The organism is Erwinia sp. PME.40.26/001, assembly GCF_055556675.1.
The window spans coordinates 1-56,190 of record NZ_JBVHNP010000009.1; the positions used below are offsets into that span (position 1 = coordinate 1).

General features: G+C 53.7%; 57 protein-coding genes (1 of these 57 only partly in view). 23 read left to right on the plus strand and 34 right to left on the minus strand.

Going from position 1 to position 56,190, the window contains the following annotated elements:
- Window positions 1-186 precede the first annotated feature (186 nt).
- Window positions 187-768, minus strand: a complete 582-nt coding sequence (gene mobA / locus ACZ3HG_RS19200) for a molybdenum cofactor guanylyltransferase MobA (protein WP_191935384.1) — start codon at window positions 766-768, stop codon at window positions 187-189.
- Between the two features lie 51 nt (window positions 769-819).
- On the opposite strand from mobA, the gene ACZ3HG_RS19205 reads away from it, so the two are divergent.
- The 3 genes from ACZ3HG_RS19205 (at window position 820) to dsbA (ending at window position 2,841) form a co-directional block, all read left to right on the plus strand.
- On the plus strand, window positions 820-1,089 hold the full coding sequence (locus tag ACZ3HG_RS19205) for a YihD family protein (RefSeq protein ID WP_191935383.1): 270 nt from the start codon (window positions 820-822) through the stop codon (window positions 1,087-1,089).
- An 81-nt stretch (window positions 1,090-1,170) separates the two neighbouring features.
- Entirely contained in the window at window positions 1,171-2,163 is a 993-nt protein-coding gene (locus tag ACZ3HG_RS19210) for a serine/threonine protein kinase (RefSeq protein ID WP_465333929.1), read from the plus strand.
- A gap of 48 nt (window positions 2,164-2,211) precedes the next feature.
- Window positions 2,212-2,841, plus strand: a complete 630-nt coding sequence (dsbA, locus tag ACZ3HG_RS19215) for a thiol:disulfide interchange protein DsbA (protein ID WP_465333931.1) — start codon at window positions 2,212-2,214, stop codon at window positions 2,839-2,841.
- Window positions 2,842-3,076: 235 nt separating this feature from the next.
- Here the strand turns inward: dsbA and ACZ3HG_RS19220 are convergent, their stop codons facing one another.
- Complete coding sequence (locus ACZ3HG_RS19220) at window positions 3,077-3,205, minus strand: hypothetical protein (protein ID WP_274604303.1); 129 nt, start codon at window positions 3,203-3,205, stop codon at window positions 3,077-3,079.
- A gap of 41 nt (window positions 3,206-3,246) precedes the next feature.
- On the opposite strand from ACZ3HG_RS19220, the gene polA reads away from it, so the two are divergent.
- Entirely contained in the window at window positions 3,247-6,036 is a 2,790-nt protein-coding gene (gene polA / locus ACZ3HG_RS19225; RefSeq protein WP_465333933.1) for a DNA polymerase I, read from the plus strand.
- A gap of 268 nt (window positions 6,037-6,304) precedes the next feature.
- A complete protein-coding gene (gene spfP / locus ACZ3HG_RS19230; RefSeq protein WP_071892919.1) occupies window positions 6,305-6,352 on the plus strand; it encodes a small protein SpfP in 48 nt (15 codons plus the stop codon).
- 177 nt (window positions 6,353-6,529) lie between these two features.
- Here spfP and yihA read toward each other — a convergent pair whose 3' ends face one another.
- Entirely contained in the window at window positions 6,530-7,162 is a 633-nt protein-coding gene (yihA, locus tag ACZ3HG_RS19235) for a ribosome biogenesis GTP-binding protein YihA/YsxC (protein ID WP_465333935.1), read from the minus strand.
- Window positions 7,163-7,713: 551 nt separating this feature from the next.
- Here yihA and yihI point away from each other — a divergent pair.
- Both yihI and hemN read left to right on the plus strand, forming a co-directional pair.
- Window positions 7,714-8,244 (plus strand): Der GTPase-activating protein YihI, encoded by a 531-nt coding sequence (yihI, locus tag ACZ3HG_RS19240; RefSeq protein WP_465333937.1) that lies wholly within the window; start codon window positions 7,714-7,716, stop codon window positions 8,242-8,244.
- Window positions 8,245-8,495: 251 nt separating this feature from the next.
- Complete coding sequence (gene hemN / locus ACZ3HG_RS19245; RefSeq protein ID WP_191935377.1) at window positions 8,496-9,869, plus strand: oxygen-independent coproporphyrinogen III oxidase; 1,374 nt, start codon at window positions 8,496-8,498, stop codon at window positions 9,867-9,869.
- 119 nt (window positions 9,870-9,988) lie between these two features.
- Here hemN and glnG read toward each other — a convergent pair whose 3' ends face one another.
- The 3 genes from glnG to glnA form a co-directional block, all read right to left on the minus strand.
- Window positions 9,989-11,398: a nitrogen regulation protein NR(I) gene (gene glnG / locus ACZ3HG_RS19250; RefSeq protein ID WP_191935376.1), complete on the minus strand. Its 1,410-nt coding sequence runs from the start codon at window positions 11,396-11,398 to the stop codon at window positions 9,989-9,991.
- 7 nt (window positions 11,399-11,405) lie between these two features.
- Window positions 11,406-12,455 carry a nitrogen regulation protein NR(II) gene (gene glnL / locus ACZ3HG_RS19255; protein ID WP_062747002.1) on the minus strand — a complete coding sequence of 350 codons (1,050 nt, stop codon included), beginning with the start codon at window positions 12,453-12,455 and terminating at the stop codon, window positions 11,406-11,408.
- A gap of 278 nt (window positions 12,456-12,733) precedes the next feature.
- The gene (gene glnA, locus ACZ3HG_RS19260; protein ID WP_191935375.1) at window positions 12,734-14,143 is read right to left on the minus strand and encodes a glutamate--ammonia ligase; all 1,410 of its coding nucleotides are present in this window, start codon (window positions 14,141-14,143) and stop codon (window positions 12,734-12,736) included.
- Between the two features lie 435 nt (window positions 14,144-14,578).
- Here glnA and typA point away from each other — a divergent pair, with 435 nt between their 5' ends.
- From typA to fabY, 5 genes are all read left to right on the plus strand, one after another.
- Complete coding sequence (gene typA / locus ACZ3HG_RS19265; protein WP_062746998.1) at window positions 14,579-16,402, plus strand: ribosome-dependent GTPase TypA; 1,824 nt, start codon at window positions 14,579-14,581, stop codon at window positions 16,400-16,402.
- A gap of 140 nt (window positions 16,403-16,542) precedes the next feature.
- Window positions 16,543-17,139, plus strand: coding sequence for a glucose-1-phosphatase (gene yihX / locus ACZ3HG_RS19270; RefSeq protein ID WP_118665121.1), 597 nt, complete (start codon window positions 16,543-16,545; stop codon window positions 17,137-17,139).
- Entirely contained in the window at window positions 17,140-18,012 is an 873-nt protein-coding gene (locus ACZ3HG_RS19275; protein WP_062746994.1) for a virulence factor BrkB family protein, read from the plus strand.
- Complete coding sequence (dtd, locus tag ACZ3HG_RS19280; RefSeq protein ID WP_118665119.1) at window positions 18,009-18,446, plus strand: D-aminoacyl-tRNA deacylase; 438 nt, start codon at window positions 18,009-18,011, stop codon at window positions 18,444-18,446. Before ACZ3HG_RS19275 ends, dtd begins: the two co-directional genes overlap by 4 nt.
- A 59-nt stretch (window positions 18,447-18,505) precedes the next feature.
- Window positions 18,506-19,447, plus strand: a complete 942-nt coding sequence (gene fabY / locus ACZ3HG_RS19285) for a fatty acid biosynthesis protein FabY (RefSeq protein WP_062746990.1) — start codon at window positions 18,506-18,508, stop codon at window positions 19,445-19,447.
- A 9-nt stretch (window positions 19,448-19,456) separates the two neighbouring features.
- Here the strand turns inward: fabY and rluF are convergent, their stop codons facing one another.
- The 8 genes from rluF to gmk all read right to left on the minus strand — a co-directional run bounded on the left by rluF (window position 19,457) and on the right by gmk (window position 29,675).
- The gene (rluF, locus tag ACZ3HG_RS19290; protein WP_191935373.1) at window positions 19,457-20,329 is read right to left on the minus strand and encodes a 23S rRNA pseudouridine(2604) synthase RluF; all 873 of its coding nucleotides are present in this window, start codon (window positions 20,327-20,329) and stop codon (window positions 19,457-19,459) included.
- 84 nt (window positions 20,330-20,413) lie between these two features.
- Entirely contained in the window at window positions 20,414-22,102 is a 1,689-nt protein-coding gene (locus ACZ3HG_RS19295; protein ID WP_465333943.1) for an AsmA family protein, read from the minus strand.
- Between the two features lie 119 nt (window positions 22,103-22,221).
- Window positions 22,222-23,610, minus strand: a complete 1,389-nt coding sequence (locus ACZ3HG_RS19300; protein ID WP_191935371.1) for a nucleobase:cation symporter-2 family protein — start codon at window positions 23,608-23,610, stop codon at window positions 22,222-22,224.
- Window positions 23,611-23,710: 100 nt separating this feature from the next.
- Entirely contained in the window at window positions 23,711-25,792 is a 2,082-nt protein-coding gene (gene recG / locus ACZ3HG_RS19305) for an ATP-dependent DNA helicase RecG (RefSeq protein ID WP_465333945.1), read from the minus strand.
- Window positions 25,792-26,487 (minus strand): tRNA (guanosine(18)-2'-O)-methyltransferase TrmH, encoded by a 696-nt coding sequence (trmH, locus tag ACZ3HG_RS19310; RefSeq protein ID WP_191935369.1) that lies wholly within the window; start codon window positions 26,485-26,487, stop codon window positions 25,792-25,794. The genes recG and trmH overlap by 1 nt, the downstream gene beginning before the upstream one ends.
- 86 nt (window positions 26,488-26,573) lie before the next feature.
- Window positions 26,574-28,700 carry a bifunctional GTP diphosphokinase/guanosine-3',5'-bis pyrophosphate 3'-pyrophosphohydrolase gene (spoT, locus tag ACZ3HG_RS19315; RefSeq protein ID WP_191935368.1) on the minus strand — a complete coding sequence of 709 codons (2,127 nt, stop codon included), beginning with the start codon at window positions 28,698-28,700 and terminating at the stop codon, window positions 26,574-26,576.
- A 19-nt stretch (window positions 28,701-28,719) separates the two neighbouring features.
- On the minus strand, window positions 28,720-28,995 hold the full coding sequence (rpoZ, locus tag ACZ3HG_RS19320; protein ID WP_191935367.1) for a DNA-directed RNA polymerase subunit omega: 276 nt from the start codon (window positions 28,993-28,995) through the stop codon (window positions 28,720-28,722).
- A 56-nt stretch (window positions 28,996-29,051) separates the two neighbouring features.
- Entirely contained in the window at window positions 29,052-29,675 is a 624-nt protein-coding gene (gene gmk, locus ACZ3HG_RS19325; RefSeq protein ID WP_191935366.1) for a guanylate kinase, read from the minus strand.
- Window positions 29,676-29,931: 256 nt separating this feature from the next.
- Here gmk and ligB point away from each other — a divergent pair, with 256 nt between their 5' ends.
- Window positions 29,932-31,608 (plus strand): NAD-dependent DNA ligase LigB, encoded by a 1,677-nt coding sequence (ligB, locus tag ACZ3HG_RS19330; RefSeq protein ID WP_465333948.1) that lies wholly within the window; start codon window positions 29,932-29,934, stop codon window positions 31,606-31,608.
- Here ligB and ACZ3HG_RS19335 read toward each other — a convergent pair.
- On the minus strand, window positions 31,593-32,210 hold the full coding sequence (locus ACZ3HG_RS19335; RefSeq protein WP_191935364.1) for a trimeric intracellular cation channel family protein: 618 nt from the start codon (window positions 32,208-32,210) through the stop codon (window positions 31,593-31,595). The genes ligB and ACZ3HG_RS19335 overlap by 16 nt on opposite strands.
- 422 nt (window positions 32,211-32,632) lie before the next feature.
- Between ACZ3HG_RS19335 and ACZ3HG_RS19340 the strand changes: the two genes are divergently transcribed.
- A complete protein-coding gene (locus ACZ3HG_RS19340) occupies window positions 32,633-33,277 on the plus strand; it encodes a response regulator (protein WP_191935363.1) in 645 nt (214 codons plus the stop codon).
- A 305-nt stretch (window positions 33,278-33,582) separates the two neighbouring features.
- Here ACZ3HG_RS19340 and ACZ3HG_RS19345 read toward each other — a convergent pair whose 3' ends face one another.
- Together ACZ3HG_RS19345 and ACZ3HG_RS19350 are read right to left on the minus strand one after the other, a co-directional pair.
- Complete coding sequence (locus ACZ3HG_RS19345; RefSeq protein ID WP_191935362.1) at window positions 33,583-34,944, minus strand: MFS transporter; 1,362 nt, start codon at window positions 34,942-34,944, stop codon at window positions 33,583-33,585.
- A gap of 152 nt (window positions 34,945-35,096) precedes the next feature.
- Window positions 35,097-35,435 carry a zinc ribbon domain-containing protein YjdM gene (locus ACZ3HG_RS19350; RefSeq protein WP_191935361.1) on the minus strand — a complete coding sequence of 113 codons (339 nt, stop codon included), beginning with the start codon at window positions 35,433-35,435 and terminating at the stop codon, window positions 35,097-35,099.
- Between the two features lie 171 nt (window positions 35,436-35,606).
- On the opposite strand from ACZ3HG_RS19350, the gene ACZ3HG_RS19355 reads away from it, so the two are divergent.
- The gene (locus ACZ3HG_RS19355; protein WP_191937103.1) at window positions 35,607-36,605 is read left to right on the plus strand and encodes an aldo/keto reductase; all 999 of its coding nucleotides are present in this window, start codon (window positions 35,607-35,609) and stop codon (window positions 36,603-36,605) included.
- Window positions 36,606-36,679: 74 nt separating this feature from the next.
- Here the strand turns inward: ACZ3HG_RS19355 and ACZ3HG_RS19360 are convergent, their stop codons facing one another.
- The 8 genes from ACZ3HG_RS19360 to ACZ3HG_RS19395 are packed head-to-tail and all read right to left on the minus strand — an operon-like array spanning window position 36,680 to window position 42,595.
- The gene (locus tag ACZ3HG_RS19360) at window positions 36,680-37,855 is read right to left on the minus strand and encodes an acetyl-CoA C-acetyltransferase (RefSeq protein WP_465333952.1); all 1,176 of its coding nucleotides are present in this window, start codon (window positions 37,853-37,855) and stop codon (window positions 36,680-36,682) included.
- A complete protein-coding gene (locus tag ACZ3HG_RS19365) occupies window positions 37,848-38,255 on the minus strand; it encodes a carboxymuconolactone decarboxylase family protein (protein ID WP_465333954.1) in 408 nt (135 codons plus the stop codon). Before ACZ3HG_RS19365 ends, ACZ3HG_RS19360 begins: the two co-directional genes overlap by 8 nt.
- Window positions 38,252-39,463, minus strand: coding sequence for an MFS transporter (locus ACZ3HG_RS19370; RefSeq protein WP_465334028.1), 1,212 nt, complete (start codon window positions 39,461-39,463; stop codon window positions 38,252-38,254). The genes ACZ3HG_RS19365 and ACZ3HG_RS19370 overlap by 4 nt, the downstream gene beginning before the upstream one ends.
- Window positions 39,464-39,483: 20 nt before the next feature.
- On the minus strand, window positions 39,484-40,134 hold the full coding sequence (locus ACZ3HG_RS19375) for an HAD family hydrolase (RefSeq protein ID WP_465333956.1): 651 nt from the start codon (window positions 40,132-40,134) through the stop codon (window positions 39,484-39,486).
- On the minus strand, window positions 40,131-40,361 hold the full coding sequence (locus tag ACZ3HG_RS19380) for a tautomerase family protein (RefSeq protein ID WP_191935356.1): 231 nt from the start codon (window positions 40,359-40,361) through the stop codon (window positions 40,131-40,133). Before ACZ3HG_RS19380 ends, ACZ3HG_RS19375 begins: the two co-directional genes overlap by 4 nt.
- Window positions 40,362-40,371: 10 nt before the next feature.
- Entirely contained in the window at window positions 40,372-41,202 is an 831-nt protein-coding gene (locus tag ACZ3HG_RS19385) for a hypothetical protein (RefSeq protein ID WP_465333959.1), read from the minus strand.
- Window positions 41,195-41,971: an AfsA-related hotdog domain-containing protein gene (locus ACZ3HG_RS19390; protein WP_191935354.1), complete on the minus strand. Its 777-nt coding sequence runs from the start codon at window positions 41,969-41,971 to the stop codon at window positions 41,195-41,197. Before ACZ3HG_RS19390 ends, ACZ3HG_RS19385 begins: the two co-directional genes overlap by 8 nt.
- A 12-nt stretch (window positions 41,972-41,983) precedes the next feature.
- A complete protein-coding gene (locus tag ACZ3HG_RS19395) occupies window positions 41,984-42,595 on the minus strand; it encodes a hypothetical protein (protein ID WP_465333961.1) in 612 nt (203 codons plus the stop codon).
- 212 nt (window positions 42,596-42,807) lie between these two features.
- Between ACZ3HG_RS19395 and ACZ3HG_RS19400 the strand changes: the two genes are divergently transcribed.
- Complete coding sequence (locus tag ACZ3HG_RS19400) at window positions 42,808-43,731, plus strand: LysR substrate-binding domain-containing protein (protein ID WP_191935352.1); 924 nt, start codon at window positions 42,808-42,810, stop codon at window positions 43,729-43,731.
- A 30-nt stretch (window positions 43,732-43,761) separates the two neighbouring features.
- Here ACZ3HG_RS19400 and ACZ3HG_RS19405 read toward each other — a convergent pair whose 3' ends face one another.
- Complete coding sequence (locus ACZ3HG_RS19405; RefSeq protein ID WP_062746939.1) at window positions 43,762-44,625, minus strand: YicC/YloC family endoribonuclease; 864 nt, start codon at window positions 44,623-44,625, stop codon at window positions 43,762-43,764.
- 154 nt (window positions 44,626-44,779) lie between these two features.
- On the opposite strand from ACZ3HG_RS19405, the gene ACZ3HG_RS19410 reads away from it, so the two are divergent.
- Window positions 44,780-45,208, plus strand: coding sequence for a DUF3574 domain-containing protein (locus ACZ3HG_RS19410; protein WP_465333964.1), 429 nt, complete (start codon window positions 44,780-44,782; stop codon window positions 45,206-45,208).
- A 47-nt stretch (window positions 45,209-45,255) separates the two neighbouring features.
- On the opposite strand, the gene ACZ3HG_RS19415 is transcribed toward ACZ3HG_RS19410, so the two are convergent.
- Complete coding sequence (locus ACZ3HG_RS19415; protein ID WP_062746936.1) at window positions 45,256-46,440, minus strand: NupC/NupG family nucleoside CNT transporter; 1,185 nt, start codon at window positions 46,438-46,440, stop codon at window positions 45,256-45,258.
- A gap of 211 nt (window positions 46,441-46,651) precedes the next feature.
- Between ACZ3HG_RS19415 and rph the strand changes: the two genes are divergently transcribed.
- Window positions 46,652-47,368 carry a ribonuclease PH gene (gene rph / locus ACZ3HG_RS19420; RefSeq protein WP_191935349.1) on the plus strand — a complete coding sequence of 239 codons (717 nt, stop codon included), beginning with the start codon at window positions 46,652-46,654 and terminating at the stop codon, window positions 47,366-47,368.
- A 57-nt stretch (window positions 47,369-47,425) separates the two neighbouring features.
- Window positions 47,426-48,067 (plus strand): orotate phosphoribosyltransferase, encoded by a 642-nt coding sequence (gene pyrE, locus ACZ3HG_RS19425; protein ID WP_465333967.1) that lies wholly within the window; start codon window positions 47,426-47,428, stop codon window positions 48,065-48,067.
- Between the two features lie 100 nt (window positions 48,068-48,167).
- Here pyrE and slmA read toward each other — a convergent pair whose 3' ends face one another.
- The 3 genes from slmA to coaBC all read right to left on the minus strand — a co-directional run bounded on the left by slmA (window position 48,168) and on the right by coaBC (window position 50,530).
- Entirely contained in the window at window positions 48,168-48,764 is a 597-nt protein-coding gene (gene slmA / locus ACZ3HG_RS19430; RefSeq protein ID WP_191935347.1) for a nucleoid occlusion factor SlmA, read from the minus strand.
- A 118-nt stretch (window positions 48,765-48,882) separates the two neighbouring features.
- Window positions 48,883-49,341, minus strand: coding sequence for a dUTP diphosphatase (gene dut / locus ACZ3HG_RS19435; RefSeq protein ID WP_191935346.1), 459 nt, complete (start codon window positions 49,339-49,341; stop codon window positions 48,883-48,885).
- The gene (gene coaBC / locus ACZ3HG_RS19440; protein ID WP_191937113.1) at window positions 49,319-50,530 is read right to left on the minus strand and encodes a bifunctional phosphopantothenoylcysteine decarboxylase/phosphopantothenate--cysteine ligase CoaBC; all 1,212 of its coding nucleotides are present in this window, start codon (window positions 50,528-50,530) and stop codon (window positions 49,319-49,321) included. The genes dut and coaBC overlap by 23 nt, the downstream gene beginning before the upstream one ends.
- Window positions 50,531-50,721: 191 nt before the next feature.
- Here coaBC and radC point away from each other — a divergent pair, with 191 nt between their 5' ends.
- The 4 genes from radC to mutM all read left to right on the plus strand — a co-directional run bounded on the left by radC (window position 50,722) and on the right by mutM (window position 53,034).
- Window positions 50,722-51,393, plus strand: coding sequence for a RadC family protein (radC, locus tag ACZ3HG_RS19445; protein WP_465333970.1), 672 nt, complete (start codon window positions 50,722-50,724; stop codon window positions 51,391-51,393).
- 296 nt (window positions 51,394-51,689) lie between these two features.
- Window positions 51,690-51,926, plus strand: coding sequence for a 50S ribosomal protein L28 (gene rpmB, locus ACZ3HG_RS19450; RefSeq protein ID WP_062746922.1), 237 nt, complete (start codon window positions 51,690-51,692; stop codon window positions 51,924-51,926).
- 16 nt (window positions 51,927-51,942) lie between these two features.
- Entirely contained in the window at window positions 51,943-52,110 is a 168-nt protein-coding gene (rpmG, locus tag ACZ3HG_RS19455) for a 50S ribosomal protein L33 (RefSeq protein ID WP_001051798.1), read from the plus strand.
- Between the two features lie 114 nt (window positions 52,111-52,224).
- Window positions 52,225-53,034 carry a bifunctional DNA-formamidopyrimidine glycosylase/DNA-(apurinic or apyrimidinic site) lyase gene (mutM, locus tag ACZ3HG_RS19460; RefSeq protein WP_465333972.1) on the plus strand — a complete coding sequence of 270 codons (810 nt, stop codon included), beginning with the start codon at window positions 52,225-52,227 and terminating at the stop codon, window positions 53,032-53,034.
- A gap of 9 nt (window positions 53,035-53,043) precedes the next feature.
- Here the strand turns inward: mutM and coaD are convergent, their stop codons facing one another.
- The 4 genes from coaD to ACZ3HG_RS19480 all read right to left on the minus strand — a co-directional run.
- The gene (coaD, locus tag ACZ3HG_RS19465) at window positions 53,044-53,523 is read right to left on the minus strand and encodes a pantetheine-phosphate adenylyltransferase (protein ID WP_191935343.1); all 480 of its coding nucleotides are present in this window, start codon (window positions 53,521-53,523) and stop codon (window positions 53,044-53,046) included.
- Window positions 53,520-54,296 carry a glycosyltransferase family 2 protein gene (locus ACZ3HG_RS19470; protein WP_191935342.1) on the minus strand — a complete coding sequence of 259 codons (777 nt, stop codon included), beginning with the start codon at window positions 54,294-54,296 and terminating at the stop codon, window positions 53,520-53,522. The genes coaD and ACZ3HG_RS19470 overlap by 4 nt, the downstream gene beginning before the upstream one ends.
- Complete coding sequence (gene waaA / locus ACZ3HG_RS19475) at window positions 54,297-55,571, minus strand: lipid IV(A) 3-deoxy-D-manno-octulosonic acid transferase (protein ID WP_191935341.1); 1,275 nt, start codon at window positions 55,569-55,571, stop codon at window positions 54,297-54,299.
- Window positions 55,572-55,732: 161 nt separating this feature from the next.
- A protein-coding gene (locus tag ACZ3HG_RS19480; RefSeq protein ID WP_465333975.1) for a glycosyltransferase crosses the window boundary here: on the minus strand, window positions 55,733-56,190 show its final stretch. The gene runs 544 nt beyond the window's last position; only the last 458 of its 1,002 coding nucleotides appear in the window; its start codon lies beyond the right edge, outside the window — the gene reads right to left on this strand; the stop codon is at window positions 55,733-55,735.

Consider the following 56,190-nt stretch of genomic DNA (forward strand, 5'->3'; position numbering starts at 1 on the left):
AGTGAAACGCCGTAGCGCCGATGGTAGTGTGGGGTCTCCCCATGCGAGAGTAGGGAACTGCCAGGCATCAAATAAAGCAATAACCCCGACCGAAAGGCCGGGGTTTTTTGCGTTCAGGCTCCGGGAAAAAAAGCCGCAAAACTGCGCAAAGAGTGCATTTTTGAAGATACTGCACGAAATAAAACCTTAAATAAGGTCTTCCGGGTGGTTAAAATTGCGAAATGCAGACTCTGCATGGGCAAATAAAACACTGTGTCCCCCTGCCTGCTGAAGAAAAAGCAACAATTTACGATCCCCACCGGCCAGGTAGTGCTGCAGTGAACCCGCAAGACTGTGGTGCAGCAGCGCCAGGGTGGGATGCTCACGATCTTCTGTACGTGCCCACACTGCTCGTGCCTCCTCTTTATGCTGCCAGAGATGCTGAACCAGATCGGCAGGCAGGCTGGGCGTATCGCAAGACGTAAAAATAACCCATTCTGTTTGTGCCTGTTGCAGGGCGGTCAGCATGCCCGCTAACGGACCCGGGAAGTCAGACAACGTATCTGATATCACCGGAAATCCACTCTGTTGATATACCTCAATATTACGGTTGGCATTAATCCATACAGTAGTGACCTGGGGCTGTAAACGCTGTAAAACGTGTTGATACAGCGGCCTGTTCTGCCACAGTATGAGTCCCTTATCTTCGCCACCCATACGACTGCCTCGCCCGCCGGCCAGGATCACACCGGTTATTGCTACAGGGATTGGCGGTGAGTCGATCTTCATTTGTTTTATACCCTATGCTTACTCAGGGTTTCTTTATACAGGGACAACAGCATGAAATGCCATCGCCTTAACGAATTAATCAGCTTGCTGCAACCGGCCTGGCAACAGGATCCGGATTTGAATCTGGTCGCATTTTTACAGAAGTTAGCCGATGAAGCCGGCTTTAAGCAGCCTGTGAGTGAATTAACCGATGATGTACTGATCTATCATCTTAAGATGCGCGGCAGCGACAAAAATGCTGAAATCCCGGGTCTGAAGAAAGATTATGAGGATGATTTCAAGACGGCACTCTTGCGCGCGCGCGGAGTGATTAAGGATTAAATCAGCCTGCCGCCCGGTCGCTGAGACCATTTAATGATATTCTTGCACCTATTCTTTACTGATGATCAGCGAGCCTCCCGGATGAAAGAACCTGCCTTTAACTTCCACGCCCTCACGCCAGATACTATCCTTGATGCGCTGTGGGAAACCGGGCTGCGGGTTGAATCTGGCCTGACGGCGCTCAACAGTTACGAAAATCGCGTGTATCAGTTCTCTGATGATGACAAACGGCGCTACGTGGCCAAGTTTTATCGACCGCAGCGCTGGTCGCAGGAGCAAATAGAAGAAGAGCATCAGTTCGCCACAGAACTGTTTGCCGATGAGATCCCGCTGGCTGCTCCTCTGACCCTGCAGGGCTCAACGCTTCACCAGCATCAGGGCTACTGGTTTGCTGTTTTCCCCAGCCTGGGGGGGCGTCAGTATGAAACCGATAATTATGACCATCTGGAGTGGGTAGGCCGTTTTCTCGGACGCATCCATCAGGTTGGCCGTCGCAAGACGTTTGCCGCCCGACCAACCATCGGTTTACAGGAGTATATCGATGAGCCGTTGCAGGTGCTGACAGACAGTCCGCTGGTTCCGTCGAAGCTAAAAAGTGATTTACTGGCCAGTATTGGCCGGCTGCGCACAACTTTACAAAACTGCTGGCATACTCAGTGGCAACCTCTGCGACTGCACGGCGACTGCCATCCGGGGAATATTTTATGGCGCGACGGTCCACTGTTTGTGGACCTGGACGATGCGCGTAATGGCCCGGCAGTGCAGGACCTGTGGATGCTGATTAATGGTGACCGTCAGGAGCAAAGGCTGCAATGGGATATTTTGCTGGAGGCCTACGAGGAATTTTGTGAGTTCGACACTCATGAATTGTCACTGATTGAGCCTTTACGTGCTATGCGGATGGTTTATTATCTTGCGTGGGTTGTCCGCCGCTGGCAAGACCCGGCTTTCCCGGCCAGTTTTCCGTGGATGACGGATGAGGATTTCTGGCGCCGACAGATTTCCACTTTTAACGAACAGAACAAGCTGCTGCAGGAACCCCCGCTCCAGCTTGCGCCTGTTTTCCAGGTGTGATCACCCTTTGGTTCGCCTATTGAGATGTATTCAGGAGAGAGTTTGACGATGAAAAAGATTTTGTTTGCGCTCGTTGGTATGGTTCTGGCATTCAGCGCTTCTGCCGCACAATTTACCGATGGTCAGCAATACGTTACGCTGGATAAACCGGCGACTGGCGAACCTCAGGTTCTCGAGTTCTTCTCATTCTTCTGCCCACATTGCTATCAGTTCGAGCATGTCTGGCATGTAAGCGATGCCGTGAAGAAAGCGCTGCCGGCTGACACAAAAGTGACCAAGTACCATGTTGAGTTCCTGGGTGGCGAAATGGGTAAAACCGTGACGCAGGCCTGGGCTGTGGCGATGGCGCTGGGTGTGGAAGACAAAGTCACTGCCCCTATTTTTGAAGGTGTTCAGCAGACACAAACCATCACCGATCCGGCCAGTCTGAAAGCGGTATTTGTGAAAGCTTCGGGTATCAAGCCTGAAGAGTATGATGCTGCCTGGAACAGCTTCGTGGTGAAATCGCTGGTCGCCCAGCAGGAGAAAGCCGCTGCTGACCTGGATTTGCGTGGCGTGCCTGCGATGTTCGTTAATGGTAAATATATGGTGAACAATGGTGGCCTGGATACCAGCTCACAGGAAAACTTTGTTCAACAGTATGCCAACGTGGTGAAGTTCCTGATTTCTCAAAAGTAAGCCCCTGACGATTTGCAACACGCCGGCCAGCCCGGCGTGTTTTTCCCTTCGCGACAAAATTATTATCGTAAAAATGTGCTTTCCTCAGTGAGAGATCGCGGATCTTAACTCACGAGCGTCAATTTATATCCACATCACTCATATTACATAAAACCTGAAGCTATTCCTGGTGTGAATAAATAACCAAATGATTATAAAGAAAAAATAATCGTACCTTTTCAGTTTTCCGCACAAGTTATTCCATGTTGGTAAATTTACACACAAACTTATCCACAGAACGTTCATGCGAAGTGCTGCGCAAAATGACCACCTGATGTGGATTAATCGTCGTTGAGATTTCATCTTTCAGGGTCAGCTGTGGCATCCTTACTCCTAATCAAAAACCAAAGAAGAACGTGACGACTTATGGCTCAAATTGCAGAAAACCCGCTGATTCTGGTAGATGGCTCTTCCTACCTGTACCGTGCTTATCATGCGTTCCCTCCGCTGACCAATAGCGCAGGCGAACCCACCGGTGCAATGTACGGCGTATTAAATATGCTGCGCAGCCTGCTGCTGCAATATAAGCCAAGTCATGTGGCAGTGGTATTTGATGCCAAGGGTAAAACCTTCCGCGACGAATTATTTGAAGAGTACAAATCACATCGCCCGCCGATGCCGGACGATTTGCGTGCCCAGATTGAACCGCTACACGCGATGGTAAAAGCGATGGGGCTGCCGTTGCTGGCGGTTTCCGGTGTGGAAGCCGACGATGTCATCGGTACGCTGGCACTTGCCGCAGAAAAAACCGGCAAACCCGTGCTGATCAGTACGGGTGATAAAGACATGGCTCAACTGGTGTCAGCTAATATCACGCTGATCAATACCATGAATAATGCGATTCTGGGCCCGGATGAAGTGGTGGAGAAATACGGTATCCCACCGTCGTTGATCATTGATTTCCTCGCCCTGATGGGTGACTCCTCCGATAATATTCCTGGCGTGGCAGGGGTGGGGGAAAAAACAGCCCAGGCCCTGTTACAGGGGCTGGGCGGTGTAAAAGATATCTATGACAATCTGGATAAAGTGGCAACGCTGACGTTTCGTGGCGCGAAAACCATGGCGGCCAAGCTGGAGCAAAATAAGAAGATGGCTTTCCTCTCCTATCAGCTGGCAACAATTAAAACCGACGTTGAGCTGGAATTAACCAGCGAGCAGTTGACGGTGAAAGAGCCTGCAGTGGAAGAACTGCTCGGATTGTTTAAGCATTACGAATTCAAACGCTGGATTGTCGATCTGGAAGAGGGGAAATGGCTTCAGGGCAATAAAGGCAACGTTGCTGCGAAGAAAGTTGCTGTGGCTGAAAGCCAGCTTGCCGTGGAGGAATCCACCCGCGTGCTCTCTTCAGAAGGCTATGTCACCATTCTTGACGAAGCAACGTTCGACGGCTGGATGAAGAAATTACAGCAGTGCGCGCTGTTTGCCTTCGATCTGGAAACGGACTCACTGGATACTCTCAGTGCCAATATTATCGGGCTGTCATTTGCCACTGCTCCCGGAGAGGCGGCCTACCTGCCGGTGGCACATGACTACCTTGATGCCCCGGAGCAGTTAGATCGTCAAGCGGTGCTGGCACGTCTTAAGCCGCTGCTGGAGGACCCGAAAGCACATAAAGTCGGCCAGAACCTCAAGTACGATCGCGGCGTGCTGGCAAACTATGGTATCGAATTGCAGGGAATCGCGTTCGACACCATGCTGGAGTCCTATGCGCTGAACAGCGTAGCGGGTCGCCATGATATGGATACGCTTGCAGCCCGCTGGCTGAATCATAAAACCGTCACTTTTGAAGAGATTGCCGGCAAAGGCAAAAATCAGCTGACATTTAACCAGATTGCTCTTGAGGAGGCGGCACACTATGCCGCAGAAGATGCCGACGTCACGCTGCAGCTGCATCTGAAAATGTGGCCAGAGCTGGAAAAAGAAGCGGGGCCGAAAGCGGTCTTCGCGCAGCTTGAGATGCCGCTGGTACCGGTTATTTCACGTATTGAACGTAACGGTGTGTTGATTGACCAGAATATACTGGCGGCGCACTCGCAGGAGCTGGGGAGTCGTCTGGCGGAGCTGGAGCTGAAAGCCCATGAGCTGGCAGGCGAACCGTTTAACCTCTCTTCCCCGAAGCAGCTACAAACTATCCTGTTTGAAAAGCAGGGTATCAAGCCGACGAAGAAAACCCCGGGGGGAGCGCCGTCTACCAGCGAAGAGGTGTTAGCCGAGCTGGCGCTGGACTATCCGCTGCCGAAAGTGATTCTGGAGCATCGTGGCCTTTCCAAGCTGAAGTCCACCTATACTGATAAGCTGCCGCTGATGATTAATCCCCACAGCGGACGCGTACATACCTCGTATCATCAGACGGTCACCGCGACGGGCCGCCTCTCTTCCAGCGATCCAAACCTGCAGAATATCCCGGTGCGTAACGATGAAGGACGACGCATCCGTCAGGCCTTTATTGCACCGAAGGGATATCGCATTGTCGCGGCTGACTACTCCCAGATTGAACTTCGCATCATGGCGCACCTGTCACAGGATAAAGGATTGCTTACAGCCTTTGCCAGCGAACAGGATATCCACCGTGCTACCGCGTCTGAAGTCTTTGGCGTGCCGCTGGATAAGGTCAGCGGAGAGCAGCGCCGAAGTGCCAAGGCCATTAACTTTGGTCTGATTTACGGCATGAGCGCCTTTGGTCTGTCGCGTCAGCTCAATATTGGTGCCGGAGAAGCGAAGAAGTATATGGATCTCTATTTCGAACGTTACCCTGGGGTGCTGCAGTACATGGAAAGCACCCGCGAGCTGGCCGCAGAGAAAGGCTACGTGTCAACGCTGGACGGCCGGCGTCTGTACCTGCCTGATATTAAGGCCAGCAATGCCATGCGTCGTAAGGCGGCTGAGCGGGCGGCGATCAATGCCCCTATGCAGGGGACCGCGGCGGATATCATTAAACGCGCCATGATCGCTGTTGATGCGTGGCTGATGCCTGAGACCAGCGGGGACGTAAAAATGATCATGCAGGTACACGATGAGTTGGTGTTCGAGGTTCAGTCCACTGCCGTGGACGCGGCATCGGCGAAGATTCGCGAATTGATGGAAGGCAGTATGAAACTGGACGTTCCGCTACGGGTTGATATCGGCGTGGGCGATAACTGGGATCAGGCACATTAAGGTTTAATCCCGGTGCGGCGGGCTGTTTTGATTCTCAGCACAGCCTGTCGCTTTACACGGTTCAGCTCTTCGTCGTTTTCCCTGCTTAACGTCACCTCTGCTAACCGTCTCAGCTAAAACACTTTTTTAGTAATTAAGCTACATGTTCGATGGTTTTCTGTGACTTGAGTTGGATAATGGATGTTGTTTTCTGAAAATTAACTACAAAAAACCCTTTTGAGCGCTCAAAAAATGAGGTAAAGTTTCAGACGTAGGGTACAGAGGTAAGATGTTCTATCTTTCAGACCTTTTACTTCACGTAATCGGATTTGGCTGAATATTTTAGCCGCCCCAGTCATTTATGACTGGGGCGTTTTTTATTGTCTTTTACCCGTCACACCTGACATCACCGCTGGGTCAGCGGCGATCACCTGTTCCGATGGTTTTATGTTCGCATGAGGCAAGAAAGAGTGTCTTGCTGCACAGTCAGACGGTGGGTGACAGATCGCCGTTCTTAGCCGGTGACTTCTTCTTCCGTTGCCGGAGGAATATCGCGGTACCAGCTGTCCAGCTTCTGGCTCAGTTTATCCACGCCAATTTTTTTCAGGGATGAGAACGCTTCAACATCCACCGTACCGAGGAAGGTTTTTGCTTCTTCACGTACCGCATTCAGCTGTGCTTTACGCGCGCCAGAGGCCAGTTTGTCGGCCTTGGTCAGCAGGATCAGGACTTCAATTCCACTCTGTACCGCCCACATGACCATTTGACGGTCGAGATCTTTCAGCGGATGGCGAATATCCATCAGCACAACCAGCCCTTTCAGACAGTTACGATCGCGCAGATATTCTGCCAGCGCGCGCTGCCATTTTAACTTCATCTCTTCGGGAACCTGCGCGTAGCCATAGCCTGGCAGGTCGACCAGGCGGTAACCTTCCGCCACCTGGAACAGGTTAATTAATTGGGTACGCCCCGGCGTTTTACTGGTACGGGCGAGGCCCTTCTGATTGGTCAGCGTATTCAGTGCGCTGGATTTACCTGCGTTAGAACGTCCGGCAAAAGCAACCTCAATGCCGGTATCGGCAGGCAGGTGGCGGATATCAGGGGCGCTGGTGACAAAATGGGTGACGTGATAATTCCAGCCAGACAAAATAGATACTCCAGATAAAAAAGGGCAATTGCGCTGATTATACCCTGTATGGCGTCAAAGCGCCCGGTAAGACACTGCCCGAGCGGCCGCTGTGAGACATTGACCATTGGTGTTGCCAGCACTCTCTGCATTTTGCGTTTTTAAAAATGGATTTTTTACTAATTTTCAGAGGGTTAAAAAAACACCTAAAAAAACAGAGTAAAAATTACCTGCGTCACCTTGTTTGCTGGACGGGTTAGTCTACATTTGTAGCCAGAAACAGGATATTTCACTTCAGGATGAAGCGCTCATGGAGTATCAGGACGATCGCGGGCGGGGCAGGAGACGTGCACAGGCGTGCGCGACAGGGACTCAGGAAGGTTCACAGGATTGAGCAAAGGCAAAGGAAAACAGGGATGCTGGCTGCTAATAAGGACGCTGACAATGTCAGTCCTTCCGCGGAAGGTGCGAAAAAAGGCGACAGGGTGACCTGGCGCCTTTTTTCTTTGCCTGCTTTCTGCTAGATTTCGCGGCAATTCTATACTGAAGATAAACGTCTGAGAGCAGAAACCATGAAGCAACCCGCACGCACGCCCCAGGATAAAAAACCGGGAGCTAAAGTGAAACGTAAAACGCGTGATGAGATCAACCAGGAAGCGCGTGACCGCAAACGTGATAAAAAGCACAGCGGCCATGCTTCCGGTAGCCGCGCGAACCCGGTCACTGAAAGTCAGAAAAACGCCAACGGCAAACCGGCTAAAGATCCGCGTATTGGTAGTAAAAAACCGGTCGCGCTGGGTAGTGATGCAGTGGCCAGCAGCAAGCCAAAGCCGGTTAAAGCCGCGAAGCCCGCCCCCGAGAAAAAAGTGAACCTGTCGCCGGAAGAAGAGCTGGCGAAGCTGGAAAATGATGAGCGTCTGGATACCCTGCTCGATCGTCTGGAAAATGGCGACGCCCTGTCGGCAGAAGATCAGGCCTGGCTCGATGCCTCACTGGATCGCATTGATGTCCTGATGGAACAGTTAGGTATTGCCCTGGACGATGGTGCTGAAGATGAGCAGGCAGAAGAAGATATGTACCGTCTGCTCAAGGGCAAGGATTGATCGCCGGCGATAGCCTGTTTCTCTGACGTTCCTTGAGGCAGCGCAAATTAGCGCTGCCTTATCCTTATAGGGTTTTTGGTGATGATTTGGCCTGGATCAATGATTGCGCTGATTCTGCTGTGCTGGCTGGGGTGGTTATTCGTTAAACTACAGCGGCTATCGCGGCTGAAAACCCGGCTGCGCAGCAGGATCGTCAGCCAGCAGCTTCCTGTCACGCGGCGGTCAGTGCGACGACGATAAGGGAAGTGAGCATGAAAACGCAGACCACCGAGTGGGATCTCCCACTGATCCAGAAGTACAACATCGCCGGCCCCCGCTATACCTCTTATCCGACCGCCCTCGAATTCCGTCAGGATTACGATGAATCCGCCTTTTTGCAGGCAACGCAACGTTATCCCGATCGCCCTCTGTCGCTGTATCTGCATATTCCGTTTTGCCACCGACTCTGTTACTTCTGCGGCTGTAATAAGCAGGTGACGCGCCAGCAGCATAAGGCAGATGAGTATCTGGATGTGCTGGTGCAGGAAATTGCCGAGCGTGCGCCGCTGTTCCGCCAGCGTACGGTGAGTCAGATGCACTGGGGCGGCGGTACGCCGACGTTTCTCAACCCGGCTCAAATCGGCCGCCTGATGGCCTGCCTGCGCCAGCATTTTCACTTTGCCACGGACGCTGAAATCTCGATTGAAGTCGATCCGCGAGAAATTGAACTCAACGTGCTCAACCATCTGCGTGCAGAAGGCTTCAACCGCCTGAGCATGGGGGTACAGGATTTCAATAAGCAGGTGCAGGAGAAAGTGAATCGCGTACAGGATGAGGCGATGATCTTTGCTCTGATGGCCCGGGCGCGTGAGCTGGGCTTTGCCTCCACCAATATTGATCTGATTTACGGCTTGCCCCTGCAGACGGCAGAGAGCTTTGCCTTTACCCTGCAAAAGGTCGTTGAGCTTGATCCTGACCGCCTCAGCGTTTTTAACTATGCCCATATGCCGGCGCTCTTTCCGGCCCAGCGTAAAATTAAGGATGAAGACCTGCCCGACGCCCGGGAAAAACTGGATATTTTACGGCAAACCATCGCCACGCTGACGGCACAGGGGTATCAGTTTATTGGTATGGACCATTTTGCCCGCCGTGACGACGAACTGGCGATGGCACAGCGCGCGGGCGAGTTGCATCGTAATTTCCAGGGCTACACCACGCAGGGCGACAGCGACCTGCTGGGCATGGGCGTGTCTGCCATTAGTATGATCGGGGACACTTACGCGCAGAATCAGAAAGCGTTGAAGCACTATTATGCGGATATCCGGGCAAAAAAAACGGCCCTGTGGCGCGGTCTGCAGCTTAGCGAGGATGACTGCCTGCGTCGTGACGTGATTAAAAGTCTGATCTGCAATTTTGCGCTGTCCTTCAGCGAGATTGAAGCCCGTTATAGCATCGATTTCCGCCGGTATTTTGCCGCCGATCTTTCAGCGCTGCTGCCTCTGATTGAGGACGGGCTGGTGGAATACCAAGATAATGGCCTTGTGGTCACTGCTAAGGGACGATTGCTGATAAGAAACATCTGTATGTGCTTTGATCGCTACCTGCGGGAGAAAGCGTCTGGTGCGCAATTCTCACGGGTGATCTGACTGGTGGGTGTGAAGGAAACAACAGGTCGGCCCCTGCGGCGATCTCACGGGTAGTGACCTGCGGGGATGTTGCAGGGGCGGACCTTTTTTCCGATCCGCCCGGATGACGTACCTGACGGTTATTCCATTCCCAGCTCTTTCAACTTACGGGTCAGCGTATTCCTTCCCCAGCCCAGCAGACGCGCGGCTTCCTGCTTATGGCCCTGAGTATGACGCAGGGCGGTGGTGAGCAGGGTCCGCTCCATCTCTGGCTGGGCTTCTGACAGCAGGTTTTGATGACCGGAACGCAGCGCACGGTCTGCCCACTGTGCCAGCAGCGTTGCCCAGCTGTCCGGTAGGGACTGTACCGGGTTTTCCGGGGTCGAGGTTTCAAACAGCTCCGGCGGCAGATCCTGAATCAGTACTTCCTGTCCGGCGGCCATCACGGTCAGCCAGCGGCAGGTATTCTCCAGCTGACGAACGTTACCGGACCAGTGCAGACGCGTCAGTGCGGTTTCTGTTTCCGGATGCAGAATTTTGGCCTCCACACCCAGTTCACGTGCGGCGACCTGGAGGAAATAGCGCGCCAGACGTGGAATATCTTCCCGACGCTCGCGCAGCGGGGGCAGATGCACGCGGATCACGTTCAGGCGGTGAAAGAGATCCTCACGGAATTTTCCTTCATGCACGCGCAGCTCAAGGTTCTGATGGGTGGCGGCAATAATACGCACATCCACCTTCACCGGGGCGTAGCCGCCGACGCGATAGAACTGGCCATCGGCCAGCACGCGCAGCAGGCGGGTCTGCACATCCAGTGGCATATCGCCAATTTCATCCAGGAACAGCGTGCCGCCGTCGGCCTGCTCAAAGCGTCCCTGACGGATCTGACTGGCACCGGTAAAAGCCCCTTTTTCATGACCAAACAGTTCGGACTCGATCAGGTCTTTGGGGATCGCGGCCATATTCAGGGCGATAAACGGCGCTTTGGCGCGCGGACTGTGCCGGTGCAGCGCGTGGGCCACCAGTTCTTTACCGGTACCCGACTCGCCGTTGATCAGTACGCTGATCGACGAGCGCGACAGGCGACCGATAATACGGAACACATCCTGCATCGCCGGGGCTTCACCGATAATATCCGTGGTAGGGCCACTCACCGGTTGATTACGCGGCTGCTGCTGTTCCTGGTAGTGACTGATGGCACGTTCAACCAGCGCCACCGCTTCATCAATATCGAAAGGCTTGGGCAGATAATCAAAGGCGCCCTGCTGATAGGCGCTCACAGCGGCATCCAGGTCGGAGTGCGCGGTCATAATGATGACCGGCAGCATCGGGTGTCGCTGCTTGATCTGCTTCAGCAGAGCCAGACCATCCATCCCGGGCATGCGAATATCTGACAGTAAAACGTCCGGGGTTTTGCTCGCAAGCGCTTCCAGCACCTCACTGGCGCTGTCAAACGTTGCACAGGTTAAACCGGCTCCAGTGAGCGCGCGTTCAAGCACCCAGCGGATGGAGCTGTCGTCATCGACGATCCAAACTATCCCTCGTTGCATAGAAACCTCACTGGCGAATAGGCAGGTAAATCGAGAATTCAGTGTGTCCAGGCCAGCTGTGGAACTCTATTTTTCCCGAATGCTGATCGATCAGGCTGCGGGCTATGGATAATCCCAGCCCGGTTCCGCCCTCGCGGCCGCTCACCATCGGATAAAATAGCGTGTCCTGCAGCTGTGCCGGAATGCCGGGGCCGTCATCCTCAATATCGATGCGCGCCACCAGGCGATAGCGTGTGCCGTGCAGCGTAAGCTGGAACGCCGTCCGGGTTCGTAAAATAATGGTGCCACCTGCCTCACCCAACGCCTGCAGGGCATTGCGTACGACATTCAACAGGACTTGCTCTATCTGGTCGGGATCGTGCGGCAGCTCCGGCAGGCTTGGGTCGTAATCACGAACCAGCGACACATTGTCGGGCAGCTCCATCGACACCAGATTGACCACCCGTTCCGCGACCTGATGGATGCTCTGTGTCACATGCATCCCCGGCTGTTGCGGGCCCAGCAGGCGATCGACCAGATTGCGCAGGCGGTCGGCCTGTTCAATGATGACCTTGGTGTATTCCGTTAACGCCGGGTCGGGAAGCGCTTTGGCCAGCAGCTGCGCTGCGCCACGTAACCCCCCCAGCGGGTTTTTAATTTCATGAGCCAGACCGCGCACTAAATCACGCGCGGCGACCTGCTGCGCATGTTGAAGCTGCTCCTGACTGAGACGGCGCTGATTGTCCATCGGTGCCATTTCCAGCAGAACAAGTCCATCGGGCAGACGCTGTGCAGTCAGCGACATCACGTGCGCCCGGCTGTCGACCACCAGGGTGACTTCGCTGTCGGTAAAGCCTTGTCCTGCGTCCAGACTTTCGAGCATGACCTCAATATTCAGGGAAAAATACCCCATTAACTCCGGCAGGGGAGTACCAAACAGCTTGCGGGAACTTTGAGCCAGCAACTGCTGTGCAGCGGGGTTGGCGTAATGGACCACCAACTCACTATCAACCAGCAAAATACTGTTGATCAGTGAATTAAGGATCTGCCCAGCATCGGGCGGCGTGCCGGTAGCCATACAGCGTTCTCCTGAGGAATTTTTGCACCAATTTAGTGCATTATAGCCATATAACCCGAAAATCATCCCGTAAACAGGGAATTTGCGGTGAAAAAAGCCCATCCTGAGATGGGCTGAAAGTTTCCACGGCAACAAAACCCCGGACGCCTTTCACGTCGCAGCGTGATGGGCTCCCTCCGTTACCCGAATGGCCTGGTCTTACCCGGCACATCGGGATTCCTTTGGCCGCCTTACTGCAACGTAAAGGGCACCGGGCTTACTTCAAACTTAAGGCGATGTTAAACGCTGTAATACAGTTCGAACTCAACCGGATGCGGTGTCATACGAACACGGTCCATTTCAGCTTTACGCAGTTCAATGTACGCTTCGATTGCATCGTCAGTGAACACGCCACCACGGGTCAGGAACTCGCGGTCTTCGTTCAGGGCCGCCAGGGCTTCGTCCAGAGAACCTGCCACTTTTGGGATCTCGGCTTCTTCTTCCGGTGGCAGGTCGTACAGGTTTTTATCCATGGCATCGCCAGGGTGGATCTTGTTGATGATGCCGTCCAGGCCAGCCATCAGCAGTGCAGCGAAGCACAGGTATGGGTTTGCCGCCGGGTCAGGGAAGCGCGCTTCAATACGACGGGCTTTCGGGCTGGCAACCACTGGGATACGGATAGACGCAGAGCGGTTACGGGCAGAGTAAGCCAGCATTACTGGTGCTTCATAGCCCGGGACCAGACGCTTGTAAGAGTTGGTGGTCGGGTTGGCCAGGGCGTTGATGGCTTTAGCATGTTTGATCACACCGCCGATGTAGAACAGAGCCATTTCAGACAGGCCGCCGTATTTGTCGCCAGCGAACAGGTTAGTGCCGCCTTTTGACAGAGACATATGGCAGTGCATACCAGAGCCGTTATCGCCAAACATCGGTTTTGGCATAAAGGTCGCTGTTTTGCCGTAAGCGTGAGCAACGTTGTGGACGACATATTTGTAGATCTGAATTTCGTCAGCTTTTTTGGTCATGGTGTTGAAGCGGGTAGCCACTTCGTTCTGACCGGCCGTGGCCACTTCGTGGTGGTGAGCTTCAACCACCAGACCCATCTGCTCCATGGTCAGACACATGGCAGAACGGATGTCCTGCGCGGAGTCAACTGGTGGCACCGGGAAGTAGCCGCCTTTCAGACCTGGACGGTGGCCTTTGTTGCCGCCTTCGTACTCTTTACCGGAGTTCCAGTAAGCTTCGATATCATCGATAGCGACGTGAGAACCGGACGTGCTGCTGCCGAAACGGATGTCATCAAACAGGAAGAACTCTGGCTCTGGCCCAAACAGAACGGTGTCTGCAATGCCGGAAGAGCGCAGGAAATCTTCAGCACGTTTGGCGATGGAACGTGGGTCACGATCGTAGCCCTGCATGGTGCCTGGCTCGAGGATGTCACAACGGATGATCAGGGTAGAATCTGCAAAGAACGGGTCAATGACCGCCGTGGTAGCGTCAGGCATCAGAACCATGTCGGATTCGTTGATACCTTTCCAGCCACCAATGGAGGAGCCGTCAAACATTTTGCCTTCTTCGAAGAAGTCAGCATTAACCTGATGAGCGGGGATAGTCACGTGCTGCTCTTTACCTTTGGTGTCAGTAAAACGCAGGTCAACAAATTTGACTTCATGCTCGTTCATCATCGACAGAACGTGTTCAGCGGACATACTTAACTCTCCTGGATTTTGTCATTGTCGTCGTGACAGTGAACTTCACGGGTGCGCTTTGCGTTTCAGGGCGCTTACTCCGATAATAAAGATCTCTGCCGCGCTATCAACCGTTGTGGAAACTGGCGTTTTTCGCTTAAAGAGTAATTGCGAAATCTATGCCAACTTTTTTATTTCATGAAAAAAGCGCTATGATGCACCCTCTCGTGAAACGGGGACTGCACCACAATGGAAGTCGCGCACCATTTTGGTGCTATTGAGTGATTAATGGGCACTGTTTTGGTGCAATTTTTCGTCACAGTGCAATCTTTGCACTGAAAATGGCTATAAAAGCAATCCGGACAGTTATCTTTATATGAAATATGTGATCCTGTTCAGTCCTTCGATTAATCCGTGTACAATAGCGCGCTATTTCTAAATGCCTGAGGCAAAGCTGTGATCGAAAATTTGCGTAACATCGCCATTATTGCCCACGTTGACCATGGTAAAACTACCCTGGTTGATAAGTTGCTGCAGCAGTCCGGGACCTTTGATGCCCGCACCGAAGCAACCGAACGCGTAATGGACTCCAACGATTTGGAGAAAGAGCGTGGGATTACCATCCTCGCAAAAAACACCGCCATTAAATGGAATGACTACCGCATCAACATCGTGGATACCCCAGGACACGCCGACTTCGGCGGTGAGGTAGAGCGTGTGATGTCTATGGTCGACTCGGTGCTGCTGGTTGTGGATGCAATGGATGGCCCGATGCCGCAAACCCGTTTCGTGACCAAAAAAGCGTTTGCTAATGGTCTGAAGCCGATCGTGGTAATTAACAAAGTTGACCGCCCTGGCGCGCGTCCTGACTGGGTTGTTGATCAGGTCTTCGACCTGTTCGTTAACCTTGATGCGACCGATGAGCAGCTCGACTTCCCGGTGATCTATGCGTCTGCCCTGAACGGCATCGCAGGTCTGGATCACAACGATATGGCGGAAGACATGACCCCGCTGTACGAAGCGATTGTTCAGCACGTATCACCACCACAGGTTGAACTGGAAGCCCCGCTGCAGATGCAAATCTCTCAGCTGGACTACAACAACTACCTGGGTGTTATCGGTATCGGCCGTATCAAACGCGGTAAAGTTCGCCCTAACCAGCAGATCACTGTGATCAACAGCGAAGGCAAAACCCGTAACGCGAAAGTCGGTAAAGTTCTGACCCATATGGGCCTGGAGCGTATCGAAGCCACTGAAGCGGAAGCTGGCGATATCATCGCTATCACCGGTCTGGGCGAGCTGAACATCTCTGACACTATCTGCGACCCGCAGAATGTGGAAGCGCTGCCAGCCCTGAGCGTTGATGAACCGACCGTAACCATGTTCTTCTGCGTTAACACCTCTCCGTTCTGCGGTAAAGAAGGCAAGTATGTGACGTCACGTCAGATTCTTGATCGTCTGAACAAAGAACTGGTGCATAACGTGGCACTGCGTGTTGAAGAAACCCCAGATGCTGACGCCTTCCGCGTATCAGGTCGTGGTGAGCTTCACCTGTCAGTACTGATTGAAAACATGCGTCGTGAAGGTTTCGAGCTGGCGGTTTCCCGTCCTAAAGTTATCTTCCGTGAGTTCGAAGGCCGTAAGCAAGAGCCATTCGAAAACGTGACCCTCGACATCGAAGAACAGCATCAGGGTTCTGTGATGCAGGCGATGGGTGAGCGTAAAGGTGACATGAAAAACATGGATCCGGATGGCAAAGGCCGTGTGCGTCTCGACTACGAGATCCCAAGCCGTGGTCTGATTGGTTTCCGTAACGAATTCATGACCATGACGTCCGGTACCGGTCTGCTGTACTCCACCTTCAGCCACTACGACGACGTGCGTCAGGGCGAAGTGGGCCAGCGTCAGAACGGCGTACTGATCTCTAACGGCCAGGGTAAAGCGGTAGCGTTCGCCCTGTTCAGCCTGCAGGATCGCGGTAAGCTGTTCCTCGGCCACGGTGCTGAAGTGTATGAAGGCCAGATCATCGGTATTCACTCACGTTCAAACGACCTGACCGTAAACTGCCTGACCGGTAAGAAGCTGACCAACATGCGTGCTTCCGGTACGGATGAAGCCACTACGCTGGTTCCGCCACAGAAGATGACCCTTGAGCAGGCGCTTGAGTTCATTGATGATGACGAACTGGTCGAAGTGACGCCACAGTCGGTGCGTATCCGTAAACGTCACCTGACTGAAAACGACCGTAAGCGCGCAAGCCGCGGTCCAAAAGAAGCGTAATCACGCTTGCTCAGGGCCGGAGTTTTCTCCGGCCCTGTCCTTCCTGCTTCATCTTCCCCGCAGTTTTCAAAGCCCTCACCTGTTCAGTCTTCCAATTTACCGCTAGAGTGAATAACTCACCGGAACAAAAGGAGATGGCCATGCTGTATATCTTTGATTTAGGTAACGTCATTGTTGATATTGATTTCAACCGGGTTCTCGGTGTCTGGAGCGATCTGAGCCGCGTACCGTTAGCGACCCTGCAAAGCCGGTTCAAGATGGGGGAGAGCTTTCACCAGCACGAGCGGGGTGAAATCAGTGACGAAGAGTTTGCGCATAAAATGTGTGAAGAGCTTGAGCTGCCCTTAAGCTATGAGCAGTTTGCTGCTGGCTGGCAGGCCGTGTTCATCGGTGTGCGCCCGGAGGTGATTGCCATTATGCAGCGGCTGCGTGAGCAGGGAGAACGCGTCGTTATCCTCTCCAATACTAACCGCCTGCACTGCCAGTTCTGGCCAACGCAGTATCCTGAAGTTCAGGCTGCCGCAGATAAAATTTATCTGTCGCAGGAGATGGGTGTACGGAAACCTGAGCCGGAAATTTTTCAGCGTCTGTTAAACGAAGAAGATTTCTCCGCCGAAGAGGCGATCTTCTTTGATGATAATCACGATAATATCGAAGCTGCACGTCAGGCAGGCATACACAGTTTGCTTGTCACCGATGCCAGCGTGCTGCCTGCTTTCTTTGCCGATCGTCGCTGAATGTCTGTTTTGAACCATTACCGACACCGGTTGCGGGCCTTCTGGGCGTGGATAAAGCTGCTCTGGCAGCGTATTGACGAGGACGGCATGACGATGCTGGCCGGGCATCTGGCGTATGTATCTCTACTGTCGCTGGTGCCGCTGATTGCCGTTGTCTTTGCGCTGTTTGCCGCCTTTCCGATGTTTTCGGACGTCAGCGTTCAACTGAAAAACTTTGTCTTTAACAATTTCGTGCCGGCGGCCGGTGCCACTATCCAGAACTATCTGGAGCAGTTTGTCGCCAATGTCAGCAAGATGACCGCCGTGGGTGTTGGCGGCCTGGTCTTTACCGCGCTGTTGCTGATGTATTCGATTGATACTGCCCTCAACGTTATCTGGCGCAGTAAACGTAAGCGACCGCTGGTCTACTCCTTTGCGGTCTACTGGATGATTCTGACGCTGGGGCCGCTGCTGGCGGGAGCGAGCCTGGCGATCAGCTCCTATCTGCTGTCGCTGCACTGGGCAACCGTCAGCGGTGTCAGCATGCTGGTCGACATCGGACTGCGTATTTTCCCACTCCTGCTCTCCTGCCTGTCGTTCTGGCTGCTGTACAGCATTGTTCCCACCACTCAGGTGGCAGGACGCGATGCACTGGTAGGGGCTGTCGTGGCGGGTGCCCTGTTCGAACTGGGTAAAAAAGGCTTTGCGCTGTATGTTACGATGTTTCCCTCGTACCAGTTGATTTACGGCGTGCTTGCCGTTATCCCCATTCTTTTTTTATGGGTGTACTGGACGTGGTGTATCGTTTTATTAGGGGCGGAAGTGACCGCCACGCTGGGCGACTACCGCCGGCTTAAACAAGAAGAACAAGAAAGAGAAAACGAGGGATCATGATTGCCTTAATTCAACGGGCGCTTTCTGCCAGCGTCACCGTGGCGGGGGAAACCCTCGGCGAGATTGGGCCGGGTTTGCTGATTTTGCTGGGCGTAGAGAAAGGGGATACCCCGGGGACCGCACAAAAGTTAGCGGATAAGGTGCTGGGTTACCGTATTTTTGCCGATGAAAACGACAAGATGAACCTGAACGTGCAGCAGGCGGGGGGCAGCGTGCTGGTGGTGTCCCAGTTCACGCTGGCAGCCGACACCAAAAAAGGGATGCGCCCAAGTTTTTCCGGCGGTGCTGCGCCGTCCGACGCTGAAGAGCTGTATGAATACTTCGCTGCCTGCTGTCGTGATAAAGGTATCGCCACGGAAACCGGGCGTTTCGCCGCTGATATGAAAGTGGCGCTGATTAATGATGGCCCCGTAACCTTCTGGCTGCAGGTGTGAAGTCGTTAGCCGGACGGCACAGAAGTGACCTTGCGGGACCTGAAAGAGAGAACCATTTTATGTATCACCTCCGTGTGCCAGAAACTGCAGAAGAGTTAGATATCTATTACCAGTTCCGCTGGGAAATGCTGCGTAAGCCGCTGCATCAGCCGATGGGGTCGGAGCGTGACGCCTGGGATGCGCTGGCCCACCATCAGATGGTGGTGGATGAGAAAGGGGACCCGGTGGCCATCGGGAGGCTGTATATTAATGCCGACAACGAAGCCGCTATCCGTTTTCTGGCGGTCCACCCCTCCGTGCAGGGCAAAGGCCTGGGCACGCTGGTGGCGATGACCCTGGAGTCGGTGGCGCGTCAGGAAGGGGTCAAGCGTGTCGTCTGCAGCGCGCGTGAAGATGCCGTTGAGTTCTTTTCCAAGCTCGGCTACCTCAACCAGGGGGAGATCACCGCACCGCAGACCACGCCGGTACGCCATTTCCTGATGATTAAGCCGGTGGTGACGCTGGATGATATTCTGCACCGCGCTGACTGGTGTGGTCAGCTCCAGCAGGCATGGTATCAGCATATCCCGCTCAGTGAAAAAATGGGCGTGCGCATCCTGCAGTACACCGGTCAGAAATTTATCACCACCATGCCGGAAACCGGCAATCAGAATCCCCACCATACCCTGTTCGCGGGCAGCCTGTTTTCGCTGGCGACGCTGACCGGCTGGGGCCTGATCTGGCTGCTGCTGCGTGAGCGGCATCTGGGCGGGACGATCATTCTGGCCGATGCCCACATTCGCTATAGCAAACCGATCAGCGGCAGGCCGGGCGCGATTGCTGACCTGGGTTCTCTGAGTGGCGATCTTGACCGGCTGGCGCGTGGCCGTAAGGCGCGGGTGCAGCTTGAAGTTGAGCTGTTTGGTAACGATGAGTCGGGTGCGGTGTTTGAAGGGGTGTACATTGTACTGCCCGCCGACCCGGACGGCCCGTTGGAGCCGGGCGTGGGCAGCGGGCAATAAAAAAGTGCCTTAGCGGCCCTTTTTCTTGCGGCCCGGCTGGTTAAAGCGTTTACGACCCGCCGGGCTGGCAGCCGCTTTATCTGGCGTTTTTGCCCCGCTGCTGGTGGGCTTTTTCACGGCGGTTTTTTTCGCTGGTGCCTTCTTCGCGGATTTATCTTCGGAGGAGGAGTCCTCGATCAGCTTAAACAGTGCGATCAGCTCATCATCGGTCAAATCCCGCCATTCACCCGGCGGCAGGCCTTTCAGGCTGATGTTCATAATGCGAACACGCTCGAGCTTTGTCACCTCATAGCCAAAGTGCTCTGCCATGCGGCGGATCTGACGGTTCAGCCCCTGTACCAGCGTAATGCGAAACACAAAGGGTGCTTCTTTTTTCACTTTGCATTTTTTGGTCACCGTACCCAGCATCGGTACGCCTGCGCCCAGCCCGCGAATAAACTCTTCCGTCACCGGCTTGTTCACGGTCACGATATACTCTTTTTCGTGATCGTTACCGGCGCGCAGGATCTTGTTCACCAGATCGCCGTGGTTGGTCAGCAGGATCAGCCCCTGCGAGTCTTTATCCAGGCGTCCGATGGGGAACACCCGCTTGCTGTGGTTAACGAAATCGACAATGTTGTCCCGCTCACCGTCTTCCGTTGTGCTGACGATACCAACCGGCTTATTTAGCGCAATCAGCACCAGGTCATCTTCGTTACGCGGTTCAATAAGCTGGCCGTTTACTTTCACCACATCGCCAGCAAAGACCTGATCGCCCACCGAGGCACGCTTGCCGTTGATAAAAACGTTTCCCTGTTCGATGTATCGATCGGCATCGCGGCGTGAGCAGATGCCGCTCTCGCCAATGTATTTGTTCAGACGAATGGATGAATTGGTCAGCATGGTTCCCCCGTAAAAAAACGGACTATACCTTACCCGCGTGAGGTTGCGAAGCCCGGACGGGGCAGATAGTACCCCGAACGAGAATTACTGCGCGCCAGCGACCTGGCCTGCCTGCATGGTCTGTTGCACCGATTTATCGCCTGCCGTCACTGTCAGCGTGCCATTAGCCGACGATTTCAGTGATTGTGCCGCCGACAGATTGCCCTGCAATTTCAGCTGGAGATTGCCGTTACCCTGCAGTGGCACCTGTGGCCAGCCCCAGTCATGTAACACATTCACGGGCACCTGACGGCCACTCAGGGTCAACGATAGCGCACGTTGCGGTTGCTGGCTGAGCGTTGCCAGTCCCTCCAGCATACCTTCATGGCTGAAAGCACTCATCTCCGTCACGTTAATGCTGTTATCCCCGGCGTTGAGTACCAGCGAGGGATGGCGCAGGTCGACACGGTTAAACGTGGCTTCGGCGGCATTGACGCTCAGATCGCCTGACCAGATTCCCCACTGATGTTCACGAGCCATCAGCAGACGGTTGCCGGTGCCGTCCAGGGAGGTCATCTGGAAAGGGAAGTCCGGATTGATATCGATAATCAGGTTGCGATTAGCGCTGAATTTCGTCACTTCCACGCTGTCAAGCCAGGCGGGCAGCGGCTGCATCCAGCGTTCGCGCCAGTTGAGCGGCAGGGTATATTCCAGCCCGGCGATGACCAGTTCGTCCAGCGTCAGTTTCCGGTCACTGCGGGTCCAGTTACCCTGTGCACGCACCAGACCGTTGACCCAGCGTGAGCTGAACTGCGTAATGGCGATCCCCTGGGGGGAGAAGTCCATATTGGCAATCGGATCGTTCAACTGCAGGCTGCCATTCACAAAGCTGCTGGCGTTCAGTGACAGCGAGCCGTTATCGCTCTGCCAGTCACCCTGGCTCAGGCTCAGGCTCAGGTTTTTCAAATTCAGGTCGAGATCGGTCACCGCCCAGTCCTGTCCTTCAAGGCGGGCATCGGTCACATCGATGCGATCAAAATGCACTGGCGGCAGCGCACCCAACGGCAGCAGGAAATCGCGCAGCGTCTTATCTGTTTGCAGGCGGATGCTGTTCAGACGCAGGGTGGAAACCTGCCACGTACCGTTTGCATCGCGCTGCGCGCTGGCGGTCACGGAGCCCAGCGCCATGTCCGCCCCCAGGTTACTGAGCTGCAACTGTTGTCCTTTCAGGCTTCCCTGGATCAGCACGTTAGCGGCAGGGATGCCGTTCAGCGTCAGCGAGCCGGCACTCATCTGGAAGCGGGCTTCCTTGCCGAGAAGCTTACCGGCCTCCGGCTTCCACGGCATCACACCGCCATCAACACGCTGTGCCTGCAGCGGCCATTCACCCTCGCTGCGGTTCAGCGCCATCTGGCTGAGTTGCAAACGGTCAGCCTGTAATGAGAGCGGCGCACTTTTTTCACTGAGATTTAGCGTCCCCTGATCAAGGCGAATACTGGCAAAGTGCAGGGGATTGCTGAACTGGATCAGACCCAGGCCCAGATTAACGCGTTTAGCAACCAGCGTGGCGGGCTGACCTTTACGGCCAAAGGAGACGTTATTCAACAGCAGATGGCTGGGATCAGAAAAGTTATGCTCCATTTTACTGAGTGACAGCTCATAATCACTGTCGGCGCTGACCTGGCGACCGATCCAGCCCGCGCCCCACTGCGTCTGCAGCAAAACATACAGGGCAACGACCACCAGCAGTAGAAACAGCAGCAGCGTGAGCAAAACTTTTCCGAGAAACTTCATCGTATCCATCCCTATGAATTCTGGTAATGGCTTGTTATGCCTGATTTATCGCCGCATCTCAACCTGCATGCGGCGACCGGGTGAAATTTCCACACGTCTCCAGAATGACAGGAACCGGTTTATTTTTCCTGCGGGAACACCAGATTCAGAATGATCGCAGTGATACCCCCGGCGGCAATGCCGGAAGAGAGCAGCGTTTTAAGCCAGTCCGGTGCAAATTGCAGTATCAGCGGCTGCTGCGATACGCCGAGGCCGACGGCCAGCGACAGCGCAATAATCATGATAGCGCGGCGGTTAAGCGGTTCACGCGACACAATACGCACGCCGGACGCGGCGATGGTACCGAACATCACAATCGTTGCGCCGCCGAGTACCGGTTCAGGAATATGTTGCACGAAGCCACTCACCGCGGGGAACAGCCCCAGTACTATCAGCATCAGCGAGACAACAAAGCCGACGTAGCGGCTGGCCACGCCGGTAAGCTGGATCACACCGTTGTTCTGCCCGAAGCAGGAGTTAGGGAAGGTATTGAACAGTGCGGAAACAAACGAATTCAGGCCGTTAGCCAGCACCCCGCCTTTCAGGCGTTTCATATAGACCGGACCACTGACCGGCTGCTCGGAGACATCCGAGGTGGCAGTGATATCCCCGATGGTTTCCAGCGAGGTGACCATAAACACCAGCATCAGGGGGATAAGCAGGTTCCAGTCGATGCCCAGTCCGTAATAAAAGGGCATGGGAAGGGTAATCAGCGCGGTATTGGCCGGTGTCGTATTTTCCGGCAGCATGCCCATGGCCCAGGCCAGCAGGTAGCCTACCGCCATCGCGATCACCAGGGAAGCCACGCGCAGGTAAGCATTACGCTGGCGGTTCAGCAGAATGATTACCGCCAGCACCACGCCAGCCAGCAGCAGGTTTTTTGGCGCCCCGAAGGTGTGATCGTTCATCGCGGCAAAGCCCCCGCCGATGGACGTCAGGCCGACCTGGATCAGTGACAGGCCGATAATCATCACTACAATCCCGGACACCAGTGGGGTAATGACCCGGCGCGCCAGGTGCAGCACGCGCGACAGCGCCATTTCCGTGCAGGATGCCAGCATCAGCGTGCCGAACAGAGCCGCCATCATGGTGGGCACGTCAGCCCCGCCATTTTTCAGCGCCAGGCCGCCCATAATCAGCGGAGTCACAAAATTGAAGCTGGTACCCTGAATCGACAGCAGACCGGAGCCCACCGGGCCCCAGGTTTTTATCTGCAGAACAGACGCCACGCCGGAGGCAAAGAGCGACATACTGATAATATGCTGGGTATCCTGCGCGGGCAGGCCCAGGGCCTGACAAATCAGCAGGGCCGGGGTAATAACCGCGACAAACATCGCCAGCAAGTGCTGACAGGCTGCAAACAGGGTTTGCGGTAACGGTGGGCGATCTTCAAGGCGGTAAATAAGTTCGCTTTTGCCAGTAGCAACAGGGCTACGGTCGGCGGCAGCATCTTGGGTTTCAACGGTCATGTTAAGGCTTCCCGGGGCAACAAAGGGGCGATTTTAATCTTCTTTAGCGCAAAAGCAATCGTTTGCCAACGTGGCAAACAGGAATCTAAAACATTCATGATCAGGCGTTGGTATAGCGTTCGGTTTCCGGTAGCCAGCGTTCGATCAGGGCGACTGCCTGCGCCGGATAGTGCTGATGAATATGGCGCGCCACGCGCTGGACTTCAGGGATCATTGCCTGATCGCGCAGCAGGTCGGCGACTTTGAATTCGGCATTCCCGGTCTGGCGTGTGCCGAGCAGCTCACCAGGACCGCGAATTTCAAGGTCACACTGGGCAATGACAAAACCATCGTTGCTGTCGCGCAGTACCTGTAAGCGTTTCTGGGCCGTTTTACTCAGCGGCGCTTTATACAATAGTACGCAGTGAGAGGCGATCGCCCCACGGCCGACGCGGCCGCGCAGCTGGTGCAGCTGTGCCAGGCCCAGACGCTCCGGGTTCTCAATAATCATCAGGCTGGCATTGGGGACATCCACCCCGACCTCAATGACCGTGGTGGCAATTAACAGGTGAATATCACCCTGTTTAAAGGCCTGCATCACGGCCTGTTTTTCCTGCGGTTTCATGCGACCGTGTACCAGCCCGATATTCAGCTCAGGCAGGGCCAGTTTCAGCTCTTCCCAGGTGGCCTCAGCCGCCTGCGCTTCCAGCAGCTCAGACTCCTCGATCAGCGTACACACCCAGTAGGCCTGGCGGCCTTCGCTGCCACAGGCCAGTTTCACTCTGGCAATGATATCGGCCCGGCGCGTATCCGGGATCGCCACGGTAGTCACTGGCGTGCGGCCCGGCGGCATTTCGTCGATGGTGGAGGTGTCCAGGTCTGCATAGGCGGTCATCGCCAGGGTGCGGGGGATGGGCGTCGCGGTCATAATCAGCTGGTGTGGATGGAAACCCTGCTCTTCGCCTTTCTCCCACAGCGCCAGGCGCTGGTGGACGCCAAAGCGGTGCTGCTCATCGATAATGACCAGCGCCAGACCGTTAAACTGCACCTGCTCCTGGAAAATTGCATGGGTGCCAACAATCATCGAAACCTGGCCGCTGGCAATGGCTTCCTGCTGGGCGATGCGGGCTTTGCCTTTTTGTTTACCTGCCAGCCAGCCGACTTCCAGCCCCAGCGGTGCAAACCACTGACGGAAGTTATTCGCGTGCTGTTCGGCCAGCAGTTCGGTGGGAGCCATCAATGCTACCTGTTTGCCAAAGGCAATGACATTCAGCGCGGCCAGCGCCGCAACCAGCGTTTTCCCTGAGCCCACATCACCCTGAACCAGACGCATCATCGGGTAGTCGCGGGCCAGATCGGTTTCGATCTCACGCACCACGCGTGCCTGGGCGTTAGTCGGTTTGAAGGGCAGGGCCGCCAGCAGCCTGTCACTCAGACTGTGGCGGGCCTCCATCGGCAGGGCATGATAGCGCTGGGCTCCGGCACGCACCGCCAGCATGCTGAGATTGTGCGCCAGCAACTCCTCCATAATCAGCCGTCGCTGGGCAGGATGGGTGCCGCTGTCCAGATCGGCCAGTGCCATATCCGGCGGCGGCCGGTGCAGGGTTCGCAGGGCCGCGGGCAGGCTGATCAGGCCCTGGCTTAACTCCGGCGGCAGCAGTTCGGCAATGGCGCAGGTGTCCAGCAGGGTTAACGCCTGGTCAGTGAGATTCCGCAGTGTGGCCTGGCGGACACCTTCCGTAGTGGAGTAGACGGGCGTCAGCGTCTCCTGGAGCGCCGTCACGCTGCTTTCCCCCTGAACCTTATATTCAGGATGAATAATCTCTGCGCCACGCTGGCCGCGTTTGATCTCGCCATAGGCGGTAACGCGACGGCCAGCGGCGAGGCTGTTTTTCATTCCCGCATTGAAGTTAAAGAAGCGCAGGGTCAGCACGCCGCTACCGTCGCTGATCTGACAGGTGAGCATACGACGACGGCCAAATGAGATGTCGCAATGCAGCACTTCCCCTTCTACCGTGGCGTAAATGCCCGGCAGCAGGTCGTTGATGGCATACAGCTGGGTACGGTCTTCATAACGCATCGGCAGGTGCAGCAGTAGATCCTGTACCGTCAGCAGGCCGAGTTTAGCCAGCTTTGCCGCCTGACTGGCACCCACACCTGATAGCGTGTTCAGCGGGACGGCATCGAGCAGACGGCCCTGCATTATTTATGCGCCTTCGACTGCATGGTGGCCCACCATTCCGGTTCCGCTACGACTTCACCCCGATCGTTAATTTCCGGGTAGGGTAGTCCCTTATGCTTTGCCACGCGGGCCAGTACCGGATAACCCCCCTCGAATAGCAGACGCTGCTGCTCCGCATAGTCCAGCGTGCTTTCTTCACGCAGGTACATGCCGGCATTTTGCCGCTGACGCTGGGCTTCATAGAGGATCAGTGCTGATGCCACGGAAACATTCAGCGACTGCACCATCCCGATCATCGGAATGATAATATCCTGATCGGCCAGGTCGAGCGCCTCCTGGGTGATCCCGGTTTTTTCCTGCCCCATTAAGATACAGGTGGGGCGGGTGTAGTCGATTTCACGAAAATCAACGGCCTTGTCAGAAAGGTGGGTGGCCAGAATCTGCATGTTCTGATCTTTAAGATGGGTCACGGCGTCCGATATGGTCCGGTGAGTTTTCACCTGTACCCAGCTGTTACTGCCTGCAGCGGAAGATACCATGGTGCGCATACGGCTGCCTGGCCATACGGCGTGAACTTCATGCACGCCAACGGCGTCAGCGGTACGGATCACTGCAGAAACGTTATGAGGTTTATGCACCTGCTCCATACAGACCGTCAGGTCATGCTGACGGGCGGCAAGCATTGCGCGGATGCGGGCATAACGTTGAGCATTCATGAGAAGCAGACTCCCTAAAAATTAGTCATTCCGTCAGACCGGCGATCGGGGAGCAGAAAGAGACGGAGCAGGGCTCCGTCCCTGACTTAATTGCGGTTGCGGTGCACCTTGATCACATCCGGCATCACGCGAATTTTACGCATGATATTCGCCAGATGAACGCGATCGCGTGCCGTCAGACGGATAAAGGCGCTGTACACACGACCGTCTTTCTCTTCGGTGTTCAGGCTCTGAATATTGGAACCCGCGGTGTTGATGGCCGCCGTCAGGTTAGCCAGCGCGCCCTGGTGGTTAAACATATCCACCTTAATTTCAGCCACGAACTCCTGCTCGGTCACCTTATCCCACTCTACGGCCATGTATTTCTCAGGCTCTTTCTGGTAACCGCGGATATTACGACAGGATTCATGGTGTACCACCAGGCCTTTGCCCGGGCTGACGTGCGCCACAATCGGGTCACCGGGGATGGGACGGCAACATTTGGCGAAGGTGATCAGGACGCCATCGGCACCTTTGATTGGCAGCTTGCTGCGCGCTCCGCTGGCAGGTGACGTGCCCGTTGCTGACGCCGTACTCTGGTCACTCTGCTGCAGATTTTTCGCCACCACCACGCTCATCGCGTTGCCAAGGCCAATTTCAGCCAGCAGGTCGTCCAGCGTGGCCAGCTTCATACGCTCCAGCTCATGCTGAACGTTAGCTTCAGGAATTTCGGCCAGCTTACGGCTGCCGCCCAGAGCGTGATTGAGCAGGCGACGGCCCAGGCTGACCGAGTCATCGCGTTTAAGATTTTTCAGCAGTTGGCGGATCTTGGCGCGCGCTTTGGAACTGACAACAAAGTTTAGCCACGCCGCATTCGGGCGGGCACCCGGTGCGGTAATGATTTCTACGGTCTGGCCGCTGGTCAGCGACTGCGACAGCGGATAAGGCTGGCGATCGACACGTGCGCCGACGCAGGCATGACCGATATCGGTATGGACAGCATAGGCGAAGTCCACTGGCGTCGCGCCGGCAGGAAGTTCGACAATGCGCCCTTCCGGAGTGAAGACGTAAATTTCATCCGGGAACAGGTCGGATTTAACGCTTTCGATAAATTCAAACGAGCTGCCGGCGCTCTGCTGCAGCTCAAGCAGGCTCTGCAACCACCGCTGGGCGCGGATCTGTGCCGTGGTGCTGCTTTCGCCCTGCTCTTTATAAGCCCAGTGCGCGGCGACCCCCATCTCTGCCATTTGATCCATATCTTCGGTACGGATCTGCACCTCAACCGGCACGCCGTGCGGGCCGATCATTGAGGTATGCAGGGACTGATAGCCGTTGGCCTTGGGGATAGCAATATAGTCTTTGACCCGGCCAGGGCGCGGCTTGTACAGGCTGTGCATCTGGCCCAGTACGCGGTAGCAGGTATCAACATCACGGACAATGACCCGGAAAGCGTAGATATCCATAATGGAATGGAATCGCTGCTCTTTCAGGTGCATTTTGCAGTAGATGGAGTAAAGGTGCTTCTCACGTCCGCTGACGCGACGGGTAATACCGGCTTCTTCGAGGCGACCGTCAATTTCGGAGAGGATTTTTTGAATCATCTCTTTACGGTTGCCGCGTGCTGCTTTCACCACTTCTTTAATCACGCGATAGCGGTTCGGATACAGGGCTTCAAAGCCCAGCTCTTCCAGCTCGGTTTTAAGGTGGTGAATACCCAGGCGGTGTGCCAGCGGGCTGTAAATTTCGAGGGTTTCCTGGGCAATGCGGCGCTTTTTATCGGGACGCAATGCACCCAGAGTACGCATATTATGCGTACGGTCAGCCAGCTTGATCAAAATGACGCGGATATCCTGCACCATCGCCATGATCATCTTGCGGAAGTTTTCAGCCTGGGCTTCTTTTTTATCGCGGAATTTCAGCTTATCGAGCTTGGAAACCCCTTCGACCAGTTCCGCAACAGTCTGACCAAACAGCTGTTCCATATCCTGGTAGGTGGCAGGGGTGTCTTCGATAACGTCGTGCAGAAGGGCGGCCATCAATGTTTCATGGTCGAGCTTCATTTCAGCCAGGATACAGGCTACGGCAACCGGATGGGTGATGTAAGGCTCACCGCTGGAGCGTGTCTGTCCCTCGTGAGCATCACGTGCGACAAGGTAAGCTTGCTTGAGGCGCTTTATTTGCTCCTCAGGCAAGTATCTTTCAATCAGCTGATTGAGGCTTTCAAACAGATACAAGGCGGGCCTTCAAAGCGAATTAACGACGACCTTCAGCAATAGCGGTAACAGCCTGCATTTCAGCGGCTTCCTGCTCATGCTGCTCCTGGCGATCGCGAACGTCGAGGATCTGATTAGTGATCAGGCCTTCTTCGATTTCGCGCAGCGCGATAACGGTAGATTTGTCGTTCTCTTCCGGAACCAGTGGGTCTTTGCCGCCAACCTGCATCTGACGTGCGCGACGTGCTGCTACCAGAACCAGGTCAAAACGGTTACCAATTTTTTCTACTGCGTCCTGTACGGTTACGCGTGCCATAAGTGTGATACTCCACGGGTGGTGACGAAATGACTGGGCATCATACTGAGTTGTCCTCAGTCTGCCAATAGTTTGCTGATTAAAGCATCATGACGGGCTTTTTGACGAGCCATGCGCAAACGCTCTGCGCGAATAATATTTTTCAGGTCGGACAGCGCCAGGTCGAAATCATCATTCACGATCAGATAGTCGTACTCTGCGTAATGGCTCATTTCTGCTACGGCCTGCGCCATACGTTTAGTGATCACTTCTTCGCTGTCCTGGCCGCGGCCTCGCAGTCGGCGGTCCAGTTCGTCTTTCGACGGCGGCAGCACAAAAATGCTACGTGCGGACGGCATTTTCTCACGAATCTGTTTTGCACCCTGCCAGTCGATATCAAGAAATACATCAACGCCGGTCGACAGCACCTGCTCAATCGCTTTACGCGAGGTTCCGTAATAGTTACCAAACACTTCAGCATGTTCAAGAAACGCATCTTCGCTGATCATGGAGCGGAACTCGTCGTGATTGACGAAGTAGTAATGCTCTCCATGATTTTCACCCGGCCGGACGCCACGCGTGGTGTGGGAGACGGAAACCTGTGTATCGTACAGCGGTTGCGTTTTTAACAGTGCCTGAATCAGGCTGGATTTACCCGCGCCGCTGGGGGCGGAAATAATAAAAAGTGTGCCTTGAGCCATGATTATTCTTGATATGCCAATAAAGCGGAGTCTACTTCCTGCACAGTATACACAGGTGCAGCCCGTCATGCAGCGTTTAGGGTGCGTTAACCCGTTTTTTCTGAAGAAACAGGCCGCATCGCGCAATTTTTTGTCGGCGGATATGAGCCGGGAGCGGAAGTTCTGAAGCCATCTCCCGAATGGTCGTTTCCTTCCTCGCCATCCGTCCGGACCTGCGTTTTACTGCCGCCCTTCACTGGCACGAAAGGAGGAAAGGATGCGTTACGTCATCGTACTGATGTGGGGGTTCAGTTCAGCGGCCATTGCCGCGTGCCCGGTCTGGACGCCCGTGCGTGCAGAGGCTGAGATCAGCGCACTGGACGCGCAGTTAACGCAGTGGGATGACGCCTATTACCGTCAGGGAAAAAGTCAGATAAGCGACGCCGACTACGATGCTTTACAGGGCAAAATGCAGCAGTGGCAGCGCTGTTTTCAACCTGCCAGTGACCGTCGGCCACAGCTGACTACCGATGGTCACGTACTGCACCCTGTTGCCCACGTCGGCGTCAGGAAGCTGTCGGGGAAAGCGGCGATGGCGAAATGGATGGAGAGTAAGCCAGACCTGGTGGTGCAGCCTAAAGTGGACGGGGTGGCGGTAACGCTGGTTTACCAGAACGGTATCCTGGCGAAAATGATCAGCAGGGGGGATGGGATCGTCGGGGAAGACTGGACGGCCAGCGCCAGGGCGATCGCGGCTATTCCCGACGTTATACCGCTTTCATCCGGGCAACAGGTTTTTCAGGGGGAACTGTATCTGATGATGAACGATCATCACCAGGCTGTCGACGGGGGCAAAAATGCCCGCGCCATCGTGGCAGGTGCCATGAGAGCCAAAAACCCTGGCGGCGTGCTGCGCAACATCGGGCTGTTTGTCTGGGCCTGGCCGGACGGACCGGAAACCCTTGCACAGCGGCTGTCCGGGCTGCGTAAAGCCGGATTCCCTGATGTCAGCGCCTGGACGCGCAGAGTGAAGGATGCGGATGAGGTTGAGGCATGGCGTGAGCGCTGGTTTCATCAGCCCCTGCCGTTTGTCACCGATGGCGTTGTTGTACACGCCATTCCCGCTCAGAAGGGCAATAGCTGGATGCCGGATGCTGGCGACTGGGCGGTGGCATGGAAATATGCACCGCCGCAGGTGTCCGGCGAAGTGCAGTCAGTGTCATTTTCAGTCGGTCGCACCGGGAAAATCAGCGTAGTGTTAAATCTTGAGCCAGTGCAGCTGGATGATAAACGTATCAGCCGGGTCAGCGTGGGGTCATTAGCCCGCTGGCGGCAACGTGATGTTATGGCAGGCGATCAGGTTCGCATCAGCCTGGCTGGCCAGGGGATCCCGCGGCTGGATAGCGTTCTCTGGCGCGTTGCGCAGCGCGACCTGCCTCGTCCGCCTGACGGCAACTTTCATGCACTGAGCTGCTTTCATCCGACACCTGAGTGTCGTCAGCAGTTTCTGGCAAGGCTGGAGTGGTTGAGCGGAACGTCGGGGTTGAATCTGACGGGAATAGGGCGGCAGCGCTGGCAGCAGTTGATTCAGTCCGGAAGTCTGACTCACCTGTTTTCATGGCTGACATTATCGCAGGAGCAGCTCCAGGCCATTCCGGGGATAGGGAAGGCAAAAGCGCAGGCTTTCTGGCAACAGTTTCGTTTAAGCCGCCAGCGCCCTTTTAAATGGTGGGTCAGGGCACTGGGAGTGCCTATACCCGCGCAGGCAATGCATTCGCTGTCAGACGACAGCTGGGTACCGCTGCTGTCACGCAGCATGCAGGAGTGGCAGCAACAGCCGGGCGTGGGGCCCGGCCTGGCAGGAAAAATCTATGCTTATCTGCACCATCAGGAAGTGGAATGGCTCATCCGCTGGCTGGAAGCATCAGCCTCCCGTGATCAGTGGTCACCGTGAGGGTAGTTGAACACCGGGAGCCCCAGTTTGAAACGCAGCGCTAAAAGACGCGCACTAAATCCGGCGAGCAGCGTGATGATAATCACGGTTTCCGTTGCCATTGTCGTTTTCAGCAACAGGATATAGATCCAGCCAGAGGCGAAGGCGATCCCGGCGTAAAGCTCCTTCTGAAAAACCAGAGGAATACGATTACAGAACATATCGCGGAGTACGCCTCCGAAGACCCCGGTGACGACCGCGCTGATCGCCGCAATGATCCCAGCGTGCCCCATATCCAGGGCAACCTGAGCTCCAATGATGGAGAAGACCACCAGACCCAAGGCATCCAGGACCAGAAAAACTTTACGCAGGTGCGGCATCAATGGGGCAGCCAGCGTGGTAATCACGGCGGCGGCGGCCACGATCATAATGTATTCGGGATGCCTGACCCAGCCAAGCGGGTAATGGCCCAGTAGCATGTCGCGCACCGACCCTCCACCAATCGCGGTAACAGACGCAATGATGATAACGCCGAACATATCCATCTTACGTCGGCCAGCGGCCAGCGCCCCGGTCATGGACTCTGCGGTGATACCAATGATGTAAAGTACAGTGAGCAACATAGCCATCTCCTCAAAACCTGGCGGCAATGCTAAGGGGTTCGCGCCCAAACGGCGACAGAAATTTTCTCCGGCTGATTTTCACCACGATGCGGGCTTAAAGGCCTTAGATACGCCGCTTCAGGCCATGATCGGTTTTTTCGCGATATTTCATTCGGAAAATAAATTATGAGCAACGTGTGTTTTTAAGTGTACCTGTTATTAGTCGCTTTTAATCTAAAGGTGTCGGAATTTTTATAAAAGATGCCAGTCTTAACGCTTTTATTTTATATTTTATATTTTTTATAGTCTCACTTGTGAGTCATGTGTGTTTATTTAACGCAAAAGCTTGCCATTCCGTACGTCGCGCAATTAAGATAATTTTTTGGATTCTGGTTTTAATAGAACGTGTATTGATTCGGGATGAACACCCACATGGAGGATGTATGTATAACAGATACACAGTGGCAATCTCTGACGACCACCCGCACATCATTAATTCACTCAAGGTACTGTTCGCCAGGAGCGATCGTTTTTCTATTACTAGCGAAACAGTATGTGGAAAGAGTTTACTGAATGTTTTAGCCTCCACACCAACAGATATCGCTATTACGGATTTTTCATTGAGTTCAGACCGTTCGGCTATCGATGGTTTTGCCAAGCTTCGTGCTTTGCATAGCCGTTTCCCGGCGATGAAAATTGTTCTGCTCACTTCGCAGAATAATACGGCGATCCTCAGAGGGGCGTGTGATTATGGCGTTAAGGCCATTGTTAGCAAAGCGGATCCGGTTGATGAAACAGTACAGGCGTGCCAACACATTACCACGCAGTCGGGATGTTATTTCTCATCGTCATTCAGTCACATTAAGAATTATCTGGTAAAAGGTCAGGAAAAAGGAAGTCCGCTTACTCCAAAAGAGTTAGAGGTGATTAGGCTCTTTTCATCGGGCTATACGCTATCAGAAATAGCTCATCGTCAGAATCGAACGATCAGTACCATATCAACGCAAAAATATAACGCGATGCGTCGGCTGGGAGTCTCTTCAAACATAGAGTTAATTCGTTATGCCTACGCTCAGGGATTAATTTAAGTTTACTGGCGTCTTACTTTTTTCCATTTACTCTCTTTATTTGACAGTAAGCGTCTCAGGACTGCATTAGCGTTCAAGGGATGAAACAGCGGTTTTCCTGCTGGCCTGTTATTTGATCAGTACCTGGTACCATCACCGCGTTGTACCGTTTAACCATCGTCCCCCTATCGCCCTGAACTCACGGCGGGGTGGCCCATTAAAAAGGCGGGGAGTTTCCCCCCCGGTCGGGCAGTCACAGGTCTGTTGCTCTCGAACCGAATTAAGTGCGTACAGGCATTCACCGGCGATCGGCGAAGCCTGACGACTCACAGCTTTTCCCAGGCTTTCTTCAGTCCGGTCTCTTCGTCGGGGTCGGCCCCCTGAAGTGGCGGTGTTTCCTCTTCTTCCGTGACGGCCTCACTGTCAAATGACGGCATGGTTTCCTCAATCATCTGCTCATCAAATGCCGGATTCAGTGCAGGAGACAGCGGAGAGCTCATCAGACTGTCTGGCATCGCAATATGCGGAACCGGTGCATCTTCCACGAACTGTGCTGCATCCTGTTTCACTGTTCTGCTCAGGCCGACAATCATCAGCCCACACAGGGCGAAGAAGGCATACAGGGTATTGCCCCCCAGCGGCTCCATCAGTAGCCCCACCACTAACGGTCCGATACTGGCACCTACCCCAAAGGCCATTAACAGGCAGGCGGCCAGTGACACGCGTCGTTCCGGCTCAACCAGGTCATTGGCCAGCGCCACCGCCAGCGGGTAGAGTGAAAATTGCAGCATGCTGACAACGAAACCGAGCACCAGCAGCAGTGAAAAACTGATCTGCGGCAGGATCGCCAGCGGCAGCGCGGCAACGATCAGCACAATGGCATTCAGACGCATCAACAGGGTTCGGTTATAGCGGTCAGACAGCCAGCTGAGCGGGAACTGGGCCACCAGACCGGCAAATATCGCGATAGCCATAAAGAGGCCGGTTTGCCCGGTGGTGAGCTGCTGCTGGCTGGCGTATACGGGGGCAAGACCGTAAAAAGAGCCGACCAGCATCCCAATAGCCAGTGTGGTAGCCAGCACCTTCGGGATTGCGCCAACAAAATAACGCAGCTCCATCGGGGCCGGGGAAAGCTGACGGGCGTGCGTGCGCGTGGTCAGCGCAATAGGTACCAGGCAGAGTGAAAAACAGAGTGCTATCAGCAGTAACGTACTCAGGCCAAGGTCAGTTTGCAGCATCAGCACCACCTGCCCGAGCGACATGCCAAGATAGGTGGCCACCATATAGCAGCCAAAGACTTTGCCGCGCTGTTCCGATTCAGACTGATCGTTGAGCCAGCTTTCCAGCACCATATACTGGCACATCATACACAGGCCAATAATCAACCGCAGGCCGACCCAGACCGGGATAAACCCGGTTAACCCGTGGCACAGCACGGCGGCGGTGATGATGCCGGCACAGGAGACGTAGGTGCGAATGTGGCCGACGCGGGCAATCAAAAAGTGGCCGACTTTGCCACCGATCACCAGACCAATGTAGTTTGCAGCGATAATCGCCCCGATCAGCCCCCCGGACACATGGGCCGAGGTCAGGCGCAGTGATACGTAGGTCGTCAGCAGCCCGGAACCGAGCAGCATTAACAGCGTCGTGGTATAAAGCGGGAAAAACACGCCTAACGTCTTATTCACTCTGCCCCCTGGGGAAATATTGAGCCGGTCCGTTGAGCGCCGCACGCCCTTAACACATGAAGTTTGTGCCTTGTGATACTAGCAGTTTCAGACGTGAGGGCAACTCAGGTGGGAAAAGAGGGGGCCAGTAGCGCTGCGGCTACTGGCCGGGATCAGTTCTTTTTCACAAACTCGGACTTCAGCTTCATCGGGCCAAAACCATCAATTTTGCAGTCGATGTTATGGTCGCCTTCCACCAGGCGAATACTTTTTACTTTCGTGCCCATCTTCAGCGGCGTGGAACTGCCTTTGACCTTGAGGTCTTTAATCACCGTGACGCTGTCGCCGTCTGCCAGCAGATTGCCGTTGGCATCTTTCACCGTCAGGGTATCGTCGGTGGCTGCATCTGCGCCGTCAGCCCAGACATGTCCGCACTCAGGGCAGTTGAGCATTGCGCCATCCTGCCAGCTGTATTCTGAGTGACATTTTGGGCAGGGAGGTAAAGTTTCCATTATCATCCTCAAGTAAATCCATAATAAAGTAAGGGAATAGTTTACCCTGTCAGCGACTTTCTTCCTACCGCTGTTTGCCCGCAGCGATGATACCCAAAAGGTATCGCCTGGTTTGAAATTCAGCGCATAACTCAATCATGAAAGAATACTGTTTCATTTTATGGAGGGGTTATGAAAACAAGACAGCTGGGTCAGGATCTGAGCGTGAGTGCTATCGGCTACGGTGCGATGGGGCTGAGTGAATTTTACGGTGAAACAGACGATAGCCAGTCTCTGGCACTGCTCGGCCAACTGGCGGAGGCGGGCGTAAACTTCATTGATAGTGCAAATTTATACGGCCGGGGTCATAACGAGCGGCTTATCGGCCATTTTTTAGCCCAGCTTGATCCTCATACGCGCAGTCAGTTTAAAGTGGCCACTAAATGTGGCATCGACCGCGATCCTGATGACGCCTATGCGCGAAAAATAAATAACCACCCGGATTATATTGTTCGCTGCTGCCATGAATCTTTACAGCGTCTGGGCGTGGAAAAAATAGATCTTTTCTATCTTCACCGCGTGGATAAAGACGCTGATATCGAAGAGAGCATGCGCTGTTTGTCCCGCCTGGTGCAGGAGGGGAAAATCGGTCATGTCGGGCTGTGCGAAGTCTCTGCTACCACCCTGCAAAAAGCGCACGCCGTGTTTCCAGTGACGGCGCTGCAAACCGAGTACTCGCTGTGGACGCGCGATATTGAAGAGAGCATTTTGCCGATGGTGAAGTCGCTGGGGATTGGCTTAGTGCCTTATTCTCCACTGGGTCGGGGTTTTCTGACGGGTAAATATCTGAAGAACGCGGACTTCCCGGAAGGAGACTTCCGCCGGAACAACGCGCGTTTTCAGCAGGATAATATCGATCATAATCTTAAGCTGTTAGACGCCATTGCACCGCTCACGCAAAAGTACCACTGCACGTCGGGGCAGATTGCACTGGCATGGTTACTGGCGCAGTATGATAAAACGGTGCCTGTCCCCGGAACCAAGAATGTAAATTACCTGGCAGAGAATGCTGCCGCTGCCGATCTGGTACTGGATGCGTCAGATGTCGTGGCGCTGAATAATATTCACAGAACGATTTCGATTAAAGGTAGCCGTTATTCCGAAGAAGGGATGAAAGGCGTTAATGCTTAACCAACTGATGAGCCAGTAAAAAAACCCGCCAACTATCCGGCGGGTTTTTTTTGAGTATTTTTTCTGTGCGCATGTTAACGCGTTACGCTGAGTGCGACACCTTCCCCCCCGCCGATACATAGCGCAGCGATACCTTTATGAAGGTCTTCACGAATTAATCCATGAATTAACGTGACCAGAATACGGCAGCCGGACGCACCAATGGCATGCCCCAGAGCGATCGCGCCACCGTGTGGGTTAATTCGCTCTGAGGGGACGCCACAAGCGTGTGCTACAGCCAATGCCTGGGCAGCAAAAGCCTCATTTGACTCCAGAATATCGACCTCCTGAGGCGACCAGTTCATGCTCTTGATATTCATTTCAATAGCGTTAATCGGTGCAGCCCCCATCAGTTCGGGCTCAATACCGGCATTAGAGAAGGCACCGAGTGAGGCGAGAACAGCCATTCCCCGTTTTTCTGCAGTTTCCCGACGACAAAGCAGCACTGCAGCTGCACCATCATTCAGAGACGAAGCGTTACCCGCTGTCACTGTTCCCTCTTTTTTAAATACGGTTTTTAATCCAGACAGCTTTTCAATGCTGGTATGACGAGGACATTCATCCTGAATCACACTCCGTGGTTCGCCTTTCCTGGTCACCCATTTTACGGGAACAATTTCTTCAAAGAACAGTCCTGCTTCCTGAGCTTTTAACGCCTTGCGGTGAGAGCTCAGGGCGAACTCATCCTGCATTGAACGGGAAATATTATAGTCAGCAGCGACATTCTCAGCGGTCACGCCCATATGGTAGTGATGGAACGCATCCCACAGACCGTCAGCAATCAGACTGTCCTGTAGCGCACCTTCACCCAGCCGAATTCCCTGCCTGGAGCCTGACAGGATATGTGGGGCATTCGACATGCTTTCCTGGCCTCCGGCAATCACAAACTCGGCCTCCCCACAGATGAGTGCCTGCATGCCAAGGTGTACGGCTTTCAATCCTGAACCACACACTTTGTTAATTGTTAGCGCGGCGACCGCGACAGGAAGGCCGGCATTTAGTGCTGACTGCCTGGCGGGATTCTGGCCGCAACCAGCAGTCAGAACCTGACCCATAATGACCTGGTCCACATCCTCTGCGGGCAATTTACTGTCGGCCAGCAGCGCTTGAATCACTACGCTACCCAACGACGTGGCCGAATGTTCGGCCAAACCGCCCATAAATGCTCCTGTTGCCGTTCTTTTCGCCGCAACAACCACAATTTCATTCATTTCTTTCTCCACTGTTATGAGAAGAGAAGCGTGCAGTTGCTGCGCGATAGGCCGTCAAGCCATTCATACAGGCAGGAACACCGGCGTATACCGCCATCTGGATGACTATCTCAAGCAACTCTTGCGGTGTGACACCGACATTCAGTGCGCCACGCATGTGCAACTCAAGCTGAGGCTGTGCATTACCGGATGTTATCAGCGAGGCCACCGTTAACATTTCGCGTGTTTTGAGGTCCAGACCGGGGCGCCCAACGATGGCCCCAAAAGCATAATCAGTAATCAGATTTGGCAGGTCTGCATCCAGTTCTGCCAGCCGGGATGTCACAGAATCGGCGAGCCCGTCTTCGAGGCGATCCATAATGTCACGGCCATAGCGGGTCAGTTCAGCATCGTGTTTCATGCAATATTCTCCATCATATTTTTCGTAACAGGCTTGTCGGATGGAATGAACACAACGAGCAGGAAGGAAAGAGCGATAGCCACGCCTGCGGTCACAAAAAGTGCCGGAAGTGACAGGGCAGAAACCATCCAGGCGCCAACAGAGGCACCGATACCGATCGCGGCGTTAAAGAAAGAGACATAAATTGCTGAGGCAGGAAACGCTTCTTCTCCAGCCACACGGAGTACCCATGTCTGGAAACCAACAAAGATGCCTGAAACGGCAATTCCCCATAGCATGACCGCTGCCAGTACTAAAGGTAGGGGCAATGACTGAGCCTCCAGACCCAGCGCGACCAGTACGATACCAATCAGCAGAACGGAAAGAGAGACGGTCATTTTAAGGTATTTATCGATCAGCATACCGGTCAGGAAGTTTCCGGCCAGACCGGCGATGCCGTAAATAAATAACACAACCGGTATGAAAGCCGCGGAGAGTGCAGGCTGGGTTTGCAGCCAGGGTTCAATAAAGGTGAAGGCAGCAAAGTGCGCGGTAATAGCCAGCAACGTCGCGGAGTAGATTTTCCACAATGTGGAGGAACGTAAAACATTTTTCAGTGCGCCCAGCCCAATCGTACTTTTGACGCTGATATTCGGGACAACCCACATCATGCCAACAAAGGCAACCACGCTCAGAATTGACATCAGCCAGAAGGCCTGACGCCAACCGAAGTTCAGACCAATATAGTTTGAGAGAGGCACGCCAAACACGCTGGCAGCCGAAACACCGCCAAACACAATGGATGTGGCTACTCCGAGGTACTTAGTTGGAACCATAGCCACCGCCGTGGCTCCAATCATTGCCCAGAATGCGCCGTGGGCCAGTGCGCCGACGACACGTGCCGCCAGCAATACCTCATAAGAGCTCACTGTTGCAGACCACACGTTCGAAATGAACAGGACAACAGTGAGTGACAGGAGGAGGATCTTTTTGGGGAAATTACCCAAAAATACCGAGGCAAAGAGTGCACTCAATGCGCCAATCCAGGCATAGAGTGATACGGTCATACCAATCTCAGATTCAGAGGCATGAAGCCCGTTGGCGATAGGCGTGAGTAAACCTACCGGAGCCAGCTCTGTCGTTACAATGGTAAAAGTGGATAAAGCCAGAATAAATAATGCCACCCATGTGCGGATGGACATCGTTGACTCTTTTATATCAGAGACCATGATAATTTCCTTGTTAAGTTTTAAATGTTGCGCCAGCCTTTCAGTGCCGCATAATCCATTAGCCTGATGTTCTTCCCTACGCAAACAGGATGTCCTGTTGCTTCCAGCATCGGTATGTCGGAGATATCATCACCATAGGCATAGCAATCTTCAGCCCGAATATCGTTATCATCACAGAAGGAAAGTATTGCCTCTTTTTTTCCGCTTCCAATTGTTTGTGGCGTGCCAATCTTCCCTGTTAGCGTACCCTTTTCATTGATTATTAAGGGGGCGCAAATAATGTTTTTAACGCCTAAGTAATCTGCAATAGGCTGCAGAAGAGGCAACATCGAGCCGGAAACAAAAACGGGTGTTATTCCATTTTTCTGATGAAAGCGTAGCTCTGAAACTGTTTCGTTAATAAATATGTCTTTATTAAGGCATTGCTGGAACCATTCCTGGCCAGACTTATTCAGCGCATCGAGAGGGATATGAGTAAATTGCTGGTAATAATCCTTATTTAGCAGCTCTCGTCGCTTTCCATTTTGCATGTCTTGCTTAAATCTGGTGATATATTCATTATATTGAGTTAAAAGTCCTTTTTCTTTACACCAGTATTCATAAAAACTAAACATGCTTTTAAAGTTTATGATGGTTTCATCAACATCAAAGAAAGCAGCGACTTCATTCACACTGACTCCTTGTAATTTTTTCTTCTGCTTTTTATTGGGAATTGAGGATCATTGCCGCAAATGCCGGCATCACTCCAACGTGAAGGTAAAACTTCATTAATAACTACCGATATTTTATCCAGTGGTGCCCCACTGGTTTGGTGGACGGCGAGTGTGACGGCTTCCATCATATTTTGTACCTGTGCTTCATTACTCATTTTCCAGGTTGAAATGTGAATAAAAGGCATTGTTTTTTCCTCAGGGGGTCGTCGTAAATTCATCAAATGAGCGAAATTTAAGTTTTAATTGAGCGTGTATATCACCGCCCAGTCCATAAAAACCGATAGCGCCGCCATAACTTTGTTGAGTACTCATATAAAGCACCACGACATTAATAATACGATTGCTGTGGTGGTGACGTTTTGGAAATGGATTAGGCAATTCTGCCCAGAAACTGGCGTGGCCTGATTCATCAGTAATAAATACATTCGGTATGCCTAGTGGACCGGGTCTGCTGGTATTTTCCGGGTCCAGGTCGCGCTCGCGCAGACTCATTATGGTATACAGACTGTTCGGCACCAGATGATGGAACACAAACTCGAACCGGGCACTTTTCCTGTCGCCAGCGACACTGACAACCAGTTCTCCTCTGGCAGCCAGCCAGTGACGTAATGTGACTGGAGAGATTTTCCGCCTGCCATCGCTGTCGCGGTAATCAGAGATATGTCCCTGATGCAGAGGAAGACTATCACGCTGCTCTGAGTTGGCCTTTGGTCGCTGCTCAGGTGCGAATAACATATTGTAGTTATTTAAAGGGATCGGTAAAGGCAGTGTGAATAACACAATCTCTTCAAGTTCTTGAGGCGTTACTTTTTCCAGAAAGCGCACTATCGTGTAGGGTGCGACCTGGCCAAAAGCGGGTAGTGGACTCTGTGGTGAAACGAGGGCGCGACCCCATCGAACACCGTGTTGACCGGGTATCATACCCTCTACAACAAAGTTACCCTGACTATCCATCACCTCCGCAGGGGGGTAAAGCGGCCCCTGCGTGGTGGCAGCCAGTTCATACTTCCGGCTGTTTTCAGGCATGGATAGCCTCTACCGGGGTCTGCTGTGCAGCAATAAAGGCATTTTGTGTCGCTGTCATTGCCAGTTCACTCTCTTTGCTGCTGATCACCTCGGAAGGATAAACTGTAAATGATACATCCATCGTCGCGCATGCCGTCTCGTGTTGAGTAACACGAATTTGCGCTTTAAAACGTGCGCGGCGATCATTAATATCCTGCTCCAGAATTTCGTAATGCATCACTGCGGGCAGCGGAAAAAGGAAATTGCTGAAATTAATAGCCATGCCGTTTATCACGTAATAGCGGTTTTTATTGCCGCTAAAGAAGAACTCTTCTGTTACGGCAATAAAGGTTTGCCTGCATGCTTCCACTAAAAGCATGCCCTGAATATGTTGCCCGGTTTGATGGTCGGCCATCAGTTCGCAGCGCTCATCAATCAATAAGGGAAGCGCGTATAACTTATCGTTATGTTCTACTTTTTCAGCAGCACCAATCAGCACATTGTGTTTTATTTTTTTATGTGCGTAACAGTTCTTCTTTGCCTCTGCCAGTTTTTCTAATGAGATGATGTTTAATTTGTTATCATGTATCTCATTACGCTTCTGGTTTTTGATGACTTTTCTTGCAAAGTCATCTCTGACACCCTGGCCAACAATGATTTCATGTTCAGTATCGATTATTTTAGCCGGTATTTGTGTAAGCAGTTCCAATTGTGAAATGGTTAAAACATTTTTACCATTTGTAAATTCACTAAATTTATCACCGACAACAAAAATTTTCTTAATTTTCATATAATCTCACTTTCAACAAGAAAAGGCGCTGTAGATACGAGTATAAAGACCTTCATTACCTCCGGTAATATAATTATCACCGGCTTGTTGGATAATGTTCTGATAACGAGTATTTGTGAATGCCTCTTTATACTCATCTTTGTCACCATTAAATGATGAGATAAACATAACTCCTGGCAGAGCACTAATAAGAGAGTGAAAAGCTTCAAAGCTGGATATTTTATCTCTGTTGTCGCGAACAACATTGAAAATGGTCTCATCACGCCAGTGGCGATATTGCGAATAATTATCAGCAGGAACTTCAACGTGACGAAGTTGAATATATTTAGTGTCAGGTAGCGACTTATCAGTTTCGATAGGGGCTTCTACATATTTCACCAACTCGCGGCGAATATCACCTGAAAGAAGCGATGCCATATTATGGAAGGCGGCCTCAAGCTCACCCTCTACCCACGGAATCTCTTTTATATCGTTAAATGAACGAAGTTCAAGAAGTTCATGGATATCATTTTCCTCAGAGAAAAAATATTTTTTCTCTGAAGTGGATTTTAGTCCGGTAATTGCAGAAGGGTTTACGTTGTTTTTGAGTGGGAAGCGGGAAATTAAAACATATTTAGCAGACATGATAGTTATCCTTAGTGGGCGAATTTCAGGAATAAAAATATCATCTGGATTTTTTATGAGAATTGTTAATTTTGTAATACGGTTTAGGTATCACAAGAGGTTTTGGTTTGTAACATATTGATTAATTTACAAAGACTTTCAGGTGAGATAATATGTTAACCATCAAATCGATGCCAAAAACTGAATAATGCCCCAACAGCTGCGGAGAATTTGTGGACAGCATTAATAGTAAGTTACCCAGCATAAAGCAGTTGCAATGCTTTCTTGTGGTTGCTCAGGAGCTTAACTTCAGACGTGCCGCTGAACGGCTGCGAATGACTCAGCCACCGTTAACCCGGCAGATTAAATCCCTGGAAGATGCACTGGGGCGTGAGCTGTTTACCCGCAATACCCATGAAGTTCGCCTGACAGAAGCTGGCGCCATGCTGGTGGATAAAGCAACGCACCTGATTAATGAGTTCACCAAATTCGTTCGTGAAATGAATAAAGAGCCGTCCCATCTGCGAATTGGTCTTACCCGCACGCTCAGTTTCGATAATATTCCTCAGGTTAATGACAAAATAAAAAAACTGATGTGCGCCGAAGAGATCGAGATACAGAATCAGACATCCAGTCAGCTTCTGCAGTCCCTCTCTAAGGGGCAGATGGATATGGTCATCATCGGTGAAAAGAGTTTGCACAGCGATCAGGATTTTAGTTTTCACTGGATCTACCGCGAACCACTCCTGCTGGCAATGCCGTCCTCTCACCCTGCCAGTTTAAAAGAGAAGGTTGCGCTGGCTGACATTGCTGATCTGCCGCTGTTCTGGTTCCCCCGCCATGCTAACCCCGTCTATTACGATAAATGTGAGGCTTATTTTCAGCATCTTCCATTTACGCTCAGGCGCATAAAAGAGCCGGACGACTCTCTTGTGCTGCTTGCCAGTATTGCACGGGGTAAAGGAATGACGCTGATGCCGCAGTCGATGTGTACGTTTAATCAGCAGGGATTATGTTATCGCGCGCTGGCCGACGATGCACAGTCGTCACTGAATATTGATGTCTACGTGGCAACGCGGAAGCATGAACGACGGCAGCCGGTCATTAACGGCGTTGAGGCTCTGGCAGAGAAAAATAGCGTAAAAAAAGCCCTGTAAACAGGGCTTTTTAATGCCATGAGAAGAGTATTACTCGATGTTCTGAATCTGTTCTCTCATCTGCTCAATCAGCACTTTCAGCTCTATGGCTGAGGCGGTGATTTCAGCATTAATGGATTTAGACCCCAGGGTGTTCGACTCGCGGTTGAACTCCTGCATCATAAAGTCGAGACGGCGGCCGACCGCTTCCTTCTTCTTCAGGATGTTATAGGTTTCTTTGACATGCGCTTCCAGGCGGTCGAGTTCTTCTGCCACGTCGACACGCTGTGCCAGCATTACCAGTTCCTGCTCCAGGCGATTATTTTCCAGCTGGACCTGCGCCTCTTCCAGACGCGTAAGCAGACGTTCGCGCTGCCATTTCAGTACGTCTGGCATATGCGTGCGCACTTTAATTACTTCGGCGCTGACTCCTTCCAGACGCTGTTCGATCAGCGTCTTCAGTGCGGCACCTTCGCTTTCACGGGCGATAATAAACTCGTCGATGGCAGCATCCAGCGCGGTCAGCAACTGGGCAGAAATGGTATCCAGATCCTGCTCTTCAGCCGACATCACGCCTGGCCAGCGCAGAATATCGACGGGATTGATCTCACCTTCATCGCTCTGCATTTTCACCCAGTTGGCCGCCTGCACCAGCTGGATGGCCAGCTTCTCATTCAGCACCAGCGAACTCTGAGCGCTTGGATCTGCGTCGAACCGCAGATTGACTTCGATTTTTCCGCGCGTCAGGCGATTACGGATGCGTTCACGGATCACCGGTTCCAGGCCACGGAATTGCTCTGGCAGGCGGATGTAGGTTTCGAGATAGCGTTGGTTGACGGAACGCAGCTCCCAGGCTGCGCTGCCCCATTCGCCTTTGGTCTCGCGCCGGGCGTAGGCGGTCATACTGCGGATCATTTTGCGTACCGTTTTAAGAAAAGTAGCTGCGATTATAGCGGTGCTGACGGCGGCTTAACAGGAATTCGGTCAAAAGGCGGTGTTTTGGCTGACGTTTTGTGGTCAGCAGCTTAAGATGCTGAACGTCAGAACAACACTATCTCCAGGAGAAAACATGATCTCGCGTGCCCTCACTTTTTCTTTAGTACTGCTGGCGCTGTCAGGCTGTACCGTGACAGATCGACCATCCTCTTCCTCTGTCCAGCCGGTCTGCGCGGTAGGTGACGCCATGAGCCAGACCACGCTCTATTTCGGTCTTAATCGTCCCCAGGGAACCGCGATCACCGAAGGGGAATGGCAGGCATTCATCGATAATGAGGTTACCCCGCGCTTTAAAGAGGGCCTGACCGTGTTCGCGGCGAAAGGGCAGTGGCAGGGGAATGACGGAAAGCTGGCGCGCGAAAACAGTAAGGCGCTGCTGCTGATCCACCCGGCTGATAAGGCGAGCGAACAGGGAATCGAAGCATTGCGCGCGCGCTATAAGCAGCGTTTTGCCCAGGATTCGGTGATGCGGGTGGATGCCCCGGTATGCGTGGCATTCTGAGGTTTTTGCATTCATGAGACCCGGCGCGGCTGCGCCGGGTTCCGAGATTACAGCACCAGCCCGGCGAAGGCTGCGGACAGCAGGCTGACCAGCGTGGAGCCGTAAATCAGCTTCAGGCCATAACGTGAGACCACGTTCCCCTGCTGCTCATTCAGCCCTTTTATTGCCCCGGCAACGATGCCGATGGAGGCAAAGTTGGCGAAGGAGACCAGGAAGACCGACAGAATACCCAGCCCGCGCGGCGTCAGTTCCGCGGCGATTTTCTTCAACTCAATCATTGCAACAAACTCGTTGGTGACCAGCTTGGTCGCCATAATACTGGCGGCAGACAGCGCGTCCGCGGTCGGGATCCCAATCAGCCAGGCAAACGGCCAGAAGACATAGCCCAGGATCTGCTGGAAACTGATGCCAAATACGGCCAGAAACACCGCATTGACTGCGGAAATCAAGGCGATAAAGCCAATCAGCATCGCCAGGATAATCATCGCTACTTTGAAGCCTGCCAGGATGTATTCACCGAGCATTTCAAAGAAGCTCTGGTCTTCATGCAGCTTTTCCAGGCGGATTTCCGGCTCATCACCCACCGGTGTCGGGTTGATGATCGACAGGATGATAAAGGTGCTGAACATGTTGAGGATCAACGCTGCCACGACGTAGCGCGGCTCGATCATAGACATGTAGGCACCGACAATCGACAGCGACACGGTGGACATCGCCGCCGCGGCCATGGAATAGAGGCGGCGTGGGGAAATGTCTGCCAGGATACCTTTATAGGCAATAAAGTTCTCTGACTGCCCGAGGATCAGAGTGCTGACGGCGTTAAATGACTCCAGCTTGCCCATGCCATTGATTTTAGACAGCACGGTACCCACGATCCTGATCAGTACCGGCAGGATTTTCACATGCTGCAGGATACCGATGAGTGCGGAGATAAACACGATCGGGCAGAGCACGCCAAGGAAGATAAAGGCCATTCCCTGTGCCGCCATGCCACCAAAGACAAAGTCGGTGCCCTTCGCCGCGTACTTAAGCAGCACTTCAAAGAAGCCGGAAAATGCGGTAACAATGGTCAGTCCGGCAGAGGCGTGCAGGAAGAACCAGGCCAGCGCGCCTTCAATCACTACCAGCTGCAGCAGTACGCGCGGGCGAATTTTTTTACGGTCATTACTGAACAGTAACGCCAGGCCGAAGATAATGGCCAGCGCCAGAATAAAATGGAAAACAGAAGTCATACACAGGTCCGGCATGAGGAATTATCGAAGAGGTGCATTTAGCCATATTTCGGTACGCTTTACACCCTGTAGCGGGCTATCTTGCTGTTTTAGCGTTTAAACAGACGGCATTCGCATAACAACCTGCTTAGATGGCCACCTGCGATAGGCAATCCGCGGCGAAATCCGTATAATGCGCAGCCAATTATGTTTAGCTAGCCGGAGAGAAATTATGCGTCCATCAGGTCGTAGCGCACAACAGGTGCGTCCCGTCACCCTGACCCGTCATTACACCAAACACGCAGAAGGCTCTGTGCTGGTTGAATTCGGTGATACCAAAGTCCTGTGCACCGCCACTATCGAAGACGGCGTACCACGCTTTCTGAAAGGTCAGGGCCAGGGTTGGGTCACTGCTGAATACGGTATGTTGCCTCGTGCCACCCACAGTCGTAACGCGCGTGAAGCGGCTAAAGGGAAGCAGGGCGGACGAACCCTGGAGATCCAACGTCTGATTGCCCGTTCACTGCGTGCTGCTATCGATCTTAAAGCGCTGGGGGAGTTCACCATCACTCTGGACTGCGATGTGCTGCAGGCCGACGGCGGTACCCGCACCGCCTCTATTACCGGTGCCTGTGTGGCGCTTGCCGATGCGCTGAACCATCTGGTCTCCATCGGTAAACTGAAAGCCAACCCGATGAAAGGCATGGTCGCGGCTATCTCTGTGGGTATCGTTAAGGGCGAAGCGCTCTGCGACCTGGAGTATGTGGAAGACTCTGCGGCTGAAACCGATATGAATGTGGTGATGACCGAAGATGGCCGCATGATAGAGGTACAGGGGACGGCAGAAGGTGAGCCGTTCAGCCACGATGAGCTGCTGAAGCTGCTGGCGCTGGCGCGGGGCGGTATTGATACGCTGGTTGCGGCGCAAAAAGCGGCGCTGGCCAACTGATTTTACCAGGCGACGATGAAGTCGCCTTTTTTACGCCATTATTTTGAGGAAGATGACATGAAAGCCTGGCAGCGCCAATTTATCGAATTCGCCATCAACAAGCAGGTGCTGAAGTTTGGTGAGTTCACGCTGAAATCAGGGCGTAAAAGCCCTTATTTCTTTAACGCCGGACTGTTCAATACCGGGCGTGATCTCGCCCTGCTGGGCCGTTTCTATGCCCAGGCGCTGGTGGATTCCGGTATTGATTTCGATCTGGTCTTTGGCCCGGCCTATAAAGGCATCCCGATTGCCACAACCACCGTGGTAGCGCTGGCCGATCACCACGATCGTGATGTGCCTTACTGCTTTAACCGCAAAGAGGCCAAAGCCCATGGAGAAGGCGGTACGCTGGTGGGCAGCCCGCTGCAGGGTAAGATCATGCTGGTCGACGATGTGATTACGGCGGGTACTGCTATCCGGGAATCAATGGAAATTATCGCGGCCCATCAGGCGATGCTGGCTGGCGTGCTGATTTCTCTCGATCGGCAGGAGCGCGGGCAGGGGGACATCTCTGCGATACAGGAAGTGGAGCGGGACTACGGCTGCAAGGTGATTTCGATCATTACGCTCAAAGACCTGATTACTTACCTCGAAGCACAGCCTGAGATGGCCGATCATCTGGTGTCGGTTCGCGCTTACCGCAGCGAATTTGGCATTTAACCGGCCTGCCCGGTTATGCGGGCGGACCGCAACCGTGGGTCCGCCCCTGCTCAGGGGGCAATCCTCTTCCCGCCGGCCCTGTGGCGATCGACCCGCAACGTCAGACGAGCTGAGCCGCCAGGAGCGGCCAGCGCACATCAAAGTCAACGGTAGGGCGATAACGAAACTCTGAACGGACAAAGCGTGACAGCAGCCCTTCGCAGAATGCCAGTAGCTGGCTGGCCAGCAGCGTTTCATCGGTGGTAAACCCTTCACCCTCGCGCATTTTCTTTTCACGCATCACCTGGCGCAGCTGCACTTCGATACGCTCAAAAAGCTGGTTAATACGCCCCTGCAGACGATCCTGTTCGAACATCAGCGCATGGCCGGTTAAAATGCGCGTTAAACCCGGATTACGCTCACCAAAGCCCAGAATTAACTGAGTGATCATACGTAAGCGCGGCAGCGTCTCTTTTTCGTCTTTCAGAATCAGATTGATGCGCGTAATCAGGCTATCTTCGATAAACTCGATAAGGCTGTCAAACATCTTGGTTTTACTGGGAAAATGCCGGTAAAGCGCCGCTTCAGAAACCCCAACACTGGCCGCCAGTTTGGCCGTTGTAATGCGCTGACTTCCATCGCTGGATTCCAGCATTTGTGCCAGCGCCTGCAGGATTTCTTCACGGCGATTCCGTTTCGCACTCTTTTTTTCAACCATGTCTTAAAAGACCCCTGAAAACATCACCATAAACGGGCAAAGGCCCACTCAACGTCCGTAAACACATGGTTTACGGACGTAAAATCCAGTTTATCGTCGTTATGAGAGCAGTGGAGAGCTACTGGCGACCTGAATGGCCGAAACCCCCTTCGCCGCGCTCGCTGGAATCAAAGTCACTGACCAGATTGAACTCTGCCTGGACGACTGGCACGAAAACCATCTGTGCAATACGCTCACCCGGTTCGATAGTAAAGGAGTCCTGCCCGCGGTTCCAGACGGAAACCATGAGCTGGCCCTGATAATCGGAATCGATCAGACCCACCAGATTGCCGAGCACGACGCCATGTTTATGGCCCAGTCCCGACCGGGGCAGTATGACAGCAGCCAGCCCCGGGTCAGCAATATGGATCGCTAAACCCGTCGGTACCAGCGTGGTCACGCCGGGTTCGAGCACGAAAGCGTCATCCAGGCAGGCGCGAAGATCGAGCCCGGCGGATCCTGATGTGGCATAGGTCGGTAAGGGAAAATCGGTACCGACACGCGCATCAAGGATTTTAACGTCGATTTTTTTCATCATAAAGGCTGACAATCTCGTCTAATAACTGTTGGCCAAGGAGCGACTTATCGCACAGCGGTAAGACCTTGTCTCCCTTCTGCCAAAAAAGGTGAAGAGCATTGGTATCGCTATTGAAACCCTGCCCGGTTTTGGAAACGTCGTTGGCGCAGATCACGTCCAGATTTTTACGTGTCCGCTTTTCTTGCGCGTATTCTTCCACATTCTGGGTTTCAGCAGCAAATCCTACAACATAGGGCCTGTTGTGCTGCATCGCGGCTACCCCAGCCACAATATCTGGATTTTTTATCATGCGCAGGGTGATTTCATCCCCCTGTTTTTTAATTTTTTCTTCCGCCACGGCAGCTGCCCGGTAGTCTGCAACCGCAGCACAGCCAATAAAAATGTGCTGGGCAGTGGCCTGCGCCATTACCGCCTGCTGCATCTCCAGCGCCGTTATGACATCAATGCGCGCCACGCCTGGAGGCGTCGCTAACGCGACCGGGCCCGCAACCAGCGTCACCTTTGCACCGCGTTTTGCAGCCGCGGCAGCAAGGGAAAACCCCATTTTCCCACTGCTGTGGTTACTGATAAAACGCACCGGGTCGAGAGCTTCCCGGGTCGGGCCGGCGGTGATCATAATATTGAGATGTTGCAGATCGTTGACGGGGGCTGCCCAGCCCACGGCCAGCTCCACTATTGCCAGCGGATCGAGCATGCGTCCCGGCCCGATATCACCGCAGGCCTGGCTACCGCTGTCCGGACCCCAGATCAATACGCCACGCTGTGCCAGCAGATGTAGGTTGTGCTGTGTCGGCAGTGCGCGATACATCTGCTGATTCATCGCCGGAACTACCGCCACCGGTGCCGGCGTTGCCAGGCAGACGGTGGTCAGCAGATCGTTGGCCATGCCGGCAGTGACGCGCGCAATCAGGTCGGCTGTCGCGGGTGCGAGGATGACCAGGTCCGCCCATTTGCCTAACTCAATATGGCCCATGGCCGCTTCGGCAGCCGGGTCAAGCAAATCGTCAGAGACCGGATAACCGGAGACCGCCTGCAGACTGAGCGGGGTAATGAAGGCTTTTGCCGCATCGGTCATCACAACCCGAACGTCCGCACCGCGATCGCGTAGCCGACGTACCAGTTCCGGTGTTTTATAGGCCGCAATACCGCCGCTGACGCCAAGGACAATACGCTTTCCGCTTAATCCCATCATTTTGCTGTTCGCCTTCTGTTAAACCTGCCCGATGCCGTAGCGCCGTAATCTCCCTATTTTATCACACTCCTTTGTGAGGGGGATGACTGCACAATATTTGCGAGGCAGTACGTAAAATCGGCACGTCAGGTTAGAAAACTACTGTATATAATGCCATTATTTTTCTCATTCAGGAAGGAGAAGAAAAAATGAAAGAGCCATGGCTTGGCCTCCCGCCGCGAGAAAAATTGTTCGAATTCGGCGCACACGCGCTCAGTGATGTTGAACTGCTGGCTATTTTCCTGCGGATTGGTTCTCGCGGGGTTCACGTGATGACACTGGCGGAACAGCTACTCGATAAATTTGGATCACTGCATCGGCTGCTCACCGCGACACCGGAGGCGTTAACCGCGATCGATGGGGTGGGCACCGCAAAGTATGCACAGCTGAATGCGGTGGCAGAACTGGCGCGGCGCTGCTTTACCTGCCGGGAAGCGCTGGAAAATCGCGTAGTCAATAGCACGGAACAGATGCTGGATTTTTTCAACAGTTCCCTGGCACACCGGGAACGGGAAATCTTTCAGGTGATCTTTTTTGATAATCAGCATCGGATTATCCATACCAGCGAAATGTTCAGTGGTACTTTCAATAGCGTAGAAGTGCATCCACGTGAGATTGTGCGTGAAACGTTAAAACGGAATGCGGCGGCGCTCATTCTGGCGCATAATCATCCATCTGGACTGGCTGAACCCAGCCGTGCCGATCGTCATATTACGCAACAAATCGTGCGGGCCTGTACCCTGATGAATATCCGGGTGCTTGACCATATTGTGATTGGACGGGGTGAATATGTCTCTTTTGCGGAGCGAAGCTGGCTCTGACGGGTTGGATGTTATTTAACCATTTCTGGGTTTAATTTCACTTTTCTACCGCCTGAACCGCGCATTTCCCGTACAAAAGAGACAATAGTACGCGATCCTGAGGGATCTTTATCTGTTCGGGACTTGAGCACTCGCGCTACAGGGCGTATACTACGCCACCTTTGAGAATCTCGGGTTTGGCGTTGAGCCTACTCAGCGGGTTCACATAGAACTCGCCTGGATGGGCTATAAGCCTGACGAGGCGGCCAGAACCTTATTTTTAAAGCTCGAGCTGATTTGATTTTTGGAGAATAGACATGTCACGAGTCTGCCAAGTAACTGGCAAGCGTCCGGTAACGGGTAACAACCGTTCCCACGCAATGAACGCGACGAAACGCCGTTTCCTGCCGAACCTGCACTCTCATCGTTTTTGGATTGAGAGCGAAAAGCGCTTCGTTACACTGCGCGTATCTGCCAATGGCATGCGCGTAATTGATAAAAAGGGTATTGATACGGTCTTGGCCGATCTCCGTGCCCGCGGTGAGAAGTACTAAGGTAAGGAACTGAAACATGGCTAAAGGTATTCGTGAGAAGATCAAGCTGGTTTCTTCTGCTGGTACAGGTCACTTCTATACCACCACGAAGAACAAGCGTACTAAGCCGGAGAAACTGGAACTGAAGAAATTCGATCCAGTTGTCCGCCAGCACGTGATCTATAAAGAAGCTAAGATTAAGTAATTAATCTCAGTGGATAAAAAAACCCGGCCCCGGCCGGGTTTTTTTGTTTTCAGCTTTTCTTATAGAATACGTGGTTAAAGCGAAGCGCTGACAGCGCGATACGGAGGCAGGGCAATGCCAGAGTTACCAGAGGTTGAAACCAGTCGACGCGGGATTGAGCCGCATCTGGTTGGGGCGACGATATTACATGCTGTGGTGCGTAATTCCCGCCTGCGCTGGCCGGTATCTCAGGAGATCCACGCGCTGAGCGACCAGCCCGTACTGAGCGTCCAGCGCCGGGCTAAATACCTGCTGCTGGAACTGCCGGCGGGGTGGATCATCATACACCTGGGGATGTCGGGCAGCCTGCGGGTGTTACCGGAAGATCTTCCTGCGGCAAAGCACGATCATGTTGATCTGGTAATGAGTAATGGCAAGGTACTGCGCTATACCGATCCCCGTCGCTTCGGTGCCTGGCTGTGGGCTCCGGATCTTGCTGCCAGTTCCGTATTGTCACATCTTGGTCCGGAACCGCTGAGTGACGTGTTCTCCGCGCCGTATCTGTTTGAAAAATCGCGCGGGAAACGCACGGCAGTGAAACCCTGGTTGATGGATAACAAGGTGGTGGTCGGCGTCGGGAATATTTATGCCAGTGAATCACTGTTTGTCGCGGGGATCCTGCCCGATCGCCCCGCGATGGCGCTGACTGAATCAGATTGCGGGCTGCTGGTTGCCACCATTAAAGCGGTGCTGCTGCGCTCCATCGAACAGGGCGGCACAACGCTGCGCGATTTTCTGCAAAGCGACGGTAAGCCGGGATATTTTGCACAGGAATTACAGGTGTATGGCCGTGCGGGTGAACCTTGCCGCCAGTGCGGGATGCCGATAGAAAGCAGTAAACACGGGCAGCGCAGCACCTTTTTCTGCCGGCACTGCCAGAGGTAAACCGCGCTTTTATCCGAGCTTTTCTTTCAGCGCCCTGTAAACCGGGGCTGGCAGGAATGCCTGAACTTCTCCGCCATGGCGCGCCACCTCTTTCATCAGGGATGATGAAATAAAGGAATAAGCTTCAGAGGGCATCAGGAATACGCTTTCCAGCGTCGGCAGTAAATGGCGGTTCATATGCGCCAGCTGAAGCTCGTATTCAAAGTCGGAAACGGCCCTCAGACCACGCACCAGTACGTTGGCCTGTTGCGCTTTCGCAAAGTTAGCCATCAGGTCACTGAAGCCTACGACCTCTACATTGGGCAGATGTGCCACTACCTCACAGGCCAGGGCGACACGCTCTTCTAACGAGAACAGCGGTTTCTTGCTCGGACTGGCTGCGACAGCCAGGACGATGTGATCAAACATCAACGCAGCACGCGTAACGATATCAAGATGGCCATTGGTCATCGGGTCAAAGGTGCCGGGGTAGATGGCTTTGGTGCTCATAGTCTGCCGCTCCTGGATGCGTGATTCAGAGCCCAGAGGGCCGTGTATTTATTGAAAGTATACTGCGCGTTGACCACGGCCAGCAGCCAGCCCTGTTTGCCATCCAGAAATCCTGCCCGCAGCACCAGCGTTTTCAGGAACGCCCCAGCGGTATGGCCAAAAATAGCGACGATACCACAGCGTTTTCCCTGCTGATGGCGCTGCCTGGCCCAGGCTTCTGCGTAGGCAAACTGTTTCCACTGAAAGGCGGAGAAGTCACGGCAGGTCAGGTGCAGCAGATCGCCGCTTAACGGAGTGGCTTTGACCTGACCCGTTTCCAGTGATTCATGCACCTGATTATTGTTGTACTGATATTGCCGGGGATAGAGGCGCGTGACGCGATCAGGATACCAGCCGCTGTGGCGCATAAAACGTCCGAGGAACAGGTTGCGTCGCGCAATGCTGTAGATTTTTTCCGACGGCGGCTGGCAGAGTATGGCGTCAATGGCCTGCTTTAACTCGGGTGTGACGCGCTCGTCGCTGTCGATCATCAGAATCATCGGGTGAGTGGCATAACTCTGCGCCAGCTGGCGCTGTTTACCATACCCGTGCCACTGGTCTGAATGAAAAACCTGTGCACCGTGACGCAGAGCAATGTCCGGCGTACCATCGCTGCTGCCGGAGTCGAGCAGGACTATCTCATCCGCCCAGTTCACCGACGCCAGGCATTCGGGCAGCACGTCAGCTGCATCTTTCGCTATCATCACGACCGATATTTTCTGGCGTACGCTCATTTAATGATTCCGCTGTGGCAGGTGTGGTTCAAGTAAATGCAGCAGGCGCTGAAGTGCGCCCTGATTCTGATGCAGTACGTCTACGGCGTGGCGGCCGTAATAGAGGCGATAGTCCTCATCGGTCAGCAAGGTCCCGATCTCTTTATCCAGCGAGTCGGCATCGGTCACGGTGATCAGACCGTCGGCCTGCTGCAGGCGGGCGCAGATATCCTTGAAGTTAAAGATATGCGGCCCCATCAGGACCGGAATGGCATGGGCTGCCGGCTCCAACGGGTTGTGGCCGCCGCGCTCAACCAGACTGCCGCCGACGAAGGCCAGGTCAGCAATACCATACAGCAGCATCAGTTCACCCATGGTATCGCCTATCACCACCTGAGTACTCCCAGACGGGATTTCACCGCTGCTGCGAAGGGTATAGCTGAATCCGGCCTTCTGCGTCAGGGTGCGTGCCACATCAAAACGTTCAGGATGGCGGGGCACCAGAATCAGCAGCAGGTTAGGGAAGCGGGCCAGCAGCTTGCGGTGGGCATCCAGAATAATACTCTCTTCACCCTCATGGGTGCTGGTGGCAATCCATACCGGACGGCGCGGGGCCCACTGGCGACGGAGCGTGATGGCTCGTGCTGCCAGTTCTGGCGTGACAGAGATATCGAATTTAAGGCTGCCGGTAACGGCCAGTTGCGATCGTTTTACGCCCAGACCAATAAACCGCTCCCCGTCCTCCTGATTCTGTGCGGCAATCAGGGTAATGCGCTGCAGCAGGCGTTTCATGAATTTGCCGATTTTCGCGTAGCCCTTCGCCGAGCGCTCTGACAAACGGGCATTGGCGATCACCAGCGGGATTTTGCGCGTATGCAGCTGGGTGATCATATTTGGCCACAGTTCGGTTTCCATGATGATCACCAGGCGTGGACGCACGGTATCGAAGAAACGGTTCATGGCTCCCGGCAGATCATAGGGCAGGTACACGTGGTGGACGTCCTTCCCGAAGGCCGAGCTGGCACGCTCTGACCCCGTTGGGGTCATGGTGGTTACCACGATGGGCAGATGGGGGTAACGATGACGCAGTGCGCGAACCAGCGGGATCGCAGCCAGCGTTTCCCCCACGGATACGGAGTGCAGCAGGATACCGTCTGGCTTCACTTTCCCTGCACAAAAACCATAACGTTCCGCCCAGCGCTTTCGGTAGGCGGGTGCCTTCCGGCCGCGCAGCCAGAGGCGCAACCAGATAAGAGGCTGAATAATATAGAGCAGAGCGGTATAAATGGTAATCATCGCATTGTTTTTCAGGTGAACAGAGACTTACGTCCAGAGATGGCCGAAAAAGAAAAATAATGCGGCATGTTAGCAGATAAGTGCGGCGGTCTCACACTACTTCATGGCCATCGCTCTGGGGTTTACAGAGCAGACCGCGTGATTCAGGTGCAGTTATCCGTTCAGGTCTGCGCTGGCGCAGATTTTCGCCAGCGGCGCAGGCGGCTCATCCAGAGCAATAAATGATACTTTTGCTGCAGGCCTCGTGCATTACGCCGCATTCTGAGTGGCATCTCAGCCGCCCAAAAATCAGCAATCATCGCCTGTCTGGCCGTTTCATCTGGCTCCCGGCGTATGGCATGACAGACGGTGAGCGCTTCCCGGGTGATCTGTGCGTAAAGCGAGCGATGAATGTTGACGAAGCGACTATATTGCTGGTTTATCTCCTCCAGCTTTTGACAAATTTTCAGGTAATGACGCTGGTACTCAACGTTTGCCTGGCCTGTTCTTGGGCGGTTACTGATGGACTGTTCATGTGACAGATAGCTGTATAGGGGACGCTCGTTATACCTGACCCGTCGTGCATTTAGCATAAACTCGGTGGTCCACAGAATATCCTGATGATGGAGCCCGGGTATAA

Excerpts from the sequence above, each read along its gene's own strand:
- mobA (WP_191935384.1), bottom strand. The coding sequence starts at position 768 with ATGAAGATCGACTCACCGCCAATCCCTGTAGCAATAACCGGTGTGATC.
- ACZ3HG_RS19205 (WP_191935383.1), top strand. The coding sequence starts at position 820 with ATGAAATGCCATCGCCTTAACGAATTAATCAGCTTGCTGCAACCGGCC.
- ACZ3HG_RS19210 (WP_465333929.1), top strand. The coding sequence starts at position 1,171 with ATGAAAGAACCTGCCTTTAACTTCCACGCCCTCACGCCAGATACTATC.
- dsbA (WP_465333931.1), top strand. The coding sequence starts at position 2,212 with ATGAAAAAGATTTTGTTTGCGCTCGTTGGTATGGTTCTGGCATTCAGC.
- ACZ3HG_RS19220 (WP_274604303.1), bottom strand. The coding sequence starts at position 3,205 with ATGCCACAGCTGACCCTGAAAGATGAAATCTCAACGACGATTAATCCA.
- polA (WP_465333933.1), top strand. The coding sequence starts at position 3,247 with ATGGCTCAAATTGCAGAAAACCCGCTGATTCTGGTAGATGGCTCTTCC.
- yihI (WP_465333937.1), top strand. The coding sequence starts at position 7,714 with ATGAAGCAACCCGCACGCACGCCCCAGGATAAAAAACCGGGAGCTAAA.
- hemN (WP_191935377.1), top strand. The coding sequence starts at position 8,496 with ATGAAAACGCAGACCACCGAGTGGGATCTCCCACTGATCCAGAAGTAC.
- glnG (WP_191935376.1), bottom strand. The coding sequence starts at position 11,398 with ATGCAACGAGGGATAGTTTGGATCGTCGATGACGACAGCTCCATCCGC.
- glnL (WP_062747002.1), bottom strand. The coding sequence starts at position 12,455 with ATGGCTACCGGCACGCCGCCCGATGCTGGGCAGATCCTTAATTCACTG.
- glnA (WP_191935375.1), bottom strand. The coding sequence starts at position 14,143 with ATGTCCGCTGAACACGTTCTGTCGATGATGAACGAGCATGAAGTCAAA.
- yihX (WP_118665121.1), top strand. The coding sequence starts at position 16,543 with ATGCTGTATATCTTTGATTTAGGTAACGTCATTGTTGATATTGATTTC.
- ACZ3HG_RS19275 (WP_062746994.1), top strand. The coding sequence starts at position 17,140 with ATGTCTGTTTTGAACCATTACCGACACCGGTTGCGGGCCTTCTGGGCG.
- dtd (WP_118665119.1), top strand. The coding sequence starts at position 18,009 with ATGATTGCCTTAATTCAACGGGCGCTTTCTGCCAGCGTCACCGTGGCG.
- fabY (WP_062746990.1), top strand. The coding sequence starts at position 18,506 with ATGTATCACCTCCGTGTGCCAGAAACTGCAGAAGAGTTAGATATCTAT.
- rluF (WP_191935373.1), bottom strand. The coding sequence starts at position 20,329 with ATGCTGACCAATTCATCCATTCGTCTGAACAAATACATTGGCGAGAGC.
- ACZ3HG_RS19295 (WP_465333943.1), bottom strand. The coding sequence starts at position 22,102 with ATGAAGTTTCTCGGAAAAGTTTTGCTCACGCTGCTGCTGTTTCTACTG.
- ACZ3HG_RS19300 (WP_191935371.1), bottom strand. The coding sequence starts at position 23,610 with ATGACCGTTGAAACCCAAGATGCTGCCGCCGACCGTAGCCCTGTTGCT.
- recG (WP_465333945.1), bottom strand. The coding sequence starts at position 25,792 with ATGCAGGGCCGTCTGCTCGATGCCGTCCCGCTGAACACGCTATCAGGT.
- trmH (WP_191935369.1), bottom strand. The coding sequence starts at position 26,487 with ATGAATGCTCAACGTTATGCCCGCATCCGCGCAATGCTTGCCGCCCGT.
- rpoZ (WP_191935367.1), bottom strand. The coding sequence starts at position 28,995 with ATGGCACGCGTAACCGTACAGGACGCAGTAGAAAAAATTGGTAACCGT.
- gmk (WP_191935366.1), bottom strand. The coding sequence starts at position 29,675 with ATGGCTCAAGGCACACTTTTTATTATTTCCGCCCCCAGCGGCGCGGGT.
- ligB (WP_465333948.1), top strand. The coding sequence starts at position 29,932 with ATGCGTTACGTCATCGTACTGATGTGGGGGTTCAGTTCAGCGGCCATT.
- ACZ3HG_RS19335 (WP_191935364.1), bottom strand. The coding sequence starts at position 32,210 with ATGTTGCTCACTGTACTTTACATCATTGGTATCACCGCAGAGTCCATG.
- ACZ3HG_RS19340 (WP_191935363.1), top strand. The coding sequence starts at position 32,633 with ATGTATAACAGATACACAGTGGCAATCTCTGACGACCACCCGCACATC.
- ACZ3HG_RS19350 (WP_191935361.1), bottom strand. The coding sequence starts at position 35,435 with ATGGAAACTTTACCTCCCTGCCCAAAATGTCACTCAGAATACAGCTGG.
- ACZ3HG_RS19355 (WP_191937103.1), top strand. The coding sequence starts at position 35,607 with ATGAAAACAAGACAGCTGGGTCAGGATCTGAGCGTGAGTGCTATCGGC.
- ACZ3HG_RS19360 (WP_465333952.1), bottom strand. The coding sequence starts at position 37,855 with ATGAATGAAATTGTGGTTGTTGCGGCGAAAAGAACGGCAACAGGAGCA.
- ACZ3HG_RS19365 (WP_465333954.1), bottom strand. The coding sequence starts at position 38,255 with ATGAAACACGATGCTGAACTGACCCGCTATGGCCGTGACATTATGGAT.
- ACZ3HG_RS19370 (WP_465334028.1), bottom strand. The coding sequence starts at position 39,463 with ATGGTCTCTGATATAAAAGAGTCAACGATGTCCATCCGCACATGGGTG.
- ACZ3HG_RS19380 (WP_191935356.1), bottom strand. The coding sequence starts at position 40,361 with ATGCCTTTTATTCACATTTCAACCTGGAAAATGAGTAATGAAGCACAG.
- ACZ3HG_RS19385 (WP_465333959.1), bottom strand. The coding sequence starts at position 41,202 with ATGCCTGAAAACAGCCGGAAGTATGAACTGGCTGCCACCACGCAGGGG.
- ACZ3HG_RS19390 (WP_191935354.1), bottom strand. The coding sequence starts at position 41,971 with ATGAAAATTAAGAAAATTTTTGTTGTCGGTGATAAATTTAGTGAATTT.
- ACZ3HG_RS19395 (WP_465333961.1), bottom strand. The coding sequence starts at position 42,595 with ATGTCTGCTAAATATGTTTTAATTTCCCGCTTCCCACTCAAAAACAAC.
- ACZ3HG_RS19405 (WP_062746939.1), bottom strand. The coding sequence starts at position 44,625 with ATGATCCGCAGTATGACCGCCTACGCCCGGCGCGAGACCAAAGGCGAA.
- ACZ3HG_RS19410 (WP_465333964.1), top strand. The coding sequence starts at position 44,780 with ATGATCTCGCGTGCCCTCACTTTTTCTTTAGTACTGCTGGCGCTGTCA.
- ACZ3HG_RS19415 (WP_062746936.1), bottom strand. The coding sequence starts at position 46,440 with ATGACTTCTGTTTTCCATTTTATTCTGGCGCTGGCCATTATCTTCGGC.
- rph (WP_191935349.1), top strand. The coding sequence starts at position 46,652 with ATGCGTCCATCAGGTCGTAGCGCACAACAGGTGCGTCCCGTCACCCTG.
- pyrE (WP_465333967.1), top strand. The coding sequence starts at position 47,426 with ATGAAAGCCTGGCAGCGCCAATTTATCGAATTCGCCATCAACAAGCAG.
- slmA (WP_191935347.1), bottom strand. The coding sequence starts at position 48,764 with ATGGTTGAAAAAAAGAGTGCGAAACGGAATCGCCGTGAAGAAATCCTG.
- dut (WP_191935346.1), bottom strand. The coding sequence starts at position 49,341 with ATGATGAAAAAAATCGACGTTAAAATCCTTGATGCGCGTGTCGGTACC.
- coaBC (WP_191937113.1), bottom strand. The coding sequence starts at position 50,530 with ATGGGATTAAGCGGAAAGCGTATTGTCCTTGGCGTCAGCGGCGGTATT.
- radC (WP_465333970.1), top strand. The coding sequence starts at position 50,722 with ATGAAAGAGCCATGGCTTGGCCTCCCGCCGCGAGAAAAATTGTTCGAA.
- rpmB (WP_062746922.1), top strand. The coding sequence starts at position 51,690 with ATGTCACGAGTCTGCCAAGTAACTGGCAAGCGTCCGGTAACGGGTAAC.
- rpmG (WP_001051798.1), top strand. The coding sequence starts at position 51,943 with ATGGCTAAAGGTATTCGTGAGAAGATCAAGCTGGTTTCTTCTGCTGGT.
- mutM (WP_465333972.1), top strand. The coding sequence starts at position 52,225 with ATGCCAGAGTTACCAGAGGTTGAAACCAGTCGACGCGGGATTGAGCCG.
- coaD (WP_191935343.1), bottom strand. The coding sequence starts at position 53,523 with ATGAGCACCAAAGCCATCTACCCCGGCACCTTTGACCCGATGACCAAT.
- ACZ3HG_RS19470 (WP_191935342.1), bottom strand. The coding sequence starts at position 54,296 with ATGAGCGTACGCCAGAAAATATCGGTCGTGATGATAGCGAAAGATGCA.
- waaA (WP_191935341.1), bottom strand. The coding sequence starts at position 55,571 with ATGATTACCATTTATACCGCTCTGCTCTATATTATTCAGCCTCTTATC.